The 56175-nt window shown below is 70.3% G+C and carries 49 protein-coding genes (1 of these 49 only partly in view); 27 read left to right on the top strand and 22 right to left on the bottom strand.

Annotated elements, in window-relative coordinates; all coding sequences use genetic code 11:
* Positions 1–1234: the 5' portion of an ergothioneine biosynthesis glutamate--cysteine ligase EgtA gene (gene egtA, locus IEZ21_RS36530; protein WP_189326125.1), read on the bottom strand. 143 nt of this gene lie to the left of the window's left edge; 1234 of the gene's 1377 nt are visible here — the first part of the coding sequence; the start codon lies at positions 1232–1234; the stop codon falls past the left edge of the window.
* Between the two features lie 234 nt (positions 1235–1468).
* Here egtA and IEZ21_RS36525 point away from each other — a divergent pair, with 234 nt between their 5' ends.
* Positions 1469–2371, top strand: coding sequence for a TIGR02452 family protein (locus IEZ21_RS36525; RefSeq protein WP_189326124.1), 903 nt, complete (start codon positions 1469–1471; stop codon positions 2369–2371).
* Here IEZ21_RS36525 and IEZ21_RS36520 read toward each other — a convergent pair.
* Together IEZ21_RS36520 and IEZ21_RS36515 are read right to left on the bottom strand one after the other, a co-directional pair.
* Positions 2356–2814: a type II toxin-antitoxin system PemK/MazF family toxin gene (locus IEZ21_RS36520; RefSeq protein WP_189326123.1), complete on the bottom strand. Its 459-nt coding sequence runs from the start codon at positions 2812–2814 to the stop codon at positions 2356–2358. The two genes, IEZ21_RS36525 and IEZ21_RS36520, sit on opposite strands and share 16 nt — an antisense overlap.
* A 47-nt stretch (positions 2815–2861) precedes the next feature.
* Positions 2862–4304 (bottom strand): amidase, encoded by a 1443-nt coding sequence (locus IEZ21_RS36515; RefSeq protein ID WP_189326122.1) that lies wholly within the window; start codon positions 4302–4304, stop codon positions 2862–2864.
* Positions 4305–4477: 173 nt separating this feature from the next.
* On the opposite strand from IEZ21_RS36515, the gene IEZ21_RS36510 reads away from it, so the two are divergent.
* Complete coding sequence (locus IEZ21_RS36510) at positions 4478–5512, top strand: LacI family DNA-binding transcriptional regulator (RefSeq protein ID WP_246568504.1); 1035 nt, start codon at positions 4478–4480, stop codon at positions 5510–5512.
* Between the two features lie 27 nt (positions 5513–5539).
* Complete coding sequence (locus IEZ21_RS36505; RefSeq protein WP_189326120.1) at positions 5540–6724, top strand: 4-hydroxybenzoate 3-monooxygenase; 1185 nt, start codon at positions 5540–5542, stop codon at positions 6722–6724.
* A gap of 10 nt (positions 6725–6734) precedes the next feature.
* On the opposite strand, the gene trxA is transcribed toward IEZ21_RS36505, so the two are convergent.
* A complete protein-coding gene (gene trxA, locus IEZ21_RS36500; protein ID WP_189326119.1) occupies positions 6735–7112 on the bottom strand; it encodes a thioredoxin in 378 nt (125 codons plus the stop codon).
* 140 nt (positions 7113–7252) lie between these two features.
* Between trxA and IEZ21_RS36495 the strand changes: the two genes are divergently transcribed.
* The 4 genes from IEZ21_RS36495 to IEZ21_RS36480 all read left to right on the top strand — a co-directional run bounded on the left by IEZ21_RS36495 (position 7253) and on the right by IEZ21_RS36480 (position 12176).
* Positions 7253–8686 carry a dihydrolipoyl dehydrogenase family protein gene (locus tag IEZ21_RS36495; protein ID WP_189326118.1) on the top strand — a complete coding sequence of 478 codons (1434 nt, stop codon included), beginning with the start codon at positions 7253–7255 and terminating at the stop codon, positions 8684–8686.
* 168 nt (positions 8687–8854) lie between these two features.
* The gene (locus IEZ21_RS36490; protein ID WP_189326117.1) at positions 8855–10261 is read left to right on the top strand and encodes a PepSY-associated TM helix domain-containing protein; all 1407 of its coding nucleotides are present in this window, start codon (positions 8855–8857) and stop codon (positions 10259–10261) included.
* Positions 10262–10389: 128 nt separating this feature from the next.
* Complete coding sequence (locus tag IEZ21_RS36485) at positions 10390–10956, top strand: winged helix-turn-helix domain-containing protein (RefSeq protein WP_189326116.1); 567 nt, start codon at positions 10390–10392, stop codon at positions 10954–10956.
* The gene (locus tag IEZ21_RS36480; protein ID WP_189326115.1) at positions 10953–12176 is read left to right on the top strand and encodes an MFS transporter; all 1224 of its coding nucleotides are present in this window, start codon (positions 10953–10955) and stop codon (positions 12174–12176) included. The genes IEZ21_RS36485 and IEZ21_RS36480 overlap by 4 nt, the downstream gene beginning before the upstream one ends.
* Positions 12177–12182: 6 nt before the next feature.
* Here IEZ21_RS36480 and IEZ21_RS36475 read toward each other — a convergent pair whose 3' ends face one another.
* The gene (locus IEZ21_RS36475; protein WP_189326114.1) at positions 12183–12530 is read right to left on the bottom strand and encodes a tetratricopeptide repeat protein; all 348 of its coding nucleotides are present in this window, start codon (positions 12528–12530) and stop codon (positions 12183–12185) included.
* Positions 12531–12664: 134 nt separating this feature from the next.
* Here IEZ21_RS36475 and IEZ21_RS36470 point away from each other — a divergent pair, with 134 nt between their 5' ends.
* The 5 genes from IEZ21_RS36470 to IEZ21_RS36450 all read left to right on the top strand — a co-directional run bounded on the left by IEZ21_RS36470 (position 12665) and on the right by IEZ21_RS36450 (position 20765).
* Entirely contained in the window at positions 12665–13630 is a 966-nt protein-coding gene (locus IEZ21_RS36470; protein WP_189326113.1) for a pirin family protein, read from the top strand.
* A gap of 393 nt (positions 13631–14023) precedes the next feature.
* A complete protein-coding gene (gene lanKC, locus IEZ21_RS36465; protein WP_189326112.1) occupies positions 14024–16828 on the top strand; it encodes a class III lanthionine synthetase LanKC in 2805 nt (934 codons plus the stop codon).
* Positions 16825–16959, top strand: coding sequence for a SapB/AmfS family lanthipeptide (locus tag IEZ21_RS36460; RefSeq protein ID WP_189326111.1), 135 nt, complete (start codon positions 16825–16827; stop codon positions 16957–16959). The genes lanKC and IEZ21_RS36460 overlap by 4 nt, the downstream gene beginning before the upstream one ends.
* Before the next feature lie 142 nt (positions 16960–17101).
* Positions 17102–18889 (top strand): ABC transporter ATP-binding protein, encoded by a 1788-nt coding sequence (locus IEZ21_RS36455; protein ID WP_189326110.1) that lies wholly within the window; start codon positions 17102–17104, stop codon positions 18887–18889.
* The gene (locus IEZ21_RS36450; protein ID WP_246568503.1) at positions 18882–20765 is read left to right on the top strand and encodes an ATP-binding cassette domain-containing protein; all 1884 of its coding nucleotides are present in this window, start codon (positions 18882–18884) and stop codon (positions 20763–20765) included. The genes IEZ21_RS36455 and IEZ21_RS36450 overlap by 8 nt, the downstream gene beginning before the upstream one ends.
* A 33-nt stretch (positions 20766–20798) precedes the next feature.
* Here the strand turns inward: IEZ21_RS36450 and IEZ21_RS36445 are convergent, their stop codons facing one another.
* From IEZ21_RS36445 to IEZ21_RS36430, 4 genes are all read right to left on the bottom strand, one after another.
* On the bottom strand, positions 20799–21407 hold the full coding sequence (locus IEZ21_RS36445; protein ID WP_189326109.1) for a response regulator transcription factor: 609 nt from the start codon (positions 21405–21407) through the stop codon (positions 20799–20801).
* Positions 21408–21557: 150 nt separating this feature from the next.
* Entirely contained in the window at positions 21558–22832 is a 1275-nt protein-coding gene (locus IEZ21_RS36440) for a sugar ABC transporter permease (protein WP_373302353.1), read from the bottom strand.
* 5 nt (positions 22833–22837) lie between these two features.
* Positions 22838–23620 carry an ATP-binding cassette domain-containing protein gene (locus tag IEZ21_RS36435; protein WP_189326107.1) on the bottom strand — a complete coding sequence of 261 codons (783 nt, stop codon included), beginning with the start codon at positions 23618–23620 and terminating at the stop codon, positions 22838–22840.
* 39 nt (positions 23621–23659) lie between these two features.
* On the bottom strand, positions 23660–24748 hold the full coding sequence (locus IEZ21_RS36430; protein ID WP_189326106.1) for a substrate-binding domain-containing protein: 1089 nt from the start codon (positions 24746–24748) through the stop codon (positions 23660–23662).
* A 540-nt stretch (positions 24749–25288) separates the two neighbouring features.
* On the opposite strand from IEZ21_RS36430, the gene IEZ21_RS36425 reads away from it, so the two are divergent.
* Both IEZ21_RS36425 and IEZ21_RS36420 read left to right on the top strand, forming a co-directional pair.
* Complete coding sequence (locus tag IEZ21_RS36425) at positions 25289–27835, top strand: SpoIIE family protein phosphatase (RefSeq protein ID WP_189326105.1); 2547 nt, start codon at positions 25289–25291, stop codon at positions 27833–27835.
* Positions 27832–28914 carry a sugar ABC transporter substrate-binding protein gene (locus IEZ21_RS36420; RefSeq protein ID WP_189326104.1) on the top strand — a complete coding sequence of 361 codons (1083 nt, stop codon included), beginning with the start codon at positions 27832–27834 and terminating at the stop codon, positions 28912–28914. The genes IEZ21_RS36425 and IEZ21_RS36420 overlap by 4 nt, the downstream gene beginning before the upstream one ends.
* Positions 28915–28954: 40 nt before the next feature.
* On the opposite strand, the gene IEZ21_RS36415 is transcribed toward IEZ21_RS36420, so the two are convergent.
* The 8 genes from IEZ21_RS36415 to rhaI form a co-directional block, all read right to left on the bottom strand.
* On the bottom strand, positions 28955–29773 hold the full coding sequence (locus IEZ21_RS36415; protein WP_189326103.1) for an SAM-dependent methyltransferase: 819 nt from the start codon (positions 29771–29773) through the stop codon (positions 28955–28957).
* Positions 29774–29922: 149 nt separating this feature from the next.
* Positions 29923–30231 (bottom strand): hypothetical protein, encoded by a 309-nt coding sequence (locus IEZ21_RS36410; RefSeq protein WP_189326102.1) that lies wholly within the window; start codon positions 30229–30231, stop codon positions 29923–29925.
* 116 nt (positions 30232–30347) lie between these two features.
* A complete protein-coding gene (locus tag IEZ21_RS36405) occupies positions 30348–31010 on the bottom strand; it encodes a LutC/YkgG family protein (protein ID WP_189326101.1) in 663 nt (220 codons plus the stop codon).
* Positions 31007–32485 (bottom strand): LutB/LldF family L-lactate oxidation iron-sulfur protein, encoded by a 1479-nt coding sequence (locus IEZ21_RS36400; protein ID WP_189326100.1) that lies wholly within the window; start codon positions 32483–32485, stop codon positions 31007–31009. Before IEZ21_RS36400 ends, IEZ21_RS36405 begins: the two co-directional genes overlap by 4 nt.
* Positions 32482–33237, bottom strand: coding sequence for a (Fe-S)-binding protein (locus IEZ21_RS36395; protein ID WP_189326099.1), 756 nt, complete (start codon positions 33235–33237; stop codon positions 32482–32484). Before IEZ21_RS36395 ends, IEZ21_RS36400 begins: the two co-directional genes overlap by 4 nt.
* 97 nt (positions 33238–33334) lie before the next feature.
* Positions 33335–34798 carry a rhamnulokinase gene (locus IEZ21_RS36390; RefSeq protein WP_189326098.1) on the bottom strand — a complete coding sequence of 488 codons (1464 nt, stop codon included), beginning with the start codon at positions 34796–34798 and terminating at the stop codon, positions 33335–33337.
* 8 nt (positions 34799–34806) lie between these two features.
* A complete protein-coding gene (locus tag IEZ21_RS36385; RefSeq protein WP_189326097.1) occupies positions 34807–36846 on the bottom strand; it encodes a bifunctional aldolase/short-chain dehydrogenase in 2040 nt (679 codons plus the stop codon).
* A 137-nt stretch (positions 36847–36983) separates the two neighbouring features.
* Positions 36984–38144 (bottom strand): L-rhamnose isomerase, encoded by a 1161-nt coding sequence (gene rhaI / locus IEZ21_RS36380; protein WP_189326096.1) that lies wholly within the window; start codon positions 38142–38144, stop codon positions 36984–36986.
* A gap of 274 nt (positions 38145–38418) precedes the next feature.
* On the opposite strand from rhaI, the gene IEZ21_RS36375 reads away from it, so the two are divergent.
* The 9 genes from IEZ21_RS36375 to IEZ21_RS36335 all read left to right on the top strand — a co-directional run bounded on the left by IEZ21_RS36375 (position 38419) and on the right by IEZ21_RS36335 (position 48260).
* A complete protein-coding gene (locus IEZ21_RS36375) occupies positions 38419–39936 on the top strand; it encodes a sugar ABC transporter ATP-binding protein (RefSeq protein WP_189326095.1) in 1518 nt (505 codons plus the stop codon).
* Positions 39933–40970 (top strand): ABC transporter permease, encoded by a 1038-nt coding sequence (locus tag IEZ21_RS36370; RefSeq protein WP_033319051.1) that lies wholly within the window; start codon positions 39933–39935, stop codon positions 40968–40970. The genes IEZ21_RS36375 and IEZ21_RS36370 overlap by 4 nt, the downstream gene beginning before the upstream one ends.
* A complete protein-coding gene (locus IEZ21_RS36365) occupies positions 40963–41973 on the top strand; it encodes an ABC transporter permease (RefSeq protein WP_189326094.1) in 1011 nt (336 codons plus the stop codon). Before IEZ21_RS36370 ends, IEZ21_RS36365 begins: the two co-directional genes overlap by 8 nt.
* A gap of 113 nt (positions 41974–42086) precedes the next feature.
* On the top strand, positions 42087–43172 hold the full coding sequence (rhaS, locus tag IEZ21_RS36360; RefSeq protein WP_189326093.1) for a rhamnose ABC transporter substrate-binding protein: 1086 nt from the start codon (positions 42087–42089) through the stop codon (positions 43170–43172).
* 17 nt (positions 43173–43189) lie between these two features.
* Positions 43190–43510, top strand: a complete 321-nt coding sequence (locus tag IEZ21_RS36355) for an L-rhamnose mutarotase (protein ID WP_189326092.1) — start codon at positions 43190–43192, stop codon at positions 43508–43510.
* Positions 43511–43564: 54 nt separating this feature from the next.
* Positions 43565–44989 carry a BNR repeat-containing protein gene (locus tag IEZ21_RS36350; protein ID WP_189326091.1) on the top strand — a complete coding sequence of 475 codons (1425 nt, stop codon included), beginning with the start codon at positions 43565–43567 and terminating at the stop codon, positions 44987–44989.
* A 79-nt stretch (positions 44990–45068) separates the two neighbouring features.
* Entirely contained in the window at positions 45069–46094 is a 1026-nt protein-coding gene (locus IEZ21_RS36345) for a LacI family DNA-binding transcriptional regulator (RefSeq protein WP_189326090.1), read from the top strand.
* A 56-nt stretch (positions 46095–46150) separates the two neighbouring features.
* Complete coding sequence (locus IEZ21_RS36340; protein ID WP_189326089.1) at positions 46151–47452, top strand: alpha/beta fold hydrolase; 1302 nt, start codon at positions 46151–46153, stop codon at positions 47450–47452.
* A gap of 64 nt (positions 47453–47516) precedes the next feature.
* Positions 47517–48260, top strand: coding sequence for a PIG-L deacetylase family protein (locus IEZ21_RS36335; RefSeq protein ID WP_189326088.1), 744 nt, complete (start codon positions 47517–47519; stop codon positions 48258–48260).
* A 37-nt stretch (positions 48261–48297) separates the two neighbouring features.
* On the opposite strand, the gene IEZ21_RS36330 is transcribed toward IEZ21_RS36335, so the two are convergent.
* Positions 48298–48498 carry a DUF5999 family protein gene (locus tag IEZ21_RS36330; RefSeq protein ID WP_189326087.1) on the bottom strand — a complete coding sequence of 67 codons (201 nt, stop codon included), beginning with the start codon at positions 48496–48498 and terminating at the stop codon, positions 48298–48300.
* A gap of 175 nt (positions 48499–48673) precedes the next feature.
* On the opposite strand from IEZ21_RS36330, the gene IEZ21_RS36325 reads away from it, so the two are divergent.
* Positions 48674–49504, top strand: a complete 831-nt coding sequence (locus IEZ21_RS36325) for a pentapeptide repeat-containing protein (RefSeq protein WP_189326086.1) — start codon at positions 48674–48676, stop codon at positions 49502–49504.
* 119 nt (positions 49505–49623) lie between these two features.
* Positions 49624–50349 carry a DUF2470 domain-containing protein gene (locus IEZ21_RS36320; protein ID WP_189326085.1) on the top strand — a complete coding sequence of 242 codons (726 nt, stop codon included), beginning with the start codon at positions 49624–49626 and terminating at the stop codon, positions 50347–50349.
* On the opposite strand, the gene IEZ21_RS36315 is transcribed toward IEZ21_RS36320, so the two are convergent.
* The 3 genes from IEZ21_RS36315 to IEZ21_RS36305 all read right to left on the bottom strand — a co-directional run bounded on the left by IEZ21_RS36315 (position 50317) and on the right by IEZ21_RS36305 (position 53537).
* Entirely contained in the window at positions 50317–51552 is a 1236-nt protein-coding gene (locus tag IEZ21_RS36315; RefSeq protein ID WP_189326084.1) for a lactonase family protein, read from the bottom strand. The genes IEZ21_RS36320 and IEZ21_RS36315 overlap by 33 nt on opposite strands.
* 91 nt (positions 51553–51643) lie before the next feature.
* Complete coding sequence (locus IEZ21_RS36310) at positions 51644–52894, bottom strand: FUSC family protein (protein ID WP_189326083.1); 1251 nt, start codon at positions 52892–52894, stop codon at positions 51644–51646.
* 148 nt (positions 52895–53042) lie between these two features.
* On the bottom strand, positions 53043–53537 hold the full coding sequence (locus tag IEZ21_RS36305) for an FBP domain-containing protein (protein WP_189326082.1): 495 nt from the start codon (positions 53535–53537) through the stop codon (positions 53043–53045).
* Positions 53538–53710: 173 nt separating this feature from the next.
* Between IEZ21_RS36305 and IEZ21_RS36300 the strand changes: the two genes are divergently transcribed.
* Positions 53711–54688: a phosphotransferase family protein gene (locus tag IEZ21_RS36300; RefSeq protein ID WP_189326081.1), complete on the top strand. Its 978-nt coding sequence runs from the start codon at positions 53711–53713 to the stop codon at positions 54686–54688.
* Between the two features lie 154 nt (positions 54689–54842).
* Positions 54843–55079 carry a hypothetical protein gene (locus IEZ21_RS48970; RefSeq protein ID WP_189326080.1) on the top strand — a complete coding sequence of 79 codons (237 nt, stop codon included), beginning with the start codon at positions 54843–54845 and terminating at the stop codon, positions 55077–55079.
* 40 nt (positions 55080–55119) lie between these two features.
* Here IEZ21_RS48970 and IEZ21_RS36290 read toward each other — a convergent pair whose 3' ends face one another.
* Positions 55120–55968, bottom strand: coding sequence for an MOSC domain-containing protein (locus IEZ21_RS36290; protein WP_189326079.1), 849 nt, complete (start codon positions 55966–55968; stop codon positions 55120–55122).
* Positions 55969–56175 lie beyond the last annotated feature (207 nt).

Raw genomic sequence — 56175 nt, 5'->3', positions numbered from 1 at the left:
CGGCCGGGCAGCGGCCCCGGGCCACGTAGCGATCGGTGAACTGAGCTACGGCTTCCTGGACTTCGGCGGTGGCACCGAGCCGGGGCAGGGCCTCGGCCGCCGCCGCGAAACAGGTGACTGCTGCCTCGCGCAACTCGGGATCGGCGAGGCCCGACCGGGCGGCCGCGATCCACAGCGGATTGCGCGGAGCGGCCAGTGAATCGGCCCGCTCAGCAAGGGGTTTGACGGCCCGGTACGCGGTCTCGGCGGCCTCCGCGTCGTCGAACAGCGCCGCCGCCACGGAGAGCGGCACGATCCATCCGTCGTCGCCAGGCTGCGCGTCGATCATGCGAAGTTCCAGATGGCCCCGCGGACGGACCGGCGGGAACAGGGTCGTCAGGTGGTAGTCGAGATCCTCCCGGCCCGGCGGCGCGCCGGACCGGGTCCACGCCCGGAAACTCATGCCGTCCGGTACGTCCCAGGTGTCGCCGTCCCGCCCTCGTACGCACATCACCGGCGCGTCGAGCACATGCCGTGCCCAGGCCGTCCGCGGATCGCCGTCGAGGGGCGGGGCACTCGAGCGCCCCGGCTCCATCGCGGTCCACAGGGACTGCCGGGACGAGCGCCAGCCCGTGTGCCGCCCCTGGGCCAGCGGCGAGTGGGCGAAGGCGGCCACCAGGACCGCACCCAACTGGTGCGCCAGCCACCAGCGCCGCCCGTGCCCGAGGGGGCCCGGCTCCTCGTACCCGGCGTCCAGACACACCTGGACGGAGGCCGAGCTGCACATCATGGCGCGGCCCTCGGGGCCCGCACGGTCGAGGTACCTCTCCATGGCGTCATAGCGCGGCTCATGGAGGAAGCGGATGGGCGGGTGCCAGGGCTCCTGGCCTATTCCGGTGAGGCCGAGACCCGCCTCGCGCAGTACCGCGCGTACGGCGTCGAGGTCGGCGGAGACGGACCCGATGCACTCCATCAGGGAGGCGGCGGCGGGGGAGCTGAGCTCCAGCTGGCCGCCGGGTTCGACGGTGAGCGCCGACCGTAAGGGCAGGGTCCGCAGTGCGGCGTACGCCGCTTCGAGTCGTTCCGGTCTTACGGGGAGCCGCGGAAACCGCAGCTCGCGGATGAACCATTCCACTTCGACACCGAGGAAACGGGGTGGCCCGGTCTTGAAGCAGATACCCCGGACCAGGGCCTCCACTTCGGCCTCGGTGACGGCGGAGCGGCGCTCCGTACAGTCACTTTCCGAATCGGACATGTCGGGATCCTCCTGAGATTCCACCATGCCGCCGGCCCGGTATCGGATGGGCCGGCCCGGCAATCACCCATCCACCCAAGACGCTCACGCCGTTTCGCACAAGAGTGCGCATCGGTGTTCTTGGGGCCGGGAAACTCTGTTGCGGCGCAGTACAAGGATCGCTCACGATGCGTTCATGAGCACGACGGGGGAGATCACGCGGGGCGCGATCGCGGCGTTCACGGGGGTGACGCCATGAGTGCGCGCCTGAGGGGCATCGCACGGCAGACGGAGGAGATCGTCGCGGCGGGTTCGTACCACGCGTCCGACGGGCGCGAGGTCTCGATCGCCGCGGCGGTGGCCGCCGCCCAGGAGGGCACGCGCATGTACGGGCCCGGTCCGGTGGACATTCCGCGGGCCGCACCCGTACCCACGTTCTTCGAGGTCACGGGCGAGAGCAGTCTGGAGGCGGCCCGTCGGCTCACCGGCTCCGTACGGAGCACCGGCCCGGTCGCGGTCCTGAACTTCTCCTCGGCGCGCAACCCCGGCGGGGGCTATCTGAACGGCGCCCAGGCCCAGGAAGAGGCCCTGTGCCGGGCCTCCGCGCTGTACGCGTGCGTGCTGCGAGCACGCGAGTTCTACGACCATCACCGCGAACACCGCGACGCGTTCTACAGCGACCGGGTGATTCACTCACCGGCGGTGCCGGTCTTCCGCGACGACCGGGGACGCCTGCTCGACGAGCCGTACACCGTCGGCTTCCTGACCGCCGCCGCACCCAACGCCGGAGTCGTGCTGCGCACCACGCCGGAGCGTGTGGCTGAACTCCCGCGCGCCCTCGGGACCAGGGCCGAGCGGGTTCTGGAGACGGCCGTGGCGGGCGGCTACCGACGGCTGGTGCTCGGCGCCTGGGGATGCGGGGTGTTCCAGAACGATCCGGATCAGGTGGCGGGCGCGTTCCGCGCCCTGCTCGGCGACGGTGGCCGGTTCTCCGGCTCCTTCGAGCACGTCGTGTTCGGCGTGCTCGATCGCACGCGGGGGGCCGTGGTCCGGGGCGCTTTCGAGCGAGCGTTCGCCGGAGCCGGAGCCGGAGCCGCGACGGGCGCGGGGGCGGCGACGGGCACGGAGGCCACGCACGGCGTTCAGCGCCAGCCGTAGCGCTCCCGAAGCCGGTGCACCACGGAGTTGAACCGCATCCGGTCCAGCGCGCACGCCTCCCGCCGCATCCCTGCCTCATGGAGCCGCAGCACCCGGTCCACCGAAACCCACGAGTCGCGCCCCGACCGATCCCACGGCCCACTGCCGATCGGCACCCACTCGCGGGACCCGTCGTGCCGCTTGCTCGACAGCTGCACGGCGAGGAACGTACCGGTGGCCTCGCGGGCGACCACGAGCACCGGGCGGTCCTTGCCCCGGCCGTCGTTCTCCTCGAAGGGCACCCACGTCCACACGATCTCGCCGGGATCGGGGTCGCCGTCGTGCGCGGGCGAGTACTCCGTACGGACCCGGCCCACCTCGCGGGGCTCGGCCTCGGTGGTCGCCGACGGACCGTGGCGGCCGGGAACGTCGGAAGCTTGGGCGTCATCGGTGAAGGCAGTCATCCGGGTCACGGTAGAGGCTGCCCGCCCCCGCCCGTCGCGCGGGGCGCCTACGAAGCGGCGGGCGGCCTGAACTCCCGTACAGCGCCGTCGAATTCAAGCGCCGGCCACTGCTCGTGCCACCGCAGGTCCGCCTCCAGCTGCGCGGCCAGCGACACGAGGAGCGGTTCGCTGTTCGCCGGGCCGAGGAGCTGCGCGCCCACGGGCAGAGTGTCATCGACGAAGCCCGCGGGGACGTTCACGCCGGGCCAGCCCAGTACGTTCCACGGCCAGGCGTACGGGCAGGCGGCGATCATGGCGCGGTCGGTGCCCAGACCGTTCAGCTGCGCGAGGGCGCCGATCCGCGGCGGGGGAGCGGCCGTCGTGGGCGCGAGTACCACGTCGTACGTCTCGAAGAGTGCGCCGATACGCCGGTGCAGCATCGCCTCCGCACGGCGTGCCAGCCGCAGCGGAGCCCCGCCGAGCAGCCGGCCCACGCGGGCCGTCTCACGCGTACGCCGGTCGAGCAGCTGGGGGTGGGGCGCCTCGCGCACCCGCTCGGCGATCCCGGCGGTGGCACGCGGGACGAACGTCAACCCGATCTGCCCGTACGCCGGATCGGCCTCCTCGACGTCGTGCCCGAGCGCGGTCAGCCGCTCCGCGAGCGCGACGACCCGCGCCCGTACGTCCGGCCGCAGCCGCGCGGGGAACGCCGTGAACGGCGGCTTCAGCGACAGCGCGATCCGCAGCCGGCTCGGCTCCCGGCCCACCGCGTCCGACACGGACAGCGTGGGCGGCCGGTGCAGATCACGTGCGTGAGAGCCGCTCGCCGCGTCCAGGAGCAGCGCGGCGTCCTCGACGGTGCGGGCCAGCGTGCCGTTCACCGTGACCCCCTGGAAGGCCTCCGCGCGCGGCCAGGTCGAGATCCGGCCGCGCTGCGGCTTGATCCCGATCAGATGCGTCCAGGAGGCCGGGATCCGTACCGAACCCGCGCCGTCCGAGCCCAGCGCGGCCGGTACAAGGCCCGCTGCGACCGCCGCCGCCGAACCGCCGGACGAGCCGCCCGGCGTGTGCCCGGTGTGCCACGGGTTGCGGGTCTCTCCGAAGGCGGGCCCCTCGGTGAACGGCCACTGCCCGAACTCGCAGGTGTTCGTCTTGCCCACGACGATCGCCCCGGCCGCCCGCAGTCTGCGTACCGCCTCGCCGTCCTCGGCCACCGGCTCGAACTCCCCGCGGCAGCCGAACGCCGTCGGTTCGCCCGCCACGTCCGTGTCGTCCTTCACCGCCACCGGCACCCCGAGCAACGGCCGCCGCACGCCGGCCGCCAGCTCCTTGTCCGCCGCCTCGGCCTCGGCGAGCGCCGCCTCGGCCCGCACCAGCCGGAACGCGTTCAACGTGCCCTGCGTCGCCTCGATCCTGGCCAGCGCCTCCTCGACGAGCACCCGAGACGACACCTCGCCATCAGCCAGTGCGCGAGCGCACTCAGCCAGTCCTGGAGCACGGTCGGCAGCCATACGAGACACCTCCGGAAGCGCGACGAATACCGAACGGTAACCTCCGGGCGCCCGATCCGGTACGGGGTGCGCAACTTCCCTCGTACGCCAGGGGATCCGTACGGGCACTCCGGCGGCGAACCCAGCCCCCCCGAAAGCCGCCACGGAGGGCTTCTGGAAAGATGCGTTACGTCATGGTGCAGATACCGGAACAGCCCGCCCCGCCCCTGCCCGCGCAGCGCTCCGTGCCGACGAGCTCCGACGTTGCCCGCCTGGCGGGAGTCTCACGCGCGACCGTCTCCTACGTCCTGAACAACACGGGCGCCGTACGGATCAGCGAGCCCACGCGCCGCCGCGTCCACCAGGCCGCCAGGGACCTCGGATACGTTCCGCACGCCGCCGCCCGCAGCCTGCGCGCCGGGCACAGCCGCATGGTGCTGATGCCCGCGCCGACCGTGCCGGCGGGCCCGCTCTACAGCCAGTTCTTCAACGAACTCCAGTGGGCGCTCAGCCGCCTCGACTACACCGTCGTGCAGTACGGCAGTGTCGGCCTCCAGGGCGACGAGGCGGCCCGCGCCTGGGCGGAGCTGCGACCGGTCGCCGTCCTGGTGCCCGGCAGCGGACTCGGCCCGCAGGGCGTGGCCGTCCTCAAGCGCTCCGGCGCGCGCGCCGTCGTCACGCTCGGACCCGAGCGCGTCGAGGGCGCCCACGCACTGCTCATGGACCACAGCGTCGTCGGCCACTCCGCGGGAGCGCACCTGCTGGCCCGGGGCCGCCGCCGCGTCGGCGTCGTGATGCCCGAGGACCCCGAGCTGGAACTGTTCTCCAAGCCCCGGCTCGAAGGCGTACGCCGGGCGCTGCACGGGAAGGACGCCACGGTGACCGAGGTGCCGCTGGCCTACGAGGAGGAGGCCGCGGCCCAACTCGCCAAGGGCTGGAGCTCCTTGGGCCTGGACGCGGTGTTCGCGTACAACGACGAGTACGCCATGCTCCTGATAAGCGCCCTGAAGGACGAGGGCATCCGCATCCCGGACGACGCGGCCGTCATCGGCGCCGACGACCTGATGCTCGGCCGGCTGCTGCGTCCGCGTCTGAGCACCGTCCATATCGAGCTTCCTTCCGGACAGGAGCTCGCCGAACTGGTCGACCGCGCGGTGCGTGACTCGAGCGCCGCACCCGAAACGCACGGGGTACTTGGAGCGACTGTCGTACACCGTGCGTCCACCTGACAACTCGCGTACGTGGGAGGCGTGTTCATGCGGACCACGATCGGCATCATCGGTGGCGGCCCCGCCGGGCTGTTGCTCGCCCGGCTGCTGCACCGGGCAGGTCTTGACTGTGTCGTCCTGGAGAGCAGAACACGCGCGTACGTCGAGCAGCGCCAGCGGGCCGGAATGCTGGAGCAGGGCACGGTGGACGCGCTGCGCGAGTGCGGCGCCGCCGACCGGCTGGAGGTCGACGGCCTGGTCCACAACGGCATCGAGCTGCGCTTCGACCGCGAGCGGCACCACATCGACTTTCCGGTCCTCACCGGCGGCCGTACCGTCACGATCTACGCCCAGACGGAGATCGTGAAGGACCTGATCGCACTCCAACTCGCCGACGGGCCCCAGCTGTTGTTCGAGGCGGAGGCGGTCGCGGTCGAGCGGCCGGAGAGCGACACACCCGTCGTACGCTTCGTCCACCAGGGCCGTGAACAGACCCTCACCTGCGACTGGGTGATCGGCTGCGACGGCTTCCACGGCATCTCGCGTGACACGTTCCCGCCCGCCGTGAGCCGCACGTACGAGCACGACTACCCGTACTCCTGGCTCGGCGTCCTGGCCGATGTGCCGCCCTCCTGCGAGGAGTTGATCTACGCCCGCGGCGAGGGAGGCTTCGCGCTGCACAGCATGCGCTCGTCATCGGTGTCACGGCTGTATCTGCAGGTCCCCAACGACACGTCCCCGGACGACTGGCCGGACGACCGCATCTGGGACGAGCTGTCCGCCCGCTTCACGATCGACGCCGACTGGCACCTGGAGCGCGGGCCGATCACCGCCAAGTCCGTTACCCCGATGAGGAGCTACGTCCACGAGCCGATGCGCCACGGACGGCTGCTGCTCGCCGGGGACGCCGCGCACATCGTGCCGCCGACCGGCGCGAAGGGGCTCAACCTCGCGGTGTCCGACGTACGCGTCCTCGCCCGAGCCCTCATCGAGCTGCACCGCACCGGCTCGGCCCAACTCCTCGACCGCTACTCGGAGTTGTGCCTGGACCGGGTATGGCAGGCGACACGTTTCTCGTACGACATGACCCGGATGCTGCACACCGACCCGGACGGGGACGCCTTCGAACACCGGCTGCAACTCGCACGGTTGCGCCGGATCACGGCGTCCCGCCCCGCGGCCGCGGAACTGGCTGCGAACTACACGGGGCTGCCGCTGCCTCTGCCGCTGTGAGTCGGCCCGGTCACTGCTCCGGCTGGGCCTGCTGCTCCTCGATGGACTTGCGGACTTCCTCCATGTCCAGCTTCCGGGCCTGTCCGATGACGTCCGTCAGCGCGGCCTCGGGGAGCGCCCCGGGCTGGGCGAAGATCGCGACCTGGTCGCGGACGATCATCAGCGTCGGAATCGACTGGATGTTGAAGGCCTGGGCCAGCTCCGGCTGCGCCTCGGTGTCCACCTTGCCGAAGACCAGGTCGGGGTTGGCTTCCGCGGCCTTCTCGTAGACGGGCGCGAACTGCCGGCAGGGCCCGCACCAGGACGCCCAGAAGTCGATCAGGACGAATTCGTTGTCCGTGACCGTCTGGTCGAAGTTGTCCTTGGTGAGCTCCACGGTGCTGCTCATGGCGTTGATTCCCACTTCCTGGTTTCGGGGCGTGGCCGCTGTGCACAACGGTGTCTGTCGATGGCGTATTCCGCGCGCGTACCCGTGTGGCTTCGGCGCACACCACCCAGCAGACTGAGCTCATGAACCAGACTGGGCCCATGACGGAAACGGAAACCATCGCGTACGACGTCGTGGTGCTCGGGGCCGGTCCCGTGGGGGAGAACGTCGCCGACCGCACGCGCGCGGCCGGCCTCTCCACGGCGGTCGTGGAGAGCGAACTGGTCGGCGGCGAATGCTCGTACTGGGCGTGCATGCCCAGCAAGGCCCTGCTGCGCCCGGTGATCGCCCGGGCTGACGCACGCAGGGTGCCCGGCCTGCGGCAGTCCGTGCAGGGGCCCCTCGACGCCGCCGCGGTCCTCGCGCACCGGGACTACTACACCTCGAACTGGAAGGACGACGGCCAGATCGCATGGCTGGACAGCATCGGCGCCGACTTCTACCGCGGACACGGGCGGCTCGCCGGGCCGCGCCGGGTCACGGTCGCCGGACCCGGGGGTGAGCAGCATGTGCTCACCGCCCGGCACGCCGTGGCCGTCTGCACGGGCAGCCGTGCCGTCGTGCCCGAGCTGCCGGGAATCGCCGAGATCAAGCCGTGGACGAGCCGTGAAGCCACCAGTGCGCAGGCGGTGCCGGGCTCGCTCGTGGTCGTCGGCGGCGGTGTCGTCGGTGTCGAGATGGCCACGGTCTGGCAGGCCCTCGGCTCCCAGGTCACGGTTCTCGTCCGCGGCAAGGGTCTGCTGCCCCGCATGGAGCCCTTCGCCGGGGAGCTGGTCGCCGAGGCGCTGATCGAGGCGGGCGCGGATGTGCGGACCGGCACGTCGGTGGAGTCGGTGACGCGGAACGGCTCGGCAGTCGTGGTCATGACGGACAAGGGCGACCGTATCGAGGCCGACGAGATCCTCTTCGCCACCGGCCGCGCTCCGCGTACCGACGACGTCGGCCTGGACACGGTCGGTCTGGAACCCGGCTCCTGGCTCACGGTCGACGACAGCTGCCGGGTGACGGGCAGCAAGTGGCTGTACGGAGTCGGGGACGTCAACCACCGTGCGCTGCTGACCCACCAGGGCAAGTACCAGGCCCGTATCGCGGGCGCCGCGATCGCCGCACGCGCCGCCGGTGTTCCCCTCCTGGAGTCCAACTCCTGGGGCGCCCACGCCGCGACCGCCGACCACGCCGCCGTCCCCCAGGTCGTCTTCACCGACCCGGAGGCCGCCGCGGTCGGCCTCTCCCTCGCCGAGGCCGAACAGGCCGGCCACCGCGTCCGCGCGGTCGACATCGACCTCGCCTCGGTAGCGGGCGCCGGCCTCTACGCCGACGGCTACCGCGGCCGGGCCCGCATGATCGTCGACCTCGACACCGAAACCCTCCGCGGCGTCACCTTCGTCGGCCCCGGCGTCGGCGAACTCCTCCACTCGGCGACGATCGCGGTGGCCGGAGAGGTGCCGGTTGACCGGCTCTGGCATGCGGTGCCGGCTTATCCGACGGTGAGTGAGGTGTGGCTGCGGTTGCTGGAGGCTTATCGGGACGCGTAGTCGCGCTTACGGGGAGACCGCCGGGTTCCCGTGACCGGCGCTCTCCCCGGTGTGACCCATGCCACACGCAAGCCTGGGAACTTCTCGCCCCCTTCGGCCGACTTCTGGACCGCCGCGACCGAACACGGCCGCAACGGCCCGTCCCCGCACCACCGGAGAAGCCCGCCGATGACCACCGCTCCCTCGACCGAGACGGATGACTCCCCGGACCCGGATTCCCCGGAATCCGGCACGCCTGCACCGCGCCGCAGTCTCTGGGCGCCGCTGCGCCCCCTGGTGCTGCGGCTGCACTTCTACGCCGGAGTGCTCGTCGCCCCGTTCCTGCTCGTCGCCGCCACGACCGGGCTGCTGTACGCGGCGTCGTTCCAGGCCGAGAAGATCCTGTACGCGCATGAGATGACCGTTCCCGTGGGCGAGGACAAGCTGCCGATCTCCGAGCAGGTGGCCGCCGCGCGCGAGGAGCACCCGCAGGGCACGGTCGCCGCCGTACGCCCCTCGCCGGAGGCGGACGCGAGCACCAGGGTGCTGCTGTCCGGGGTCCCGGGCGTCGACGCGGAGCACAAGCTCGCCGTGTTCGTCGACCCGTACACCGGGGAGGTGCGCGGTGCGCTCGAGCAGTACGGCTCCACCGGCGCGCTGCCGCTGCGCACCTGGATCGACGAGTTCCACCGCGATCTGCACCTCGGCGAGACCGGCCGGCTCTACAGCGAACTGGCGGCCAGCTGGCTGTGGGTGATCGCGGGCGGCGGTCTGGTGCTGTGGTTCAGCCGCCGTCGTAAGCAGCGGAAGGTGCGCGGCACCAGCGGTCGCCGCCGCACGCTGAGCCTGCACGGCACGGTCGGCGTGTGGGCGGCGGCCGGGTTCTTCTTCCTGTCGGCGACGGGCCTGACCTGGTCGGCGTACGCCGGATCCCACATCGACGCCCTGCGCACCTCCCTCAACCAGGCCACGCCCACGGTGTCGGCGTCGTCGGGCGGCGAGCACGCCGAGCATGAGTCCTCCTCCGCCGAGTCGGGCGCCGACCACGGCGTCGGCCTCGACAAGGTCCTCGCGGCCGGACGCGCCGAGGGCCTGGGCGACCCGGTGGAGATCGTGCCGCCGGCCGACGCCTCGTCCGCGTACGTCGTGCAGCAGGTCCAGCGCAGCTGGCCCACCAAGCAGGACGCCGTCGCCGTGAACCCGACGAACGGCCAGGTCATGGACGTGGTGCGGTTCGCCGACTACCCGGTCCTCGCGAAGCTGAGCCGCTGGGGCATCGACGCGCACACCGGCGTCCTGTTCGGCATCGTCAACCAGATCGCGCTGATGGGCCTAGCGCTCTGCCTGATCCTGCTCATCCTGTGGGGCTACCGCATGTGGTGGCAACGCGGCCGCGCCTCCGCCTTCGGCCGCCCCATCCCACGTGGCGCCTGGCAACAGGTCCCGCCATACGTCCTCGTCCCCCTGATGGCGACCGTCGCCGTGGTCGGCTACTTCGTACCCCTTCTCGGGATCCCCCTGGCGGCCTTCATCGCCGTGGACGTGGTGCTGGGGGAGATCGCGTACCGACGCGGAAAGCGGACGTACGCGCGGTAGTTGTGGCGAAGTGCCCGGCCGTCGCCGAAGAACGGATCGCAAGTCAGTTGTTGATGAAGACTCGTTCGCGAAGAGATGTTCGCGAACGAGTCTTCCGGAAGAGTTCTTCGCGTTCTACGCTGCGCGTCATGGCAGACGACGGCACGACCGACATCACCCTCGACACGGCCGCGCTGCGGGTACTGGCGCATCCCACGCGGCTCGCACTGCTGAACCGGCTGCGACAGCAAGGACCGGCCACCGTGCGGCAGTTGGCCGCGCACTTCGAGCTGGACTCCGGTGCGGCCAGCTACCATCTGCGGCGGCTCGCGGCGGGCGGGCTCATCGAGGAGGACACGGAGCGGGGGACGAAGCGGGACCGCTGGTGGCGTGCGCTGCACCGGATCTCGCTGCACGATCCGGCCACGTCACCGGACGCCGCCGCCAGTCGGGCGTACGCGCAGGCCGTGGCCCTGGCCGACGGGGAGACGTTGCGCAGGGTGGCCGCCGAGGTCGTGCCGGTCATGCCCGACGAGTGGTTCGCCGTCAGCGGGTTCATGAGTTACATGCTGCGTCTGACACCCGGTGAACTCGACGCGATGAAGGGTGAGTTGTCGCGGGTGGTCGAGAGCTACCGGGAGCGCGAGCCCGCAGACGGTGCTGAACGAGTGGCCGTACACCTCCAGTTGTTCCCGCTGCTCGCCGACGAGGCATGACTGCGCGGCCCGCCTACCGCGACCCGAACGTTCTGTGCTGGCTGGGCGCCTACACCACGTCGGTCACCGGTGACGTCGCCTACCATCTGATCCTGGCCTGGGCCGCCACCCACGCCGCCGGTCCCGCACAGGTCGGCGCCGTTCTCGCCGTCGGGGCGATACCCCGCGCCGTCCTCATGCTCGGCGGCGGCGTACTCGCCGACCGCTTCGGCCCACGCCGCGTTCTCCTTGCCAGCGACGTCGTACGGTGCGCGGTGGTACTGGGCGCCGCCGCCCTGACCTGGACCGACGGCTCTCGACTGTGGCCGCTGTACGTCCTGGCCCTACTCTTCGGCGTCGTCGACGCGGTCTTCTTGCCGGCGGTGGGTGCCCTGCCACCAAGGCTCACGGAGCAAGACCAGCTGGCCCGAGTACAGGGGATGCGGGTGCTGGCGGTGCGGTTCAGCAACGCGGTCGGGCCACTGATCGCGTCCTTCCTGCTGGCGGCTCAGGGAGCAGCGGGCGCGTTCGCTGCAGTGGGGGTGCTGTTCGGGGTGTCGGTGGGGCTGCTGTGGGCGGTGCGGACGGGGCCGGTGGAGGCAGCGGGGCGGGCGGGGGCCGGCGAATGCGCGCCGTGCGGGCGCCTGTTGGCCGAGCTGCGGGACGGTCTTCGGCACCTGCGTGGGCATCGGCGGCTGCGTCGTCTCGTCTGGGTCATCGGGCTTGGCGAGATGTGCTTCAGCGGGCCGCTCTTCGCCGGGCTCGTGCTGCTTGCCGACGAGCGGGGCTGGGGTACTGCCGCGCTCGGCTGGATTCTGGCCGCCTTCAGCGTCGGCGGAGCCGTGAGTGCGCTGACGATGGCGGTCGCTCGCCATGTGGCCGGCGCCGGGGCCGTACTGGCGGGATCGTTGCTCGTGACCGCTGTGGTGGTCGCGGCGCTGGGGCGTACCGGCACACCCGGAAGCGCCATCGCGCTGGGCGGGCTGCTCGGCGTCGTCAGCGGTGTCGCGATGGTGCTCGGCAATGCCCTACTGCAAAAAGAGGCCGAGCCCCGGTACCTGGGGCGCGTCACCTCAGTGACGACCCTCTGCACCTTGGGGCTCAGCCCTCTTCTCTACCCGCTCACCGGCCTCGTCGCCGCGGCCTGGGGCACAGCGACCTTCTTCGCGGGGTGTGGCGTGATCTGCGTACTGGCAGCGGCGACCGCGCTCACGCCACCCCTGCGCGGCATGCGCCTTTGAGGGCGCTTACAGCGACTCGAAATCTCCCGCGAGAGCCGACGCGAGCCGCATGTGAGGTTCCGCCTCCTCCTGCCGTCCCTGCCGCTCGAGCGTGCGGCCGAGCATCAGCCGGGCGTAGTGCTCCACCGGGTCACGCTCGACGAGTACCCGCAACTGGGTCTCGGCGCGGTGCAGTTGGGCCGAGTGGTAGTAGGCGCGCGCCAGTAGCAGCCGCGGTCCGACCTGCTCCGGAACCTCCTCGACCAGTCCGTCCAGGATCCGCGCTGCCGCGGTGTACTCCTTGGCGTCGAAGAACATCCGGGCGCGCTCCCAGCGCTCTGCGGCCGTCCCGTGGTCGTAGTACGTCGTGTTCACTTCGGCCTCCTTCGACGACCGCAACAGTCCAGTTTTATTGAATATTCCACGACCCTGCTCAGTGTCTGTACACGAACTGCTGTACGGCACATACGACCTGACGGAGAGGCCCCCGCGGGTTTAGGTTGAGCGCCATGAGCAATCTTGATCGCGAGGCAGTTCCCGCTCTCTGCGGTGGCCGGGGTTTCGTGGTGGCCGAGCCGGTGCGCGAGCTCCTCAGTCCGCGCAAGGTCAAGCTCGGCGAGTCCAGTGAAGTTCGGCGGCTGCTGCCCAACCTGGGCCGACGTATGGTCGGCGCCTGGTGCTTCGTCGATCACTACGGGCCCGACGACATCGCCGACGAGCCCGGTATGCAGGTGCCTCCGCATCCGCACATGGGACTGCAGACCGTCAGCTGGCTGCACGAGGGCGAGGTGCTGCACCGCGACTCCACCGGCAGCCTTCAGACGATCCGCCCGCGCGAACTCGGCCTGATGACGTCAGGGCGGGCCATCAGTCACTCCGAGGAGAGCCCGCGTTCGCACGCCCGCTTTCTGCACGGCGCGCAGCTGTGGGTGGCGCTGCCCGACACCCACCGCCACACCGACCCGCTCTTCGAGCACCACGCCGAACTGCCCGTCGTCACCGCCCCCGGCCTCAGAGCCACGCCGATCCTCGGCTCGGTCGACGGCGCCGCCTCACCCGGCACGACGTACACCCCGATCGTCGGCGCCGACCTCGCGCTCGACCACGGCAGTGACGTACGCCTCCCGCTGGAGCCGGACTTCGAGTACGCCGTCCTGTCCATGTCCGGCGAGGCCCACGTGGACGGCGTACCACTGCTGCCCGGCTCCATGCTCTACCTCGGCTGCGGCCGCTCCGAACTGCCCCTGCGCGCCGAGTCGGACGCGGGCCTGATGCTCCTCGGCGGTGAGCCCTTCGAGGAGGAGCTGATCATGTGGTGGAACTTCATCGGGCGGACACAGGAGGAGATCGAGGCGGCTCGGAAGGACTGGACGGAGGGCTCCCGCTTCGGTGAGGTCAAGGGCTACGACGGGGCGCCGCTGCGTGCTCCGGAACTGCCGCCGGTGCCGCTGAAACCACGGGGCCGGGTGCGCTGACCTGGGATGATGTGTCCTGGGTACATCACCGGCAGATGCTTGCTCCGTCCCCCTCGGCAGACCCGGTCGAGGGGGACGGACACGTCTGGGCACGGTTGGCCCCGGGGCGCTTGGCGACTTGCCGGTGTTGGCGTCTGTGACCAGGTCTGATCGGGCACTTGCTGACACGGCGGCGACGCAGGAGCCATGCCGCTGGTGGCGCGACCATCAGAACGAGTTGGGGCGCAAGGTACTCGCAGCCGAGCAGCGGACCGTGGTGGTCGTCTACGCCTTTCGCGCCGTGACAGGGCTGTCTCCCGAGTGCTGCGTTTGTCATGGGCGACCGATGACAGGCGTGACTGTACGAGGCCCCATGCCCGCCGGAGTCTGGTGATGACCCAGCGGAGGAGACGCATGGAGAAGCGATACGAGGTCTTCTGTCTCGCCGATGACCACTTCTACGAGACACCGAACCGGCTCTTCGGTGCCGCCGACGGCAAACCGCAGCTCTACGAGCCCGCCAACCGGCCCGCGCCGGACGGCTGGCGCCGGCACCGGTCCGGTGACTGGCTGCACCTGTCGCCGACCAAGGGGCAAACTCCCGCCCAGGGCTGGAAGATCCACGTATCGGCCTGCCTGGACAACGCGGAGAAGGCCGCCCGCGTCGTCTGGGACTACTGCGTCTCACGCACGATTCCGTTCAAGTTCGTGCCCGGACCGAACCACCTCTTCCTGAGGAACTCGAAGTATGCCGGGCGAGGCACCAGCGGGAAGTTCGCCACCCTCTATCCGAGCAATGAGGAACAACTCCACCGTGTTCTCGGGGAGTTGGGCGAGTTACTGGACGGCGAGCCGGGACCGTACATCCTCACCGATCTGCGCTGGCGACAAGGGCCCCTCTATGTGAGGTACGGAGGCTTCACCCAGCGGTTCTGCACGGACGCCGACGGGACACTCGTGCCGGCTGTCGAGGACGGCAGCGGCCGGTTGGTGCCGGACCGCAGGGATCCGGTGTTCCACGTCCCGGAGTGGGTGGTCCTGCCCGACTTCCTGGAGCCGGAGCTGACCGCCCGCAACGCCACGACCACCAGCGGCCTGCCCTACCGGATCGAGCAGGCCCTGCACTTCTCCAACGGGGGCGGGGTCTACGCCGGCCACGATCTGCGGACCGGTGAGAAGGTCGTGCTCAAGGAGGCCCGGCCGCACGCCGGTCTGGCGGCGGACGGCGCGGACGCCGTCACCCGGCTTGAGCGCGAACGGGCGGTCCTGGAGCGCCTTTCCGGGTCGGGAGTGGCGCCGGAGGTGCGGGACTGGTTCGTGCTGGATGACCATCGCTTCTTGGTGATGGAGTACTTGGAGGGGAGCACCCTCAACACGTATTTCGGCCGACGCCATCCGCTGCTCGTCGCCGATCCCGATCCCGGCGTACTCGCCGACTACACCGCCTGGGCGCTGCGCGTGCAGCGGTCCGTCGAGGACGCCCTCGCCGTCGTGCACGACCGCGGGGTCGTCTTCAACGACCTGCACCTGTTCAACATCCTCCTCGGCCCCGACGAGGAATCCGTGCGCCTGATCGACTTCGAGGCCGCCGCGCACATCGACGAGGACCGCCGTCAGGTCGTCGCCCACCCCGGTTTCCTCGCGCCGGCCGACCGCCGAGGCTTCGCCATCGACCGCTATGCCCTGGCGTGCCTGCGCCTCGCGCTCTTCCTCCCACTGACGACGCTGCTCGGCGTCGACCGCGGCAAGGCCGCCCACCTCGCCGACGCGGCTGCCGCGGAGTTCCCCGTGCCGCGCGCCTTCCTGGCCGAGGCCGTGGACGAGATCACCGGGACACCGCAGTCGCACCGTGGCGGAACACCGCAGGCCCGCCGTCGACGGACCGAACGCCATCTGCCGGTCGACCCGGGCGACTGGCCGCGCAGCCGGGACTCGATGTACCGGGCGCTCACAGCGAGTGCCACACCCGAACGAGACGACCGCCTGTTCCCCGGGGACATCGAGCAGTTCAAGGACGGTGGCGGCACCAGCCTGGCCCACGGGGCGGCAGGCGTCCTGTACGCCCTCGCCGAGACCGGCTGCCCGCGCCACGAGCCGGCCGAGGAGTGGCTGCTGCGGCACACCTCGGCGCCCGGACCCGGCACTCCCCTCGGCCTGTTCGACGGGCTGCTCGGCACCGCCTGGGTCCTGGCGCGCCTCGGCCACACCCGACCCGCACTGGAATTGACCGAGAGGGTGCTGGGCGAGAGATGGCAGCGCCTGGGGCCCGACCTGTACGGAGGGCTGGCCGGAGTCGCGCTCGCCTTGGACGAGCTGTCGCGCACCACGGGCGAGACGGTCCTGCACGACCGCGCCCTCGAAGCGGTCCAGTTGCTCGCGGACCGGGCTGAGCACCTTCCCGCCGGTCCGGACCCGCTTCGGGCCCCTCCCGGCGGCGCGAACGGAGCAGGCCGCGGTGAGCGGGCCCGCAGGCCGGACAAGGCCGGCCTGCTGTACGGATCCAGCGGCTCCGCACTGTGCTTCCTGCGGCTGCACGAGCGCACGGGGGCACCTGCCCTGCTGGAGCTGGCCGCCCGCCACCTCCGCGCCGACCTGGCGCACTGTGCGATGGACCGCTCGGGCGCGCTGGCCGTGGACGAAGGCCGCCGCTCCATGCCGTACCTCGGCCGGGGCAGCGTGGGCATCGCCCTGGTGCTCGACGACTACCTCACCCACCACGACGATGAGGACTTCGCACGCGCCCGCACGGCTATCCTTCCCGCCGCCACGTCACGCTTCTACGCCCAGTCGGGGCTCTTCGGCGGGCGCGCGGGCATGGTGCTGCACCTCGCCCGCACCACCACCCCCGAGGTCGCTCCCCGTCATCTGGCCGACCAGGTCGCCCGTCTGTCCTGGCACGCCGTGCCCTACCGCGAGCAGCTGGCCTTCGCCGGCGACCAGGTGATGCGCCTGTCGATGGACCTCGCCACGGGAACGGCGGGCTGTCTGCTGGCGATCGGTGCCGCGCTCGACGAGCGGCCGGCCGCGTTCCCCTTCCTCCCGCCGCTCCGGCGGCCCCAGAGCCGGTCCCCGCAGCAGGGGGCCGAAACGGAAGATCCACCAGCACGCGCTGAGTCCGTACGGACATCACCTGCTCACGCCACCGACGGAGATTCCGCGGGGCGACGCCTTGGCGGGATGCGTACGGAGGCAGCACCGAGCCGAAAGGATGCACCATGACACTGCTCGACCTGCAGACACTCGAGACTCCCGAACCGCCGGAGTCTCCGGAGAACGCCGCTTCGACGGTGAGCAGCGCGAGCCTGCTGCTGTGCTCCGCGAGCACGTCCTCCACCACCTTGTGTCTGTGACCGCCCTCCCCCGACGCGGCCCCGCCCCTGTGACAGCCGGGAGTCGGTGACGCACAGGGCGTGCCCTCGGACGGCAGCCGTCGTCCGAGGGCACGCCTGGTGACCGCCGTGCACCGCACCCCCTGCCGGGAAGGTCGAAGCGATGCGCCTGGGCGCCCCCCGCCGCCACGAGCCTGGTCCCTCAACCCACCGTTTCCTGCGCGAGGTCGTGCGGCACAGCGCCGGCCGCTGCACGGCTCTGTGCCTGATCAGCGTGGCCACCGCGACTGCGGAGCTCGTCATGCCCTTTCTGCTCGGCCACGCCGTCGACGCGCTGCTGACGGACCGGCCGGCACCGTGGGCCGGGCACTGGACTGTACTGGCGGCGGCCCTGACGGGCACCCTCATCGTCGCCCAAGCGGGCGAGGCCCTGCTCACGGGCACGACCGCTGCCCGTACGGCGGCCTGGACGCGCGGGCGGCTGCTGCGTCACATACTGGCTGTCGGGCCGCCCGCCCAGGACCACTTCTCCCCTGGAGACCTGGCCTCCCGCGTGGTCGGCAACGCCTCACACACCGGCGCGGCTCCGGCAGCCGTCGCCGGGCTGCTGGCCGCCGGGGTCACACCGCTCGGCGCGCTGCTCGTCCTCACGCTCCTCGATCCATGGCTGGGAGCGGCTTTCATCCTCGGCATACCCCTACTCGTGCTGTTGCTGCGGGCCTTCGTGCGCGACACCTCCGACAGCGTCTCGCGTTACCAGCGGGTCCAGGGTGAGATGGCCGGCCGCCTGCTGGAGACGCTGCGTGGGGCACGCACGGTGGCCGCCGCGGGCACCACCCGGCGTGAAAGGTCCCGCATCCTGCGCCCCCTGCCCGAACTGGGCCGGCACGGACACCGGACCTGGCAGGTCCTCGGCCGTTCGACGGCTCGGGCCGCGGCGATCCTTCCGCTGCTGCAACTCCTCGTCCTGGCCGTCGGCGGCCTGCTCCTGACCGCTCACCGCCTGACGGTCGGCGAACTGCTCGCGGCCTCACGCTACGCCGCACTCGCCACCGGCATCGGCATGCTGGTTTCCCGGGTCAACGATGTCGTACGCAGCCGTGCGGCCGCCGACAGGGTCGACGAGGTCCTCGCCGAGCCCGCCACCGCCCACGGCACACGGCGGCTCCCGGCCGGTGCCGGAACACTGGAGTTCCGCGGCGTCGCCGTGGTGCGCGGCGGCCGCACGGTGCTCCGCGCCGTCGACGTGTCGGTTCCGGCCGGTTCCTCACTGGCCGTGGTCGGGCGTTCCGGGACGGGCAAGTCGGTGTTCGCCGCGCTCGCGGGACGGCTCGCCGATCCCGACGAGGGCGTCGTGCTTCTCGACGGGGTGCCCCTGCCGGAGCTGTGCCGCGACGAGCTGCGCCGCGCTGTCGGTTACGCCTTCGCACGACCTGCCCTCTTCGGTGGCACGGTCGGCAGCGCCATCGCCGTCGGTCCCACCACCGTTCCCCGACAGACGGTCGTCTCGGCGGCCCGCCAGGCGTGTGCCGATGACTTCGTACGCCTCCTGCCGGACGGCTACGAGACCGCCTGCCGGGCCACAGCCCTGTCCGGCGGTGAGGTGCAACGTCTGGGCCTGGCCCGGGCATTCGCGCACAGCGGCCGACTGCTCGTGCTGGACGACGCCACCTCCAGCCTCGACACGGTCACCGAGCGCCGCATCGGGGCCGCGCTGTGGCAGGGGCTCGATGGCCGCACCCGTGTCGTCGTCGCCCACCGCGCGTCCACGGCGGCCCGCGCCGACCTGGTGGCCTGGCTCGACGGCGGGCAGGTGCGGGCGGTCGCCCCGCACGCCGCGCTGTGGTGCCTGCCGGAGTACCGGGCCGTCTTCGAGCCGCAGTGCACCGAGGACGATCGGCCGGCTCCAGCCCCTTTGCTCGATCAAGGGGGAGGAGGGCCGGGTGGCTGACGCAGCCCGTGGCGTCGCGCCCGAGGAGACCGAGTGCGGTCTGCGGGACGCCGCCCTCGCATTTCTGCGCCGCCACAAGGCGGCAGTCGCCGCCCTGGCCGGGTGGTCCGTCCTCGAAGCAGGTCAGGCCTTCCTGCTGGGCATCGCCCTGGCCCGGGCGCTGGACGACGGTTTTCTCAGGGCCCGGCCGGACCTTGGCCTGGCATGGCTGGCGGCGGCCGCCGTGTCGGTGATCGCCGCGGCCTTCGGCACCGGACGCGCCTATCGGGCACTGGCCGGGCTGGTCGAACCGCTGCGCGACGCGCTGGTGCGCCGGGTGGTCTCCGGTGCCTTGAAGCGGGCTGCGGCCGGGCCGCACCGGACCGACGCGAGCGCCGTCTCACGGCTCACTCAGCAGGTGGAGCTGGCCCGGGACACTTTTGCCGGGGTGACGATGGCCGCCCGTTCGTTCGTCTTCACCGCAGCCGGTGCCTTGGCGGGGCTGTTCGCGCTGGATCCGCTCCTGCTTGCGGTGGTGATGCCCCCGTTGGTCGCAGGACTGGGACTGTTCGTGGCGACCCTCGGCCCGCTGGCCCGGCGGCAGGAGGCCTACTTGGCCACTGACGAGGACCTTGCGCGGCAGTGCGGCGATCTCGCTTGCGGTCTGCGGGACGTCACCGCGACCGGTGCGGAGGACGTGATGGCCGAGGAGACTGATGCCCTGATCGCGGCCGAGTTCCGGGCCTCGCGGTCGCTGGCACGCTGGGAGGTGTCCCGTGTCCTCGCGATCGCTCTCGCCGGGCGGCTGCCAGTCATCCTGCTGCTGGGTGCCGCTCCGTGGTTGCTGCGCCACGGCGTGACGGCGGGCGCCCTGGCAGGCGCGCTCGTGTACGTCACTCAATCGCTACTGCCGGCGCTGCACAACCTGACGCAGGGCCTGGGCACAGCCGGTACGCGGCTGGGGGCCGTCCTGCGGCGGCTGTGGGCCGACCCGGTGAGCGCGCCGCCAGGCAGCTGCGCGGATCAGAGTGCGGACTCCGGCGGTGCCGCAGGGGCCGCCGACGCGGCCCGCCTGACGGCTCCGGGCGGCACGGGGTCGCAGGCCGTGCGGGCGGCTCACCCGGCACCGTACGGGCCGTCCCCGGCCTCCAGGCCCCCAGCGGTCGAGCTGGACCGCGTCACCTTCGCCCACGGCGACCACACCCGGCCTGTCGTCCGCGATCTGCACCTGACGCTGCCGGAGGGCGAGCATCTGGCCGTCGTCGGCCCCAGCGGTATCGGCAAGTCGACCCTCGTCGGCCTCATCGCCGGGCTGCTGAGCCCCCACAGCGGGCAGGCGCGAATCGCCGGTGTGCCGGTCAGTGGCCGAACTGCGGAAGAGCTGGCCGCCCTGCGCGTACTCATCCCTCAGGAGGCATACGTGTTCTCAGGCACCCTCCGTGACAACCTGCTGTACTTGTGCCCGGAACCGCCGCCCGATGGCACGGTGCAGGCCGCTGTCGCGTGTCTCGGACTCGACGCTCTGGCGGACAGGCTTGGTGGACTCGACTCGTCCGTCGATCCCTCGACCCTCTCCACAGGCGAGGCCCAGCTGATCGCACTGGCCAGGGCCTACCTTTCGCCCGCGCCACTGGCCCTGCTGGACGAGGCCACCTGCCACTTGGACCCGACAGCCGAGGCCCGTGCGGAGCTGGCCTTCGCTCGCAGACCAGGCACGCTGGTGATCATCGCTCATCGGATCACCTCCGCCCAACGGGCCGGCCGGATCCTGGTGATGGACGGCGCACACGTCCAGTGGGGGACCCATGACGAGTTGCTGACCCGCTCGCCCCTGTACCGCGACATGGTCGGCCACTGGGACACAACGGCGTTCGCGGCCGGGGGTGGACATCGGTGAAAGGAAACGTCCGAGGGTGAGCTTCCCGACGTCTCAGACCCAGCCCGCCTTCTGGGAGATGCGGATGGCGTCGACGCGGTTGCGGGCCCCCGTCTTGCGGGTGATGGCTGACAGATAGTTGCGCACGGTTCCGTGCGTCAGGTGCAGGTCACCCGCTATCTCCGCAACGGAAGCTCCTTGCGAGGCCAGGGACAGAACACTCAACTCCCGCTCGGTCAGCGGGACTCGCGCCGCCTGCAGAAAGTCCCATCCCAGCGAGGTGTCCACGAACTGCTCGCCCTGCGCCACGTGCCTGATGGCTCCCAGAAGCGCCTCGCACGGCTCGCCCTTGCTGACGTATCCCATCGCCCGCGCCTGCGAAACGCGATACAGCAGCCCCGGTCTACTGGGTGATGCCAGCATCAGCAGCCCGCATTTCCGTTCAGCCGCGTGCTCGGCCAGCAGCGCCAACTGAGACATGGGCGCCGCGTGTTCCGGGGCGTCCACGTCCAGCACGCACACCTGCGGCTGCCAGGAAACCAACCCGGTCACCGCGTCCGACCACGACGCCGTGTGCACCTCCAGGTCATGCTCCCGGCATAACAGGATGGCCAGCGCCTGCCGTAACAGACGGGTGTCATGCACAACAAGAACCTTGATCACTGCAGCCCCCAAAGTCTAACGAGCAACTTCCAGTTACCCGTCTCCTGTTCGACTATCCCGTCCGGGGAACCGCGTTCCCGCCATCACGCCATCCAGCGGACGAAGGCCGACATCGAGCGGGCCCGTTCGAGAGAGGAACCGGCAGACACGTCAAGCCCGCCCGTGTGCCTCCTGCGAGCGTCGTGACAGTGAGTCGATGACCACCGCGGCGAAGAGCACCCCGCCCGTGATCATGAACTGGACGGCGGCGGGGGTGTCCGTGATGGCCATGCCCGAGGCGATCGACTGGATGACCAGCATGCCGAGCACCGCTGACCAGGTCGTACCCCGTCCTCCGAACAGGCTGGTGCCACCGATGACGGCTGCGGCGATGGCATTGAGCAGCAGGATGCTCGAGCCCGAACCCTGGCTCACCGAAGTGATGCGCGAGGCCAGGAACAGGCCGCCGACCGCGGCCATGGTGCCCGAGACCGCGAGCACCGCGGTCTGCACCCGCGCCACACTGAGGCTGGCGCGACGGGCCGCCTCGACACCGCCGCCGAGCGCGTAGACCTGCCGCCCGTAGTGCGTGCGGCGGAGAATGACGTCGAGGACGGCCACCACCACCAGGAAGATCAGGAGGGCGAGCGGCAGCCCCTGGAACCGGTTGAGCAGATAAGCAGAGGTGAACGCGATCACCGCGAGGCCTCCCGTGCGCACCGCTGTTTCCTTGAGTGAGCGGTGCGGCATGTCGGCGGCCTTGCGGCGCCGCCTGTCCAGGTAGGACATGAGGAAGACGAGGCCCACGCCGACTGCCGCCAGGCCGTAGGCGGCGGCGTCGTTGGTGAAGTAATGGTTGGTCAGCTTGGCGACGAGCCCGTTCTCGTCGAGGTTGACGGTGGCGCTGGTTCCGAGGACGTAGAGCATGAGGCCGTTCCAGGTGAGCAGCCCGGCGAGTGTGACGACGAACGCCGGCACGCGGGTCCTGGCGAAGGAGAAGCCCTGGACGGTTCCGGCCACGGTGCCCGCGAGTACTCCGATGATGAGGGCCAGCCATTCCGGCACGCCGTTGTTCACGTTCAGAACGGCGAAGACGGCCGCCGCGAGGGCGCTGATCGAGCCGACCGACAGATCGAGCTCGCCGAGCAGCAGCACGAAGACGAGGCCGACCGCGATCAGACCCGTGCCCACGATGTCCACGCTGAGATTGGACAGGTTCCGGGGTGAGAGGAAGTTCTCGTTGAGGGACTGGAAGGTGATCCAGACCGCGGCGAGGACGAGGACGATGGGGAGCGAGCCCACTTCGCCGGTGCTCAGTCTGCGCCGGAAGGCGGCGACCCAGTTCTCCACGGCCCGGGCGACGGCCCGCCCGCGGTGTGGCCGACGGGCCTCGGGGGCGGGTGTGGCGGGTTCGGTCCGTGTCTCTTTGTCCGCCATGTCGTGCATCGCTTTCACCACCCCGCATCCCGGGAGGCCGTCCGGCGCGGCACGTTTTCCGTGGCGCCGGTGATGGAAGAGAGGATCGTTTCCTGAGGGGCGGTGTTCACGTCGAAGAAGCCGTTGTTGCGACCGAGCCGCAGCACGGCGGCCCGGTCCGCGAGAGCTTTGACATCGCCCAGGTTGTGGCTGATGAGCAGCACTCCCTTGCCGCGGTCACGCAACTCGTCGACGAGGTCGAGGACCTCGTTGGCCTGGTCGATTCCCAGAGCCGCGGTCGGTTCGTCCAGGAGGAGGACCCGCGGGTCGCCGAGGAGCGAGCGAGCGATGGCGACCGTCTGCCGCTGGTCGCCGGACAGTGAGACGACGCGGGCGCGCAGATCGGGGACATCCCTGGTCAGGCGTTCCAACAGGTGTCTGGTGCGGCGTTCCATCTCCATCTCGTCGAGGAACCCGAATCTGCGGATCTCCCGTCCGAGGAACAGATTGCCCACGACATCGAGGTTCCCGCACAGCGCGAGGTCCTGGTAGACGGTGGCGATGCCGAGGTCCCGGGCATCGTGGGGGCGCCTGATCTGGACCGTCCCGCTCTCCCACTCGATGACGCCCTTGTCCGCGGGGGCGACGCCGGAGATCACTTTGACCAGGGTGGATTTGCCGGCCCCGCTGTCGCCCAGCAGAGCGACGACCTGGCCGGCGTGAAGCTCCAGTTCGATGTCCGTGAGGACCTCGACGGCGCCGAAGCGCTTGCACACGCCGTGCAGCGCCAGCAACGGAGGAGCCGGCACGGAAACCATCTCCTTCCCGGGGCCCGGACCTGGTCGGAAACCGGTCTGTCAGATCAGCCCTGCCCTCTTGCACGCGGCCTCGATCTGGGGGGTGCAGATCTGCCGGATCGTGTACGCGCCGTCCTTCACCACGGTGTCCTTGATGTGGTCGACGGTCACGGACACCGGGGTGAGCAGGACGGCCGGAACGGCGTCCCCACCGCTGGTCTCCACCGTGCCCGTGGCAACGTGGTCGAGGCTTTCACCGCGGGCCGCGGCCACGGCCATGGCGGCGCCGGCGGAGGCCTCGGGGCCGAAGGGCTTGTAGACGGTCATGTACTGATCGCCGGCGACTATGCGCCGCAGGGCTCCGAGTTCGGCGTCCTGCCCGGTGACGGGGGGCAGCGGGTTGACCTTGTTCGCCTTGAGGGCGGAGATGCTGCCGGCGGCGAGGCTGTCGTTGGCTGCGTAGACCCCGTCGATGTTCGCGGCGCCTAGGGCGGAGATGGCGCGGGACATGTTCATGTTCGCGATCTCTGTCCTCCACTGTGGTGTGTCGTACGCTTTGCCGATCTTCACTCTCCCATCGAGCACGGACAGTGCGCCCTTCTTGAACGCCACCGCGTTGGGGTCGCTGGGATCGCCGTTCACCATGACGATCTGGCCGCCGTCCGCCCTGTCACCCATGGCCTTCAGCAGAGCCCTGCCCTGGAGCCTGCCGACCTCCTCGCCGTCGAACGAGACATAGCCGGAGACCGGGCCCTCGGCGAGGCGGTCGTAGGCGATGACCGGGATACCCGCTTGATCCGCCTGCCTGACCGCGGCGCCGAGCGATCTGGCGTCCACGGCGACCAGCACGATGGCATCGACCCCCTTGGTGATCATCGAGTCCATCTGTTGCCGCTGGACGGCCACGGCGCCCTCGGCATTGCCGTGCTCGACCGTGCAGTCGTCGCACAACTCCTTGACCTTCTTCTCGAGCGACGGCCTGTCCTGTGCCTCCCAACGATCCGTGGTGGCGTCCGGCAGCAGCAGACCGATCTTCGGAGTGCCCCCCTCGTCGGAGTCATTCCCGGCACCCGCCCCGCACGCCGCGAGAGCAACGGCCGTCGAGACGGCGGCCATGGCAATGGCCGCGTCCCGTATGCAGGCCTTCATGTGCGAGACCTCCCTTGTCCTTCACCCTGCGTGGTGAGAGGGCGCTCACGGATTACCCGCGACCGGCCTTCAACGGGTATGAGGTCCGGGTCCTGCGCCCCATCGGCGTACGCCAGGTGGTCGGCGACCGGCTCATGGAGGACCGGCGGGGCCACGCCGGCCTCTCCCGCCGGGTTCGTCCGGAGCGGTGCGCGTGTGGGGAAACGGCGCGCGCGCACCGCGCTGCCAGGGACGCGTGGTGCGGGGCGGCCCGGCCGTATGGGCCGCGTGTGGCGCGGCTCGATGGCGCAGGGGGCCAAGTGGGGCCTCGGCCCAAGGCCGAACGTCCGCCTGGAACGTACCGAGTGGAAGTGGCAGACGACCACGTCGTCAGTGTGACACCGGCTGTGGTGATCCGCGATCGCAGCGGCGTCGGCCATCGATGTCCGGTGCAGGCACCAATCAAGTAGATCTGTCCGTTTAGTCCCTGTGTGCGATTCTGGTAGTGGGTGCCCCGATCTTGTCGGTACCTGCGGCATGGACGGGAGGTGGGCTGCGGAGATGCCTCATGACGGCCATGCCCGGGCCGGAGTCACGGAGCTGCGGGCATCTGAGGCCGGCGCCGCCGACACCGGTTCTCCGCCTCCGGTGCCGGAGGCCGCCGTGAGTCACCGGGCCCTGATGTTCGCCGGTGCGGCGCTGGCAGCGGTCTATGTGCCCGGTGTGGGGAACGGTGTCGGGACCGAAGAGCTCCGGCTGGTGGAAGCGGCCGGATGCGCCACTTCCAAGTACGGGCTGCCGAAACGGTTGCCCCTGTCCGGCGGCTCACCCGCGGCGCAGGCCTTCCGCACCGACCGGCCTCTGTGGCTCAACCCCGCGGCACTCGCCTCCTACTCCGAGGGCGGGCCGACGCCACCGCAGGCGGAGACGGCGCTGGGTGCGCTGCCGCTGCGGGCGGGAGGCAGGCGACTGGGCTGCCTTGTCGTCGTGGGGCATCCCACGGACGGCTTCGAGGCCGAGCAACGGAGCTTCCTGGAGCGGTACGCCGACGCGGTCGCCGGCATACTCCAGGCCGGTAGCGGCCGCCCCGCGCCGTCGTCGCTCCTGAGTCCCGCCCTGCGGAGTCTGCGCGTCGGTACCTTCGTCCTGGTGCCGGACACCGGCCTGATCGAGGCGGACGAGACTCTGCTCGAGCTGGTGGGGATCGCGCCGGACGACTTCGACTGCAAGGTGGACACCCTGATCGCGCATGCCCTGCCGGAGGACATGCACGCGCTGATGTCGGTCCTGGAGCCGTCCGGCCAGGCGTTCGGTCGGCGGGAGCTGGAGTTCCGCGTCCGCCGCCCCACCGGCGAAATGCGCTGGCTGAGCCTGAGTTGCAGGGTGGCGGCGGCCACTGATGACCGGCCGGAGCAGGTGCTGGGCCTGGTGATGGCGACCTCGGTCCTGCGCCGGAGCGCCGACGACGTCTCCAGGATCCAGTGGCTGACCGCCGCACTCGACGATGCCGCGACAGTCGGTGACGTCAGCCAAGTGGTGGTCACCGCGCTGCGTGGTCCGCTGGACGCCGACCGGGTGCTGCTCGCCGAGTTGCAGGACGACCGGCTGATGGTCAGCGTGCTCGACCCGCCGCAGCCCGACGCCTGGCCGGAGATATGGCGACCCGAGTGGCGTTCGGAGTGGCCCGAGGCACCGGTCAGTGCCCTGCCCACCCTTCAGGCGGCTCTGCGGGACGGACGTATGGACCTGTGGCCCGCCGGCACAGCCCTCGAACCCGGACTGGCGGGCATCGGCACCGGAGGCCTGGCCGTCCTGCCCCTCCCCGCCAAGGGCCGGGTCGCCGGCGTCTGCCTGGTCGGCTGGGACCGGCCGCACGAGTTCGTCCCCGAGGAACGGTCCCTGCTGACCGCCACCGCGGCGCTGGTCGGGCAGGCCCTCAGACGTGCGCACGCGTACGACGCCGAGCAGGAACTCGCGACGATGCTGCAGCGCAGTCTGCTGCCCCGGCGCCTGCCCGAACTGCCCGGGGGGACGGCCGTCGCCCGCTATCTGCCTGCCAGGCGGGGGCTGCAGGTGGGCGGTGACTGGTACGACGTCATCGCCCTCTCCGAGGAACGCGTGGCGCTGGTCATCGGGGACGTACAAGGACACAGTGCCGGAGCCGCGACGATCATGGGCCAGATGCGTACCGCGGTCAGGGCCTACGCCGTGGAGGGCCACCCGCCCGATGTGGTCGTCTCACACGCCAACCGCCTCCTCGTCGGCATGGAGACCGACCTGTTCGCCACCTGCTGCTACGCCGAACTGGACATGGAGGAGGGCAACATCCTGTTCGTCCGGGCCGGGCACCTCTCACCGCTGGTACGCCATCCCGACGGCAGCACCGAGGAAGTGCAGGTCGAGGGCGGCCCCCCGCTGGGCATTCTCGCGGAGGCGGAGTTCCCCATGACCGCGGCCGCACTGGCCCCCGGCGCGGTGCTCGCCCTGGTCACCGACGGCCTGGTCGAGGCCTCGGACCTGCCCCTGGACGAGGGCATGCTCCGGACGCGCACCGCGCTCGCCGCGGCCGATCCGGCGGATCCGGGGCGGATGGCCGACGAACTGCTCGGCGACATGGGCCGTCGTGAGGACGACGTGGCGCTGTTGCTGCTGCGCTACGACGGCATGGAGACCCGGCCGATACGGGCCGGCTGGGCGGTGTGGCGGCTGCCCGACGCCGTCATGCACGCCCGCCGTTTCACCACGCGCACTCTGCGGCGGTGGAAGATCCAGGAAGCGGCCGACGCGGTGCTGCTGGTCGTGTCCGAGCTGGTCACCAACGCCCTGGTGCACACCCAGGGGGAGGTCCGCGTCGACCTGACGCTCCGCGGGGACCGGCTGCGGGTCAGTGTGAACGACGCCTCGCCGCGTGCGCCCGCCAAGCCGGTGATCGTGGACTGGGAGGCCACCGGCGGCCGAGGCCTGGTTCTGGTCGAAGCAGTGTCGGAGTCCTTCGGCACGGTGCCCGTGGCCGGCGGCAAACAGGTGTGGAGCGAGATCGCTGTGCCGCCGCCCGCGCCGGCACCCACGGACTCGGGGTCCCGAACGGAACGAGAGGGCCTGCCATGAGGACCCGTACGAGGCATGTCATCGCGGTACTCGTCGCGGGACTCATGGCGATGCCCCTGGCCGCCTGCGGAGGAGACGACGAGGCGGGCACGGACAGCTTCAGCGTCGGTCTGCTGCTCCCGAGCAAAGCGGTCCCCCGCTGGGAGCATTCCGACAAGCCGCTGATCGAGAAGCGGCTGAAGGAGCTGTGTTCCGGCTGCACCATGGAGTACGCCAACGCCGAGAACGACGCGACGAGGCAGCGGCAACAGATGATCTCCATGATCACCAAGGGGGTCGGGGTCCTGATCCTCGACGCCGCCGACACCAAGGCGCTCCGCTCTTCGATCCAGGAGGCGAAGGCGGCGGGGGTACCGGTCGTCGCCTATGACCGGCTCGCCGAAGGCCCGATCTCGGGCTATGTCAGTTTCGACGGTGGGCAGGTCGGCAGGCTCCAGGGCGAGGCGCTCCTGAAGGCCATGGACGACAAGGCGAACGGCGGGACCGTCGTCATGATGAACGGCGATCCGACCAGTCCCAACGCGGCGTGGTACAGGAAGGGCGCGCTGTCCGTACTCACCGGCAAGGTGAAGATCGGCAGGTCGTACGAAACCCTGGGCTGGAGCACGGAGAACGCCCACGCCAACATGTCCGCCGCCATCGCGGCTCTGGGCCCGGACCGGATCGGCGGCGTCCTGGCGGCCAACGACGCCATAGCCGCAGGCGTCATCTCCGCTCTCAAGAAGGCCGATGTCAGGGAGCTTCCTCCCGTCACAGGCCAGGACGCCGACCTTGACGCTGTGCGTCGCATCGTCAAGGGCGAGCAGTACATGACGGTGTACAAACCCTTCAAGGCGGAAGCCGACGCTGCCGCCGCGATGGCCGTCGCCCTGGGGCGTGGCGAGGAGCTCCGCGATGTCGCCACGACGACGATCGACAGCCCCACGACCAAGGACATCCCGTCCGTCCTGCTTACCCCCCGCGAGGTGACGGTCGGCAACATCGAGCAGACACTCGTCAAGGATGGCGTGTACACCATCGACCAGATCTGCACCCGGGAGCTCCGGCCAGCCTGCGACACGGCCGGACTTACCCGCTGACCCGCACTCGGCAGTCCGGCTGACCGGTGCCCGCGTGACGCTACGGCTTGCGCGCCACTCCGCCGAAGCTGTCGACTTCCTGAGGTTCCGCCGGTTTCTGCGGCTCGTCCGGCTCGTCCGGCTCGTCCACGGGGCGCCATTGGGCGACGGACACCAGGCCGGGATCGAGGAGTTCGAGGCCGCCGAAGAAGCGGACGAGCTGGTCGGGGCTGCGGTTGGTGCGCGGGTTGTCGCTCGCCTGGTTCCACTGCTCGACCATGGCGCGCATTTCCTCGGGATGAAACACCTCGGTGCTGTCGCAGAACACGAGGTGACTGCCGGACGGCAGGGCGTCCAGCAGGCGCTCGACGATGCCGTAGGCACTGTCGTCGGGTACGTGGGCGGCGATGCCCAGCAGCATCAGGGCGACCGGCTGCTCGAAGTCCAGCGTCCTGGCGGCCCCTTCCAGGATGGCCGCGGGGTCGCGCAGGTCGGCGTCGATGTAGTCGGTGGCGCCCTCGGGGGTGCTGGTCAGCAGCGCCGTGGCGTGGGCCAGCACGATGGGGTCGTGGTCGACATACACGATCCGTGCCTCGGGGGCGATCCGCTGGGCGACCTCATGGGTGTTGTCGAACGTGGGCAGTCCCGTGCCGACGTCGAGGAACTGGCGGATGCCGACCTCACCGGCCAGATACGTGACAGTCCGCTTGAGGAACGCCCGCTGGGCCCGGGCGATCTGGACGATCTCCGGGTTCACCCCGCGGATCTGGTCACCGACCTCGCGGTCGATCTCGTAGCAGTCCTTGCCCCCGAGCCAGTAGTTCCAGATACGCGCGGAGTGCGGCACGCTGCTGTTGATCAACGGAACGTCATGAGGCATGGGGCATCTCCGAGTTGGCCTGAAGTTACCGCCCAAGATAGAGCCGGTGGGCGGCGTACGTCGTCGGTTGTGTGATCTTTCCGAGAACGTGCGGTCGGCCGAACGAGTTCCGTGTCCCAGGGGCAGCCAAGCAACAGCTCAGTGACTGCTCAGCGGCGCCGCCGCAAGGTGTAGGCCGCGCCCCCCGTGATGAGCAGCCCCGCCGCGCCGCCCGCCATGAGGGGCAGGGCCGTACTCGCACGGTCGTCGATGACGGAGTCCTCGGAGGACACGGACTCACCGTGCCCGTTTATGACGCTGACCGGGGACTCGGCGGGCGTGGTGGTGACGATCGTCGACGACTTCGCGGGGGTGGCACCCTCCGGGGCTCCCTGCGCTGTGGCGGGGCAGGCGGCCCACACCGTGAGCAGCAGCGGAGCCACTCCGACGAGGGCGGCGATGCGGCGGTGTGCGGTCATCCGACGGGTTCCTCCTTGGCACGGCAAACAGGTCGGCCCGCTGTGCCATGGCCATGAGCCACAGCTGCCGGCCGCCCCGTTGTCTCCATGAAGTACGGAACCCGGAGGCGATCCGTTCAATTCCCGCTGACAGTACGGTCGTTCACCAGCACCACCTCGAGGGTGCGCGGACCGTGCACCCCCTCGACCCGGTCCAGCTCGATGTCACTGGTCGCCGAAGGGCCGGAGATCCAGGTCAGCGGGCGTGTCGGGTCCAGACGCGGGAGCGCCTGCGGCACCGAGGAGACGACCTGGTCCGGTACGCGTACGACACAGATGTGGTGATCCGGGACGAGCGTGATGCGACGGCGGCCCTGATCCGGTCCGCCGTCCAGCACGATGGTGCCGGTCTCGGCGATCGCCACAGCGCATGCCGTGATCACGCTGTCGACCTGGTCGAGCTCGTGCGGTGTGCTCTCGGAACGGTCGGCGACGCGCGTGACATCGGTCGCCGCCAGCCACTCCTCGTCCAGGCCCGGCGGCACGGCCACCGACGTCGAGCCTCGCTCGGCGAGCAGCCCGGCGATCAGCGCCGCAAGCCCGTCGGCCTCGCAGCGGTGCACGATCGCCCGGTAGTCCGCCAGGTTCTCGGCCAGCAGATCCACCGTCTGCTCGACACTCCGGTCTCCGTGCTCGGGCAGATAACCCCGGTCAACGGCCCGTTTGTACGGCGTGTCGTCCTGGCCTACGTCGGCCAGCGCGCGGCGCACGCGGCCGAGGATCACATCCCTGGTACTCACTTGCCGGTGTCCTTTCCGCCGTTCGTACGCTGCCACCAGTCGCGGAACGGTTCCGACGGCACCGTCGGCAGATCGCGGGTCGCGCTCCACGCCTTGCCGGGGCCTGGCAGCGACCGAGGATGGAAGCGGCGGCTCCGCGAAGCCAGCCGCTGGCCGGCGCGCAGCGCGCCCGGGTGACTGAACGCCCAGCGTGCCGCACGCATCGCGGCCCGCTCGGCGGCGTGTCCCTTCGCGGGCTTGAGTACGACCTTGTTGCCGTCCCGGGTCACCGCACCTCCCTCGACGACCCGCTCCCGCAGATGCACCAGCACCTCGGGGATGTCGATCGCCACCGGACACACCTCGTAGCAGGCGCCGCACAACGAGGACGCGTACGGCAGGGAGGCGTCGATCTCGCTTGCGGTGCCCCTCAGTTGAGGGCTGAGGATGGCGCCGATCGGGCCCGGGTAGACCGAGCCGTACGCATGGCCACCCGCCCGCTCGTACACCGGGCAGACATTGAGACACGCCGAGCAGCGGATGCAGCGCAGGGCCTGGCGGCCGACCTCGTCGGCGAGCGTGTCGGTGCGGCCGTTGTCGATGAGGACCAGATGGAAGGTCCCCGGCCCGTCGTCGTCCGTGGTGCCGGTCCACATCGAGGTGTACGGGTTCATGCGCTCGGCCGTCGAGGAGCGGGGGAGTGTCTGGAGGAAGACCTCCAGGTCCCGCCAGGTCGGCACGATCTTCTCGATGCCGACGACCGAGATCAGCGTCTCGGGGAGGGTCAGACACATACGGCCGTTGCCCTCGGACTCGACGACCACCATCGTGCCGGTCTCGGCGACCATGAAGTTGGCGCCGGAGATACCGACCTTGGCGCGCAGGAACTTCTCGCGCAGGTGCAGACGGGCGGCATCGGCGAGTTCGGCGGGGGTGTCCGTGAGCCCTTCCGGGGCCGGGCGGCCCCACTCGCTCATCTCGCGGGCGAAGATCTCGCGGATCTCGCCGCGGTTGCGGTGGATCGCCGGGACGAGGATGTGGGACGGCCGGTCCTTGCCCAACTGCACGATGAGCTCGGCCAGATCGGTCTCGTACGCGTGGATGCCCTCGGCCTCCAGCGCCTCGTTGAGGCCGATCTCCTGCGTGGCCATGGACTTGACCTTCACGACCTCGCTCTCGCCGGTCATCTTCACCAGGTCCGTGACGATGCGGTTCGCCTCGTCGGCGTCGGCCGCCCAGTGCACGATGCCGCCCGCCGCCGTGACCGACTCCTCCAACTGCACGAGATACCGGTCGAGATGACGCAGCGTGTGGTCCTTGATCTGCTTGCCCGCCTCGCGCAGCTCCGCCCAGTCGGACACCTCCGCGACCGCCTTGGCACGCTTGGCGCGAATCGTGTGCGTGGCGTGCCGCAGGTTGCCGCGCAGGGTCTGGTTGTGGACGGCTTCGTGCGCGGCCTTGGGGAAGGCCGGCATGCCGACGAAGGTGCCGCTCATGTCAGGGGCTCCTCTTCCGTGCTCGCCAGGATCTCCGCGATGTGCACCGGCCGCATCTCCGTTCTGAGGCGGGCCATCGTGCCGCCGATGTGCATCAGACAGGAGTTGTCCGCGGCACACAGCGCATCCGCGCCCGTCGACGCGGCGTTACGGACCTTGTCGGCGCCCATCGCCGCCGAGACATCGGAGTTCTTCATGGCGAACGTGCCGCCGAAGCCGCAGCATTCGTCGGCGCCGGGCAGCTCCCTCAGTTCGAGTCCCTTGACCGCCTGGAGGAGCCGGCGTGGACGGTCGCCGAGACCCAGACTGCGCAGACCATGACAGGTCGGGTGATACGTGACGGTGTGCGGGTAGTACGCGCCGACATCGGTCACGCCCAGCACGTCCACGAGGAACTCCGTGAGCTCGTACGTCTTGGGCACGACCGGCGCGAGCGTGCGCGCGAGGGTGTCGCCGCGGCCCTCCGCGCGGGCCCGCTCGCCCATGCGCGGATACAGCTCCCGGACCATGGCGCCACAGGAGCCGGAAGGCGTCACGATCGCCTCGTACTCCCCGAAGACATCGGAGAAATGCCGGGCCAGTGGCTCGGCCTCATGGCGATAGCCAGTGTTGTAGTGCGCCTGCCCGCAACAGGTCTGGCCCATCGGGAAGTCGACGTCGACGCCCAGCCTGGTCAGCAGTTTCACCACGGCACGGCCGGTTTCCGGATACAGCGTGTCGTTGACACAGGTCAGGAACAGGGCGACACGCATCGCGGCTCCTTGGGGTCGATCATCGGATGAGTGGAGGTTACGACGTGGACGCGCCGATGGGGAGGGGGCCCGCCGGGCCCCGTTCAGCGGTTCCGGCTCACCGGGCGGTGAGCCGGGCCTGAGCCGCGCGCCACGCCGCCGTGTCACCCCGCGGTTCGTACCGCTCCAGCGGCTGCGTACGGGCGATGAGTTGCCGCATCGCCGTACGGTCGCCGACCAGGCCGCCGGCCCGCGCCTGGACGAGGACGTTGCCCAGGGCGGCGGCCTCCGCCGGGCCCGCCACGACCGGGAGCCCGCAGGCGTCCGCCGTCAGCTGGCACAGGAGGGCGTTGCGGGTACCGCCGCCGACGATGTGGACGACATCGACCGGGTGGTCGGCGAGGGCCTGGGCCTCGGTGATCGCCCGGCGGTGGGCGAGGGCGAGCGAATCGAGGATGCAGCGTGTGATCTCGGCGGGGGACTCGGGCACCGGCTGGCCCGAGTCCCGGCACGCGTCGGCGATCCGTGCGGGCATGCGGCCGGGGGCCAGGAACGCCGCGTCTCCGGCATCCACGACGGACCGCAACGCCGGCACGTCGGCCGCCGCGTGCAGCAACTCGGTCAACTCCGGGTCCCCCCAAGCCCGTAGACACTCCTGGAGCAGCCACAACCCCATGATGTTCCGGAGATAACGGACCGTGCCGTCGAGCCCCAGCTCATTGGTGAAGTTGGCCGCCCGGCTCGCCTCGGTCAGCACCGGCGCGTCCAGCTCCAGGCCCGCGAGCGACCAGGTGCCGGTGCAGATGTACGCGAAACGCTCGCCGCCGGTGGCCGGGACGGCGGCCACCGCGGACGCCGTGTCGTGCGAACCGACCGTGGTCACCGGGACCGGACCGGTCAGCCCGGTCTCCTCCAGGACCTCGGGGCGCAGCAGGCCCGCCGGATCTCCGGGCCGCCGCAGCGGCGCGAACAGCCCGAGGTCGATGCCCAGGCGCGAAGCGACGTCATGGGCCCAGTCGCGGGTGCGCGGGTCGATCAGCTGGGTCGTCGAAGCATTGGTGAGCTCCGTGCCCGCCTCGCCCGTCAGCCAGTACGTCAGCAGGTCCGGGATGAGCAACAGCCGCTCGGCGTACGCAAGTTGAGCCGACTCACGAGCCGCCGCCAACTGGTACAGAGTGTTGAACGGTGCGTACTGGAGGCCCGTCCGCGCATACAGCTCGTCCGCCGGAACCGTCGCCCACACCTTCTCCGCGACACCCTCGGTGCGCGTGTCGCGATAGTGCACCGGGTTGCCGAGCAGCGCGCCGTCCGCGTCCAGCAGCCCGTAGTCCACGGCCCAGCTGTCGATGCCGACCGAGTCGACCTGACCGGCCACCTGCCCTGCCGTACGCAGCCCGTCGAGGACACCGGCGTACAGCGAGAGGATGTCCCACCGCAGCCCCTCGGGGGTGCGCACCGGCCGGTTCGGGAAGCGGTGCGCCTCGGTGAGGCCGAGGGAGTCCGGCCCGACGCGGCCGACCATGACGCGCCCGCTGGACGCGCCGAGGTCGACCGCCGCGTACGACTTCACCGGAGCCGACATCGGAGCCGTCATCGCAGGAAGGCGGCGGCGACGCCGGCGTCGACGGGGATGTGCAGGCCCGTGGTGTGGGTCAGGTCCCCACCGGTCAGGGCGAATACGGCACCTGCCACATGCTCGGGGAGCACCTCGCGCTTGAGGATGGTCCGCTGGGCGTAGAACTCGCCGAGCTTCTCCTCCTCGATCCCGTAGGTGGCGGCGCGCTGTGCGCCCCAGCCGCCCGCGAAGATGCCCGAGCCGCGCACCACGCCGTCCGGGTTGACGCCGTTGACGCGGATCCCGTGCTCGCCCAACTCGGCTGCCAGCAGCCGGACTTGATGCGCCTGGTCGGCCTTGGTCGCCGAGTACGCGATGTTGTTGGGGCCCGCGAAGACGGCGTTCTTGGAGGCGATGTAGACGATGTCGCCGCCCAGGCCCTGCTGGGTCATCACCCGGGCCGCCTCGCGCGAGACGAGGAACGAACCGCGGGCCATGATGTCGTGCTGGAGATCCCAGTCCTTCGCCGTCGTCTCGAGCAGAGGCTTGGAGATGGAGATACCGGCGTTGTTGACCACGAGGTCGACGCCGCCGAAGGCGAGCACCGCCGCCTTGAAGGCCTGGGCGATCTGCTCCTCGGAGGTCACGTCGACCGTGACGGACACGGCCTTGTCGGGGCCGCCCAGTTCCTCGGCGACCTGCGCGGCCCCCTCGGCGTTCAGGTCCGCGACCACGACACACGCGCCCTCGGCCGCGAGCCGCTGCGCGATCGCCTTGCCGATTCCGCTGCCCGCACCCGTCACCAGCGCGACCCGCGTGGCGAGCGGCTTGGGCTTCGGCATCCGCTGGAGCTTGGCCTCCTCAAGGGCCCAGTACTCGATACGGAACTTCTCCGACTCCTCGATCGGCGCGTACGTGGAGACCGCCTCGGCCCCGCGCATCACGTTGATCGCGTTGACGTAGAACTCGCCGGCCACCCGCGCGGTCTGCTTGTCCTTGCCGAAGCTGAACATGCCGACACCGGGCACGAGCACGATCGCCGGGTCGGCGCCGCGCATCGCGGGGGAGTCGGGCTGGGCGTGCCGCTCGTAGTACGCGGCGTACTCCTCGCGGTATTCGGCGTGCAGCTCCTTGAGACGGGCGATCGACTCGTCGACGGAAGCGGTCGGCGGCAGGTCGAGGACGAGCGGCCTGACCTTCGTACGGAGGAAGTGGTCGGGGCAGGAGGTGCCGAGGGCCGCGAGGCGCGGGTGCTCGGCGCTCGCGAGGAAGTCGAGGACCACCTCGGAGTCGGTGAAGTGCCCGACTTGCGGACGGTCCTGCGAGGCGATGCCACGGATGACCGGCGCCAGCGCAGCCGCCCGCTCCTTCCGCTCGGCGGAGCCGAGAGCCGCGTAACCCTCGATCACCGGCCCGAACGGTTCGTCCTTCCCGCGCTCGGCCAGGAACGCCTCGGCGGTACGGATGATGTGCAGCGAGTTCCGCTCGCACTCCTCGGAGGTCGCCCCCCAAGCCGTGATCCCGTGCCCACCGAGGACGCACCCGATGGCCTGGGGATTGGCCTCCTTGACGGCCGCGATGTCAAGGCCGAGCTGGAACCCGGGCCGCCGCCACGGCACCCACACCACGGTGTCCCCGAAGCACTCGGCGGTCAGCTTCTCCCCGTCGGCGGCACACGCGAGCGCGATACCGGAGTCGGGGTGGAGGTGGTCGACGTGCGCCGCGTCCACCAGCCCGTGCATGGCCGTGTCGATGGAGGGAGCCGCACCGCCCTTCCCGTGCAGGCAGTAGTCGAACGCGGCAACCATCTCGTCCTCGCGCTCCACACCGGGGTACACATCGGTAAGCGCCCGCAGCCGGTCGAGACGGAGAGCAGCCAGCCCCGACTCCTTCAGGGTGCCGAGATCGCCACCGGATCCCTTGACCCACATCAGCTCGACGTCACCGCCGGTCACGGGGTCGGTGTCGGTGCCCTTGGCGGAGGTGTTGCCGCCGGCGTAGTTGGTGTTGCGGGGATCGGCGCCGAGCCGGTGAGAACGGGAGAGGAGGGCGTCGGCTTCGGGGTGGGGTGCCATGGGGTGATCAATCCTTACGTGATGTTGTGAGCGGAGGGTGACGAGAGCGCCCCATTAGGGGCGCGGGGAACTGCGCGACCAGCCACATCCGGCCCGCAGCCTGCAACGGGCCTTACTCGGCAGACGAAACGCAGCGATCAGGCTCCCCAGCCGGCCTGCTCCCCACCCACCCGCTCCTCAGCAATCTTCGAAGCCCACCCAGACCGGCGGTACGCCCCCATGGGATCGGGGTCCAACCCCATCTCCTCGCGCACCTCGCGCAACAACGGCCGCACGTCAGTGTTATACGCATCCATGAGCACGGCGTTCGCCTCAAGAACGTCACCGTCCCGCTGGGCGGCCCCCAACGCCGACCGGTCGACCAACAGCGCCTTAGCGGTAGCTTCTTGCACATTCATCACCGACCGAATGATCGCCGGAATCTTCGCCTCGATGTTGTGACACTGATCGAGCATGAACGCGACGTCGGGCGTGAACCCACCGCCCCGAATCACCTCGTACATGATCCGGAACAGCTGGAACGGATCCGCAGCCCCCACCATCAGGTCGTCGTCGGCATAGAAGCGCGAGTTGAAGTCGAACCCCCCGAGCTTCCCCTCACGCAGCAGCGTCGCGACGATGAACTCGATGTTGGTGCCGGGCGCATGGTGCCCGGTGTCCACCACGACCTGCGCCTTCGACCCGAGCTTGAGGCAGTGCGCGTACGCCGTACCCCAGTCCGGAACATCCGTCGTATAGAAGGCGGGCTCGAAGAACTTGTACTCGAGGAGCATCCGCTGGTCGCCACCGAGCCGCTCGTACACGGCGGCCAGCGCCTCCGCGAGCCGGTCCTGGCGCTCGCGGATGTCGTCCTGGCCGGGATAGTTCGTGCCGTCCGCGAACCACAGCTTCAGGTCCTTGGACCCCGTGGCGTCCATGATGTCGACGCACTCGAGCAGATGATCAAGGGCCTTGCGCCGCACCACCGGGTCGGCGTGACAGACGCTGCCGAGCTTGTAGTCGTCGTCCTGGAAGGTGTTGGAGTTGATGGTGCCGAGCTTCACGCCGCGGTCCTCGGCGTACTTGGCCAGCGCGGCGTAGTCGTCGACCTTGTCCCAGGGGATGTGCAGCGCCACGGTCGGCGCGACGCCCGTATAAGCGTGTACCTGCGCCGCGTCGTCCAGCTTTTCGAAGGGATTGCGCGGCACTCCGGCCTGCGCGAACACCTTGAAGCGGGTCCCGGAATTCCCGTACGCCCATGACGGCGTCTCTACGGCCTGGGTCTTGAGAGCGGCCTTCACCGCGGCGAGCTCGGTCACTTCGGGACTCCTGTGACTTCGGGTCTGGAAGACGTCGGTCTGAAGGGCATCGATCTGAAACGATTCAGAACGCGAAGCTATGAGCCCTCCGGGAGACTGTCAAGTCCTCCTGCAAGGACTTCGTTCCGTGACTCGGTTGTGACCTCTGGCTATCGAAATTTTCGTTCGGGACCCATTGACGTGACCTGCGTGACCTGTCTAACGTCCCGGCAATCCAGTTGAAACCTTTCACAACGTCGTGAGGCCCCCGCCCCGCGTCGCTGAGGAGCCCCTCATGACCCACCCGTCCGACACGGGTCCGGCCCCCGTGCTGGCGCTCAAGGACATCTCGAAGTCCTTCGGTGCCGTACGCGCCCTGCGGGACGTGTCCCTGGAGCTGTTCCCCGGAGAGGTGCACGCCCTCGCCGGAGAGAACGGCGCGGGCAAGTCGACCCTCATCAAGGCGCTCGCCGGGGTGCACCGACCGGACGCCGGCCAGGTACTGCTGGACGGCGAGCCCACCGTCTTCCACGGCCCGGCCGACGCCCGGGACGCGGGCATCGCCGTGATCTACCAGGAGCCCACGCTCTTCCCCGATCTGTCGATCGCCGAGAACATCTTCATGGGCCGCCAGCCCCGCCGAGCCCTCGGCCGTATCGACCACAAGGCCACACACACCGCGACGCTGGCCCTGATGCAGCGCCTCGGTGTCGAGCTCGACCCCGACCGCCCGGCACGCGGACTGTCCATCGCCGACCAGCAGATCGTCGAGATCGCCAAGGCGCTCTCCTTCGACGCCCGCGTTCTGATCATGGACGAGCCGACCGCCGCGCTCACCGGCAGCGAGGTGGCCCGTCTCTTCGGAGTCGTCCGCACCCTGCGCGAGCAGGGCGCCGCGGTGCTGTTCATCTCGCACCGCCTGGAGGAGATCTTCCAGATCTGCCGGCGGGTCACGACCTTGCGCGACGGCGCCCTGATCTCCAGCGAGCTGCTGGAGGGCATGACCGAGGACGATCTCGTACGCCGCATGGTCGGCCGCGATCTCGAAGAGCTGTACCCCAAGCAGGAGGTGCGGGCGGGTGAGGTGGCACTGAGCGTGCGCCGGCTGACCCGTGAGGGCGTCTTCACCGACATCTCCTTCGACGTCCGCCGCGGAGAGATCGTCGGACTCGCCGGGCTCGTCGGAGCCGGTCGTACGGAGGTGGCGCGAGCCGTCTTCGGTGTCGACCGCTGGGACGCCGGCGAGGTCGAGATCGACGGCAAGGCGCTGACCAACGGCGCACCCTCCACCGCCATGGCCGCCGGGCTCGCCCTCGTTCCCGAGGACCGGCGGGCCCAGGGCCTCGTGATGGACATGTCGATCGAGCGCAACATCGGGCTCACCGGGCTGCGTACGACCGTGAAGGCGGGCCTCATGGACCGCGGCGCCGAGCGCAGCCGGTCCCTCGACTGGGCCGTCAAGCTCCAGGTCAAGTACGCCCGCATCGCCGACACCGTCAACACGCTGTCCGGCGGCAACCAGCAGAAGGTCGTCCTCGCCAAATGGCTCGCCACCGGTCCGAAGGTACTGATCGTCGATGAGCCGACGCGCGGCATCGACGTCGGTACGAAGGCCGAAGTGCACCGGCTGCTCAGCGAGTTGGCCGCCGACGGGGTCGCCGTCCTGATGATCTCCTCCGACCTGCCCGAGATCCTCGGCATGGCCGACCGCGTGCTCGTGATGCACGAGGGCCGGATCACCGCCGAGATCCCCCGAACCGAAGCCACCGAGGAAACCGTGATGGCCGCAGCAACGGGGAGGGCCGCCGCATGACGGTGACCGCACCCCCCGCGCCCCCCGCCGAAGTGGAGAAGTCGAGCGGTACGCGACTTGTCGACCGGGTCTTCAAGATGCGCGAACTCGCCATCCTGGTCGTCTTCCTGGTGATGATCGCCGTCACCCAGGCGGGCAACAGCGAGTTCCTGTCCGAGCAGGGCATCAAGGACCTGCTGCTGAACGCGACCATCCTGATGCTGGTCGCCACCGGCCAGTCGCTCGTCGTGATCACCCGGAACGTCGACCTGTCGGTCGGCTCGACCCTCGGCATCAGCGCCTTCGCCGCCGGTACGTATCTCCAGGGCGGCGGCAACTCCGTCGTGGCCATCTTCCTGGCCGTCCTGCTCGGTGTCGGCATCGGGCTGCTGAACGGACTGCTCGTCAGCCTCGGCCAGGTGCCCGCCCTCGTCGTCACCCTCGGCACGCTCTACATCATCCGCGGCGTCGACTCGATCTGGGTCGGCTCACGGCAGATCACGGCGGCCGACCTCCCCGACAGCTTCGCGGACTTCGGCTCCGGCGGCATCTGGGCGGTGCCCTATCTCGCCCTGATCGCGCTGGCCGTACTGATCGCCACCGCCTACTACCTCAAGCACTTCGGCAGCGGACGCGAGCTGTACGCGCTCGGCTCCAACCCGGAGGCCGCACGGCTCGCCGGCATCCAGGTGCGCAAGCGGATCCTGGTCGCGTACACCTTCTGCGGAGCCCTCACGGGTCTCGCCGGCGCGCTGTACCTGGCCCGGTTCGGCAACGTCGACTCCGGCACCGGCAACGGCTACGAACTCACCGTCGTCAGCGCGGTCGTGGTCGGTGGCGTCGTCTTCACCGGCGGCTCCGGCAGCGTCTACGGCGCCGCGCTCGGCGCCCTGCTGCTGACCTCCATCAACAGCGTGCTGCCCGCCCTCGGCGTCAGCTCGGTCTGGGTGCTCGCCATCAACGGCATCCTGCTCATCCTCGCCATCGCGGTCGACCGCATCGTCGCCCTGCGTGTGGCGTCCGCCCTGAAGAAGAGGAACGCCCGCCATGGCTGACTCGCTGCTCGGGCGCGCCGTCCGCTGGGACACGGTCGTCGGCGCCCTCCTCATCGTCGTACTGCTGCTGTCCTTCACCACCGTCGACGGCTTCGGCAACGCCCTCAACCTGTCGTTCCTGATCGGCAACACCCTGCCGATCGCGCTGATCGCCCTGCCGATGACACTGCTCGTGGTGGCCGGCGAGATCGACCTCTCGGTCGCCTCCACGGCCGGCCTGTCCGGTGCCGTGATGGGCGCGCTGTGGAACCAGGGCATGACCATCGAGACGATCATCCCGATCTGCCTGCTCCTCGGCGTGATCTGCGGGCTGGTCAACGGCCTGCTGGTGACCCGACTCGGGCTGCCCTCCCTCGCCGTCACCATCGGCACCCTCGCCGCCTACCGGGGCATCGCACAGATCGTGCTCGGCTCGGACGCGGTGACCGACTTCCCCGCCCAGTACCTGGACTTCGCGTCCGGACGCATCGGGGACACCTTCATCCCGTACGCCTTCTTCCCCTTCCTCGTGCTGCTCGCGATCGCCGTGGTCGCGCTGCACGCCACCCCGTTCGGGCGCTCGCTCTTCGCGATCGGCGCGAACGAGGAGGCCGCACGGTTCGCAGGCCTCCGCGTGAGGCGGCAGAAGCTGATCCTGTTCACCCTGACCGGCCTGATGGCCTCGCTCACCGGCATCTTCTGGGCGCTGCACTACGCCAGCGCCCGCTACGACAACGCCACGGGCCTCGAACTCTCCGTCGTGGCCGCCGTGTTGCTCGGCGGCATCGACTTCGACGGAGGCAAGGGCACGCTCGGCGGCGCGATCGCGGGGGTCTTCCTGCTCGGCGCGCTGCAGAACGTGATGAGCATCCAGGACGTCTCCGCCCAGTCGCAGATCGTCGTCACCGGCGTACTGCTTGTCGTCTCCGTGCTCGGCCCCCGGGTCGCACGGCAGATCTCCACAGCGAGGGCGGGCCGAAGAGCGGCCTCAGCGCCTGTTTCCAAGGCCCCCACCCCGACGTAAACGCTCCGCTGAAAGGGCCGTCGAAAGCTGCGGGCCGTCTGTGGCTGGTCGCGCAGTTCCCCGCGCCCCTTCGGGGCGCACCCACTCACCTCCGTTCAAAGGGACACACCGCCATGCGCAAGTCATCTCTCCGCCGCAGCGCCGTCGCGCTCGCCGCCGTCACCTCGCTCGCCCTCGCCGCCACCGCCTGCGGCGGCGGCACCACCAAGGAGGACGTCAGCAAGGAGGGCGGCGCCGCCGCCACCGCCGGCAAGGCCGACCCGAACGCCGAACTGAAGAAGGGCCTGACCGTCGGGTTCCTGCCCAAGCAGGTCAACAACCCGTACTTCACCACCGCCGACAAGGGCGGCGAGGCGGCCCTCAAGGAGCTGGGCTCCAAGTACAAGGAGGTCGGCCCGTCCAGCGCCACCGACACCGCAGGCCAGGTGAGCTACGTGAACACGCTCACCCAGCAGCAGGTCGACGCGATGGCCGTGTCCGCGCAGGACCCGGGTGCCCTGTGCACCGCGCTCAAGCAAGCCATGAGCAACGACATCAAGGTCGTCACCTACGACTCCGACACCAAGCCCGACTGCCGCAACGCCTTCGTCTCGCAGGCCAGCGCCGAGGACCTGGGCCGTACCGAGGTGCAGCTGCTCGCCGAACAGATCGACTACAAGGGCGAGATCGCCGTTCTGTCCGCCGCGCAGACCGCGACGAACCAGAACGTCTGGATCGACTTCATGAAGGACGAGCTCAAGGATCCCAAGTACAAGGACATGAAGCTCGTCAAGGTCGCCTACGGTGACGACGACGCCCAGAAGTCCTTCCAGCAGACCCAGGGCCTGCTCCAGGAGTACCCGAACCTGAAGGGGATCATCTCCCCGACCACCGTCGGCATCAAGGCGGCGGCCCAGTACCTGTCCGGCTCCAAGTACAAGGGCAAGGTCAAGCTGACCGGCCTCGGCACCCCGAACGACATGCGCAAGTACGTCAAGAACGGCACCGTCGAGGCGTTCGAGCTGTGGAACCCGGCGGAGCTCGGCGAGCTGGCCGCGCGTACGTCCGTGGCGCTGGCCTCGGGCCAGATCACCGGCAAGGAGGGCGAGAAGTTCACCGCCGGTGACATGGGCGAGTACACCATCGGCAAGGACGGCGTGATCAACCTCGGCAAGCCGACCGTGTTCGACGCCAAGAACATCGACGACTTCAACTTCTAGGCCCCGGAGGGTCCTTGATGCAGCGCGTGTGCTTTCTGCTGAAGGTCCGCAAGGACCGGATCGCCGAGTACCGCGAGCGGCACGCCGCCGTGTGGCCGGAGATGCTCGAAGCTCTCTCGGCCACCGGCTGGCACAACTACTCGCTCTTCCTGCGGGAGGACGGCCTGCTCGTCGGCTATCTGGAGACCGAGGACTTCGCGGCGGCCCAGGCCGGCATGGAATCTGCCGAGGTCAACGCCCGCTGGCAGGCGGAGATGGCGCCGTTCTTCGAGTCACTGGACGGCGCCCGCCCCGACGAAGCCATGAAACCGCTCACCGAGGTGTTCCACCTCGCCTGACACAACCCGCCCCACGGAAGTGCTCGATCTCGCCCGACAAAGGAGTCCCCCGAGATGAGAAGACGTACGCTGCTGGCCGGCACCATCCTCAGTGCCGTGGCCGGCCCGGTCCTCGGCGCCGGCGCCGCACGGGCCGCCGACCCCGGCCCCTCGGTCACCCGCATCGGCAGCAGCCGCCTCGACGCACAGGCCCTCTTCTTCGTGTCGTACGACGGACTGGTCAACAACAACTCGTTCCAGAAGAACGGCCTGTTCACGTACAAGGGCTACCAGTACGCCGCCTGGTACACCGCCGACCGCAACGCCGTCGTCGGCCGCCGCGCCCTCGGCGCGAGCACCTGGTCCACCGTCAAGGTCGGCCACACCCTGCGCTACAACGACTCCCACAACGTGATCTCCCTGGGCGTCTCGAAGACCGACGGCCGGCTGCACCTCAACATGGACTCGCACAGCGACGGCTTCACCTACATCAAGTCGGTGGCCGGGCTCCTCGACGACCCCGCCGGGCTGAGCTGGACCACGAGCCGCTTCGGCGCACCGCAGTCCACCCTCGACGGGCTGGCGCTCACCTCGCAGTTCACGTACCCGCAGTTCATCTCCACCCCCGAGGGCAGGCTCCAGCTCAGCTACCGCGTGGCGGTCTCCGGCAACGGCCGCAACGCGCTCGCGGAGTACGACGGCACCAGGTGGACCAACCTCGGCGAGTGGACGAGCTCCACCGGCACCTACACCAGCGAGCACGGCTCCAGCACGGCCCGCAACATGTACCTGCACGGCATCGACTACGACCGCAACGGGCGCCTGCACGCCATGTTCACGTGGCGTGAGCAGAACGCTGCCGTGATGTGCAACGGCGGCGGCATCACCAACCACGACACCGGCTACGTCTACTCGGACGACCGCGGACGCACCTGGCGCAACAACGCGGGCACCGTCGTCGGCACCACCGGCGGCTCCGACAGGGTTTCCGTCAACGACGCCGGACTGGTCGTGGACCCGCTCAACCCGGACCACTCGCTGATGAACCAGGAGAGCCAGTTCACGGACTCGGCGGGCCGGCCGCACGCCATCATCAGCTACGTACCGGGCCGCTTCGGCCAGTGCACGACGAACTACGTCGCGAACCGGACCGCCAACGGCCGTGCCTTCCTTGTCCGCAAGAGCTCCTCCGGCGCCTGGCAGAAGACCGAGATACCGGTGCCGCTGAACTCCAGCCAGCGCACGAAGCTCGTCCTCGACAAGTACAACAACGCGTACGCGATCTTCCCGTTCGGCCGGATCGCCGGTGCCTCGGTGGCCTCCGGACACACCGACTGGACGATCCTGTTCGACGGCGCCGGGCTCAACGCCTTCGGCGAGGTGGTGATCGACGAGATGCGGATCGCGCAGGACGGGGTCCTGTCGGTCATGTACCAGGAGAAGTCCAGCGGTACGACGCCCTCGGCGCTCCACGTCGTCGACTTCCGGCTGCCCGCGTGAGCGCAGCTCGTGGCGGTGGGCGCGCCGGTAATGTGAGGGCCTGCCCGCCGCTCCTCGTCACCCTGGAGGTTCCTGCCTGATGGCTCATTCGGTGGGTATCAAGGACGTCGCCCGTGTCGCCGGTGTCTCGGTGGGCACCGTGTCGAACGTGATCAACCGGCCGGACACGGTCGCCTCCGAGACTCGTGCCCGCGTGCTGTCCGCGATAGACCGGCTCGGCTATGTCCGCAGTGAGTCGGCGCGGCAGCTGCGGGCCGGACGCAGCCGGATCATGGGCCTGCTCGTCCTGGACATGGGCAACCCGTTCTTCGTGGACGTGGCACGCGGCGCCGAGCGCGCCGCCCGCGACGCCGGGCTCGGCGTGATGGTCTGCAACAGTGCGCAGAGCCCGGGCGAGGAGGCCGAGTACCTGTCGCTTTTCGCCGAACAGCGGGTACGGGGCGTGCTGTTCACACCCGCCGACGCGACCGGGCGGAACATCGCGGCGTTCCGCCGTCACGGCATCCCGTTCGTGCTCGTCGACCGGGTCGCCGAGGGCACCACCGAGTGCTCGGTGTCGGTCGACGACGTGGCGGGCGGCGCACTGGCCGTACGCCATCTGATCGACGCCGGGCACCGCTCCATCGCGTATGTGAGCGGGCCGCCCGGACTGAACCAGGTCAGGGACCGGCGCACGGGCGCGCTGAACGCGCTGGCCGAGGCCGGGCTCGGCGCCGACCGCCTTCGTGAGCTGCCCACCGAGCGGCTCGACGTGGCCGCAGGGCGCGACGCCGGCGCCCGGCTCCTCGGCCTCGCCGAGCGCCCGACCGCCGTCTTCTGCGCCAACGACCTGCTCGCGCTCGGCGTCCTCCAGGCCATGTTCGCGGCCGGCGTCTCGGTCCCCGACGACCTCGCGATCGTCGGCTACGACGACATCGAGTTCGCGGCCGCCGCAGCCGTCCCCCTCACCTCCGTACGGCAGCCCGCCGTGACCATGGGCGCCCTCGCTGCGGAACTCCTCCTGGAGGAGACCGAGTCCGAGACAGCACCGGTCCCGCACCAGCACCGAAGCGTCGTACTCCAGCCGGAACTCGTCGTACGCCGCTCCAGCCTGCCCCCGCGCTGACGACCATGTGCTGAACTGGCCCCGGAAGACCAGTCCGTACGTCCTCGGGAGCCGCAGTGAGCGTCAGTTACCGTCAGCCCGGCGTCGTCCTCACCGACCGCCGCTTCACGGTGCCCCTCGACCACGACGCCCCGGACGGGGAGACGATCGAGCTGTACGCCCGTGAAGTCGTCGCCACCGACAAGACTGAGGCTGACCTGCCCTGGCTGGTCTACCTGCAGGGCGGCCCCGGCTTCGGCGCCAACCGCTTCATCGGCAAGCAGGCCTGGCTCGGCCGCGCCCTCAAGGAGTACCGGGTGCTGCTCCTCGACCAGCGCGGCACCGGCAACTCCACACCGGCCAACCGCCAGACGCTTCCGCTGCGCGGTGGCCCACGCGAACAGGCCGACTATCTCGCGTACTTCCGCGCCGACTCCATCGTCCGCGATTGCGAGGCCATCCGCCCCACGGTCACCGGCGGCGCCCCGTGGGCGGTGCTCGGCCAGAGCTTCGGCGGCTTCTGCACGGTGACCTATCTGTCGACCGCGCCCGAAGGCCTGCGCGCCGCCCTGATCACCGGTGGCCTGCCCTCCCTGGACGCGGGCGCGGACGACGTCTACCGGGCCGCGTACCCGCGCATCGAGCGCAAGGTCGCCGCGCACTATGCCCGTTACCCGCAGGACGTCGAGCGGGCCCGGCGGATCGCCGAGCACCTGCTGGCGCACGACGTCGTCCTGCCGAACGGCTACCGGCTCACCGTCGAGGCCTTCCAGTCCCTCGGCATCGTCCTCGGCAAGAGCGACGGCAGCCACCGCCTCCACTACCTCCTCGAGGACGCCTTCGTCCGCACCCCGCAGGGCCCGGCCCTCTCCGACGCCTTCCAGGAGGAGGCACAAGGGCTGCTGTCGTTCGTGGGCCACCCGCTGTACGCGCTGATTCACGAGGCCTGCTACGGGCAGGACGCGGCGCCCACCGCTTGGGCCGCCGAGCGGGTACGTGCCGAGTTTCCGCAGTTCGACGCGGCCAAGACGCTCACCGGCGACGGACCGCTGCTGTTCACCGGCGAGTCCGTACACCCGTGGACCTTCGACTGCGACCCGGCGCTGCGCCCGCTGCGCGAGACCGCCGACGAACTGGCCGAGAACAAGGGCTGGTTGCCGCTGTACGACCCGGCCCGCCTCGCCGCCAACGAGGTCCCGGTCGCCGCGGCCGTCTACCACGACGACATGTACGTCGACACCGAGCACTCGCTGGAGACGGCGCAGGCCATCCGAGGGCTGCGCGCCTGGGTGACGAACGAGTTCGAGCACGACGGAGTACGGGCGGGAGGCTCCCGCGTACTGGACCGGCTGATCTCCATGTCGCGAGACGAGGTCTGAACGACTGCCGCGCCGCCCGGACATCGCTCTGCGCGCACGACCGGGCCGCACTAATCTGCGCACCATGACGGAGCCGACGAACGACCAGCTGAGGCCCATGCCCGACGACTGGCAGCGCGCTCTCGCCGTGGTGGCCCACCCGGACGACCTCGAGTACGGCTGCTCGGCCGCGATCGCCGTGTGGACGGACGCGGGCCGGGAGGTCGCGTATGTGCTGGCGACCCGTGGTGAGGCAGGCATCGACACGCTGGACCCGGCCGAGTGCGGGCCCCTGCGGGAGCGGGAGCAGCGGGCCAGTGCGGCCGTCGTCGGGGTGAGCGAGGTGGAGTTCCTCGACCACAGGGACGGGGTCGTCGAGTACGGGATCGCGCTGCGGCGGGACATCGCGGCGGCGATCCGCAAGTACCGGCCCGAACTGGTCATCACCCTCAACCACCGGGACACCTGGGGCGGGGTCGGCTGGAACACCCCGGACCATGTCGCCGTGGGCCGGGCGACGCTCGACGCCGCCGCCGACGCGGGGAACCGGTGGATCTTCCCCGAACTGGCCGACCAGGGCATCGAGCCCTGGAACGGGGTCCGCTGGGTCGCCGTGGCCGGTTCGGCGAGCCCCACGCACGCGGTGGACGCGACGCCGGGGCTTGAGCGGGCGGTGCGGTCTCTGCTCGAGCACCGCACGTACATCGAGGTGTTGACGGACGAGGACCCTGAGACGTACGTCCGTGGCTTCCTGATCGGCTATGCGCAGGAGATGGGCGAACGCTTCGGCGGGAAGCCGGCCGTGGCCTTCGAGCTGTTCGGCCGGTAGGTCCCCGGTAGGTCCTTCGAGCTCTTCAGTTGGTAGGTCAGGCGGCCACGGTCAGCGGGCCGAGGTCGCGGTGCGGGTTGACGATGCGGCCGTCGGGGAGGAGCTCGCCGGTGTCGTCGAAGACGATGGTGCCGTTGCACAGCCGGTACCAGCCCTGCTCGGGATGTGCGGACACGATCACGGCGGCGTGGTGGTCGGGGCTCTCGGCGGTCGGGCACGGCGGCTGGTGGGTGCACATGACGCTCTCCTCGGGTTCGGGTGGCTCGTACCTATGGGCTCGTATCTCTGTAGTAGCGGAGCTTGTTTTCCTCTGTATGTGGAGACCCCCACAAGGCCGGAAATTCATCGGTGAGGATTCGTTCGGTGGAGGGGAGCCGGATGGGTCCCGCCGAGCCCGACGTAGGCTGACCGGCATGCCGGACCACCCCCTTGACCTCCACGATCTGCGCGCGGACTGCACCCGCTGCTTCGGCCTGTGCTGTGTCGCGCTGCCCTTCTCGGCCTCGGCGGACTTCGCGGTCGACAAGGAGGCCGGGAAACCCTGCTCCCACCTGCGCACCGACTCCCGCTGCGGCATCCACACCGAGCTGCGGCAGCGCGGCTTCACCGGCTGCACCGTCTACGACTGCTTCGGCGCCGGGCAGCAGGTCTCGCAGGTCACCTTCGGCGGCCAGGACTGGCGGTCGGGGACGCCGGAGCGCGCCCGGCGGATGTTCGACGTCTTTCCGGTCGTACGGCAGCTGCATGAGCTGCTCTGGTACCTGACGGAGGCGCTGACCCTGCCCGCCGCCCGCCCGGTGCACGCCGACCTCCGTCTACTGCTCCGCGAGACCGAGCGATTCACGCGCCAAAGCCCGGAGGAACTGGGTGAGTTGGACGTGGGTGCGCACCGGCAGCAGGTCAACGAACTCCTGCTGCGGACGAGCGAGCTGGTGCGGGCGGCCACCCGTGGCCGCAAGAAGGACCGCCGGGGCGCAGACCTCATGGGCGCCCGCCTCAAAGGAGCCGATCTCCGGGGTGCCAACCTGCGCGGCGCCTACCTCATCGCCGCCGACCTGACCGGCGCCGACCTACGGGGCGCGGACCTCATCGGCGCGGATCTCCGCGACGCCGACCTCACGGACGCGGACCTGACCGGCGCCTTCTTCCTGACCCAGCCCCAGCTCAACTCGGCCCGGGGGAGCGGGAGTACGAGGCTTCCGGAGACGGTCGCCCGACCCGTGCACTGGACAGCGCAGCTCTGAGGGCGATCGCCCGTCCGCTGAGGTCGAGGGGCCTCCTTCCTGTGAAAAGGGCCTGACGTGGTTGGCGTGAGCCTAGATCTTGGGTAGGTTAGGCAAGGCTTACCTAAGGGAGGTTTGGGATGGGTGACCGTCACACGTGGACCGCCGTGCCGGCAACGGCTCAGCGTGCCCGCTCCGTGCTCGCCACGGCCTGGTCCTGCGCGGTGACCGCCGAGGGCGGCCGCGAGGAGTTCATCGGCGTCCACACCGTCGCCGAGGACGGCCGCGTGCTGCTGCACCTGCCGGACGACAGCATGCTCACCGCGGCCGCGATCTGCGCGCCACGCGGAGAGCCGTCCGCCGTCCTCGAGTTCGCCGATGTGGCGCCCGTCCCCGTACGCAACCGCATCCGCGCCCGGCTCTGGATGGCCGGCTGGTTCAAGCCCGAGGAGGGACACCTCGCGTTCAGCCCGACGCGCATTGTGCTGCGCGACGGCGGCGGGGCGGTCGTGGTCGACCGCGAGGAGTACGCCCGAGCCGAACCCGACCCGCTGGCCACCGCCGAGGCCCGGCTGCTGACCCACCTCGCCGACGCCCACCCGGACGCCGTCGAGCGGCTCACCCGCCTCGTCGAGCCCGACAACCTGCACGGTGCAGTACGCGTCCAGCCGCTCGCCGTCGACCGGCACGCGCTGACCCTGCGCATCGAGCGCTCCCGCGACCACGGCGACGTACGGCTGCCCTTCCACCGGCCCGCCGACGACCTCGGCCAGCTGACGGAACGCATGCACATCCTCCTCGCCCAGGCCGGCGCCGGAACCTGCCCCCGTGCCCTACAGCGGCAGCGCACAGACGGCGACGGGTGACGCGAACGGCTCGCCCGCGAGCCGTAGTTCGCCGGATTTCTCGTCGACGTGGAAGACGCTGACCGTGCTCGACTTCTGGTTCGCGGCGAACAGCAGGTTCCCGCCCGGCGAGAAGGCGATGTGCCGCGGGAAGTCGCCGCGCACGGGCACGGTGTCCAGCAGACGCAGCCGGGCCCCGTCCGCCTCGACGGCGTACCGGGCCAGACTGTTGTGGCCGCGGTTGGCCAGATACGCGTACGAGCCCTTCGGCGTGACGAGCAACTGCGCCGGGTAACTCGTGCCCTCGCCCGTGCCCGTGGACTGCGGATCGCCCGGCGTCAGCCGTCCCGTCGCCGGGTCGTAGGCGCACACCGTGACCGTGTTGTCGAGTTCGTTCGCCAGGTAGGCGAAGCGGCCGCCGGGATGGAAGGTGAGATGGCGCGGGCCCGCACCCGGGCGTGTGCGTGCCTGGGAGACCGGGCGGAGGGTGCCCGCGGATTCGTCCAGGCGGTATGTGTAGACCGTGTCCGTGCCCAGATCGACCGCGAGCACATGGCCGCCGTCCGGGCTGGTGATGAACTGGTGCGCGTGCGGTCCCTCCTGGCCGGGGCCGGGCGGCGGGCTGGAGTGTGTGACCAGATCCGTACGCTCGCCGAGCGCGCCCGAGGCCTCGATGGGGTGCACCGCCACGCTGCCGGACCCGTAGTTGGCGCTCAGGAGCCAGCGCCCGCCGGGGTGCACGGACAGATGGGTGGGAGCGGCACCTCCCGTAGCGCGCGTGCCAAGTACCTTGTGCTGCCCGCCTGTTGACAGCCGGACCGCTGTCACGCCGCCGTCCTCGCGCTCGTTGACCGCGTAGAGCGTACGGCCGTCCGGGTGCGCCGCGAGATAGGACGGGTCGCCGATGCCGGTGAGGGTTCCCGTGCCGGTGATACGGCCCGTGGTGATGTCGTACGTCGCGAGTCCGATGCCGGTGCCGCCGCCCTCGGCCGAGGTGTACGTGCCGAGGAAGAGCGGGCGGGGGCCGGTGGGGCGGGGCTTCGCGGAGGTGGAGGGGGACGCGGCACGCGCGGTGGTGGAGGTGGTGGCGGCCTCGGGGCGGTCCTGGGTGTCCTGGGTGCCGCAGCCGGCCGGGGCGGTCACCGCGGCTGCCGCGAGTGCCCCGACCCTGACGAAACGGCGCCTGCTGAGCGCGCCTCGCGCCGGTTCCGCACCCTTGCCCATGCCCGCACCTCTGGTCTCGATCGCCTCGGCCGTGACAGCCCACCTTGACCGCTCGCGGCGGTGCGGGGCAAATGCGGCTCCGAGTGGCGGGTCAGGCAGCTCGGTCCGAGGCGCTACGAGGCTTCCGCCGGAGCCCCCGCAGACGGCGGCGCATGCGGGTCAGGCTGGGCATGCGTTCGCTCTGCTCGCGCGTGCAGCGGTCCAGTTCCTCCAGGAGCCGGTCGGAGCGGCGCTCCATGTCGAGTTCGTCGAGGATCCGGGTGACCTCGGTGAGCACCGCGCCGTGCAGCTGCCACTGGCGCGCGTCCCGCTGCACCTCGTCGAGCATGAGCTGGGCCAGCTTGTCGCGGGTGGCGGTCGCCGAGGCCAGTTCGGTGGCGAGCCGGGCCTCCGCGGACTCCGCACTGCGGCTGACGTCGGTGGTGACCAGGACGGCGAAACTGACCACGGCATCGCCGACCTCGGCCAGCAGCTGCTCCACCGCCGCGCCGGTCTCCCGCTCGAACAGCCGCTCGTCGGGATCACGCGTCCTGGCGAGGTCGGTGAGGCTGCGGGCGAGTACCCGCAGGACCACCGTGCAGATCTCCAGCGTGTCGAGTCCGGTCCGCAGGACGACCCGGTGCAGCAGTCCTTCGCGCACCCGGGGATTGAGTTTCAGGCTGTCCTCGGCCTGCTTGAGAGCCGCGTCCACCTCGACGATGTCGTGGTCGAGGCGACGGGCCTCGTACAGGCGTTCCGCCGCGTATGCCACGGGGGTACGCCCGCCCGCCTCCTCGCCGACCAGCAGCATCAACTGCCGCATACGGCGGGCCAGATCCTCGATGGACTCGCCGGCCGCGCCCACCCACACCGGGGGAGAGAAGAGCAGATTGCAGCCGAGCCCGACCACGGCTCCGATGACGGTCTCCAGCACCCGCGCCCAGGCCGTGTCGCCGACTCTGGTGACGCCGAGGACCAGCATCGCGCTGATCGCCACCTCGGGCACGAACTCGCTGACCCGCACCAGGTGGCCGACGGCCAGCGAGGCGAGGATCAGCAGGCCGAGGCTCCACCAGGTGAGTCCGACGATGGCGCTGAACGCGATGGCGAGGAGCACGCCTGCCACCACGGAGTTCACCCGGCGTACGCCCGTGGTGAGCGTGGAGTAGAGGGTCACCTGGACGACGAGGAGTGCGGTCAGCGGAGCGGTGAGCGGTGCCACCTCCGGGCTGAACTGCAGCGCGACCACGTACGCGACCGTCGCGGCCGCGGCCGACCGCACGGTCTGGACGATCACCGGCTCCTGGCGCCACTTCGCGACCTGGGCCGCGGCGGCGGCCCATGCCTCACGTACATCCCGCATCTTTGGCCACTTCCCCTTCCGCAGCCGCACCGAACGTGTCCTGACGGTGCGGCTCACCCGGAGGGACGGCGGGGACACGCCGGCCGAGCGGCCAGTCTGACACGGCCCTGGTGGCGGGCCGGGGCCAGGCCGGGTGGCCCGGCCGGGGTCAGGTGTACAGCTTGTCCAGGAAGGCGGAGAGACGGCCCGTCGTCCGGGCGATCTGTTGCTCCACCGTGAGGCTCTCCTCGATGCGGAGTCCGGACTCCGGGATCTTCTTGCCGCGTACGTACAGGGAGCAGGCCAGGTCGGCGCACATATAGACGCCGACGGAGTTGCCCTCGCGGCCTGCCGCGCCCGCTTTGCGCGCCGTCATCAGACAGACCCCGCTGCCCGGGTGGGTCGTCATGCACAGGGAGCACATGCTGCGGTGCAGGAAGCCACGCTGCGAGGACGGGAAGCGCAGGGTCACACCGACGAGCCGGTCCTCGCGCTCGGTGACGAGATAGCTGCGGTCGGGCGCTCCCGGATCTCGCCAGCCGAGGAAGTCCAGGTCGTTCCACGGGCGTTCGGCCAGGTCGCGCGGTATCGCCAGGCGTTTGGCCTCTCCCTTGGAGCAGTTGATGAATGAGTTGCGTATGTCCTGCTCGGTGAGTGGTCGCATCGTGCGGGTCCTTCTGAGGGTCGGGGCTGTCGGCCGGTCGGGCCGGTGGCAAAACCTAGGGCCACTAGGTTTTAACCTACGCTACATAGCCATATCGAGGTGCACCAATGGATTTCGGGGACCGTACGCTGTACCCGAACCGGAGGCCGGACCATGAACGGGGTGGGGGCAGGATGTCGGAGGAGCGGGCTCAGCGGATCCTTGAGGCGGTCGGGGTGGCGGGGGAACGGCTTGCTCGCTGTCGGTCGTTGGACGGAGGGACGTACAACGCCGTCGAGGAGCTGCTGCTCGACGACGGCAGTCGGTACGTACTGAAGGTCCCGCCCCCGTCCGCCGCCCCCGGTATGAGTCACGAGCGTGAACTGCTCGCCTCCGAGGCGGAGTTCTACCGGGCCGCCGCCACAGTCGACGTGGTCGCACCGCGTGTGGTGGGCGTCTGTCTGGACGAGTCCGCGTCCACCGGGCGCTATCTGCTGATGACGGCATGCCCGGGGGAACCGTGGGACTCCTCCATCGCGGACGGCGAACAGGCCGGCCTTCGTAGGGAGTTGGGGCGGCAGGTGGCCCGACTCCACCGGGTGACCGGGCCCGGCTACGGATACCCGTCCGGTGCCCTCGGGCCGTTGGCCGAAGACTGGCGTACGGCCTTCACCACGATGTACGACGCCGTTCTGGACGACGCCCGCCGCTATCGTGCGTGGCTGCCCAGGCCGGTGGACGAGGTGGCCCGGACGGCCAAGGCCGCGTACGACGCGCTCGACAAGGTCTCGGAGCCGTGCCTCGTGCACTTCGATCTGTGGCAGGGGAACGTCCTGGTCGAGCGCCCGGAGGGCAGCGCGTCACCCGTGATCGGTGGGCTGATCGACGGCGAGCGCATGTTCTGGGGCGATCCGCTGGCGGACTTCGTCTCTCTGGCGCTGCTCGGCGACATCAAGCAGGACGAGGCGTTCCTGGCGGGCTACCAGGAGGCGGGCGGCCACGCCGAGTTCACCCCCGCTGCCCGTCGACGTCTCGCCCTCTACCGCAGCTACCTCTACCTGATCATGCACATCGAGCTCGTCCCTCGAGCCTCGGGCAAGGAGAACGAGTCCTGGGTCCGCAAGGCCGTCTCTCCGGAACTGACCGCTGCCCTGGATGAACTCGACGTGTAAGTCTCCGGCCTTGGCGAGCCCCGGAACGGAAAGGGACCCCGACCGGACGGGGGAATCACGGTCGGGGTCCCACGACTTATTCAACGGGAAACTACTGGCGGGGGTTCCCAGGTCCGTGCAGGTCAATCGTGAAATGCGTCACGATCGATGTCTCATGGTCGATGCCTCATGTGCGCTGCGCCCGGCCCGGCCGCTCGGCCTCGGCCTCGGCCTCGGCCTCGGCCCAGATGTTCTCGGCCTGGAGCAGCAGGGTGCCCAGGACGGCGGCGCGGGGCGCGCCCAGACCGGCGTGGTCGCGCAGGCTCGTCTGCAGCGCCTCGTGCAGCTCCCCTCACGATCTTCGAGGCCCGTCGTGAACGAGTCGATTGGCCCCATCACGTGGCCGTCGTAGCCTGCTTGTCGCCGCGTTGAGCGAGCCGTCACACCACTGGTCACGAGTTGCCCAGTCTGGTGACCGAGTCGCCGATCCGGACCGTGCCGGGTTCCAGGACGTCCAGGTATACCCCAACGCACGACAGTCGGCCCAGGTCGAAGACTGGTATGCGGTGCTCGCGGGCGACCGCACGCATGATGCCGGGGTCGGGTGGCAACTCCTCCTGAGCGAGCGTGGGGATCACGCACCGGGGTGTGGGCACCACGGCCCGGAAGACAGCCTCGCCGATGCGCAGACGGGAATGTATCCAGGCGTCCTCGGGGAAGCCTGGCCCGTCGGGCGTGTCGACAACCAGGTTGGGCCGGAAGCGGCGCGGGTCGAAGTCTCCGGTGGGGTACGTGGCCCGCAGCCGCGCCAGGGCGGTTGTGGTGACGAGGTGGACTGCGCCGTAGTCGAAGAAGGTCCCCGGTGCGACCTGACCGGAGGTGATGGCCGCTCCAGTAGCGTCGGTGGTTGCTGTGCTCCGCACGGCGTCTGGGACACCGCCCTCGTATTCGGGTACTGCCCGCTCGAGCGCGCCGCCATGCTCCCGTGGGGTGGCCGACAAGGAAACGTGGCGGCCCAGCAGCTTGGACAGCCGCGCGTCCAGGTCAGGGTCTCCGGCCGACAGAACGATTCCGTCCGGCAGCTCGACCACGACCGTGTCGGTGCTGGTCAACCTGCTGCGGCAGCGGAGCAACGGGCCCCACTTGCGGGGGTGTTTGGCGCTGCCGACTGTGCCCGCATCGTCGAGAACGGCGGACACCCGGTCTCCGCACAGCCCGCGTGCGGTGACCGCCACGCTTGTCAGAGCCTCGCCGACCATGGACTTCACCGGATACCGGCGTAACGCCGTCACAATTCCCATGGATCAATCATGGGCGCTGTCACACCGCCCCGGGTACGTTCCAGATCAGGGTGATGGCGTCTCTGACGCCACCCCTGTGTGGCTGGGCGCGTTCACGTGTACGCCAGCATAATCAGGCACTCACGTGGGACTGCGTTTTCGGTACGGCCGTCGCAGACTGAACCGCTCCGGGTCTGATGGAGGCTCGATTCCCTGAGAGGATCGAGT

The sequence above is a fragment of the Streptomyces flaveus genome (genome assembly GCF_014647675.1).
In the GTDB taxonomy this organism is placed as follows: Bacteria; Actinomycetota; Actinomycetes; order Streptomycetales; family Streptomycetaceae; genus Streptomyces; species Streptomyces flaveus.
This window is presented reverse-complemented; position numbering and strand designations above follow the sequence as displayed.

What these genes read in the sequence shown, in the direction of transcription:
- IEZ21_RS36525 (WP_189326124.1), top strand. Translation starts at nt 1,469, where the DNA reads ATGAGTGCGCGCCTGAGGGGCATCGCACGGCAGACGGAGGAGATCGTC.
- IEZ21_RS36520 (WP_189326123.1), bottom strand. Translation starts at nt 2,814, where the DNA reads ATGACTGCCTTCACCGATGACGCCCAAGCTTCCGACGTTCCCGGCCGC.
- IEZ21_RS36515 (WP_189326122.1), bottom strand. Translation starts at nt 4,304, where the DNA reads ATGGCTGCCGACCGTGCTCCAGGACTGGCTGAGTGCGCTCGCGCACTG.
- IEZ21_RS36510 (WP_246568504.1), top strand. Translation starts at nt 4,478, where the DNA reads ATGGTGCAGATACCGGAACAGCCCGCCCCGCCCCTGCCCGCGCAGCGC.
- IEZ21_RS36505 (WP_189326120.1), top strand. Translation starts at nt 5,540, where the DNA reads ATGCGGACCACGATCGGCATCATCGGTGGCGGCCCCGCCGGGCTGTTG.
- trxA (WP_189326119.1), bottom strand. Translation starts at nt 7,112, where the DNA reads ATGAGCAGCACCGTGGAGCTCACCAAGGACAACTTCGACCAGACGGTC.
- IEZ21_RS36495 (WP_189326118.1), top strand. Translation starts at nt 7,253, where the DNA reads ATGACGGAAACGGAAACCATCGCGTACGACGTCGTGGTGCTCGGGGCC.
- IEZ21_RS36490 (WP_189326117.1), top strand. Translation starts at nt 8,855, where the DNA reads ATGACCACCGCTCCCTCGACCGAGACGGATGACTCCCCGGACCCGGAT.
- IEZ21_RS36485 (WP_189326116.1), top strand. Translation starts at nt 10,390, where the DNA reads ATGGCAGACGACGGCACGACCGACATCACCCTCGACACGGCCGCGCTG.
- IEZ21_RS36480 (WP_189326115.1), top strand. Translation starts at nt 10,953, where the DNA reads ATGACTGCGCGGCCCGCCTACCGCGACCCGAACGTTCTGTGCTGGCTG.
- IEZ21_RS36470 (WP_189326113.1), top strand. Translation starts at nt 12,665, where the DNA reads ATGAGCAATCTTGATCGCGAGGCAGTTCCCGCTCTCTGCGGTGGCCGG.
- lanKC (WP_189326112.1), top strand. Translation starts at nt 14,024, where the DNA reads ATGGAGAAGCGATACGAGGTCTTCTGTCTCGCCGATGACCACTTCTAC.
- IEZ21_RS36460 (WP_189326111.1), top strand. Translation starts at nt 16,825, where the DNA reads ATGACACTGCTCGACCTGCAGACACTCGAGACTCCCGAACCGCCGGAG.
- IEZ21_RS36455 (WP_189326110.1), top strand. Translation starts at nt 17,102, where the DNA reads ATGCGCCTGGGCGCCCCCCGCCGCCACGAGCCTGGTCCCTCAACCCAC.
- IEZ21_RS36440 (WP_373302353.1), bottom strand. Translation starts at nt 22,832, where the DNA reads ATGCACGACATGGCGGACAAAGAGACACGGACCGAACCCGCCACACCC.
- IEZ21_RS36435 (WP_189326107.1), bottom strand. Translation starts at nt 23,620, where the DNA reads ATGGTTTCCGTGCCGGCTCCTCCGTTGCTGGCGCTGCACGGCGTGTGC.
- IEZ21_RS36430 (WP_189326106.1), bottom strand. Translation starts at nt 24,748, where the DNA reads ATGAAGGCCTGCATACGGGACGCGGCCATTGCCATGGCCGCCGTCTCG.
- IEZ21_RS36425 (WP_189326105.1), top strand. Translation starts at nt 25,289, where the DNA reads ATGCCTCATGACGGCCATGCCCGGGCCGGAGTCACGGAGCTGCGGGCA.
- IEZ21_RS36420 (WP_189326104.1), top strand. Translation starts at nt 27,832, where the DNA reads ATGAGGACCCGTACGAGGCATGTCATCGCGGTACTCGTCGCGGGACTC.
- IEZ21_RS36415 (WP_189326103.1), bottom strand. Translation starts at nt 29,773, where the DNA reads ATGCCTCATGACGTTCCGTTGATCAACAGCAGCGTGCCGCACTCCGCG.
- IEZ21_RS36410 (WP_189326102.1), bottom strand. Translation starts at nt 30,231, where the DNA reads ATGACCGCACACCGCCGCATCGCCGCCCTCGTCGGAGTGGCTCCGCTG.
- IEZ21_RS36400 (WP_189326100.1), bottom strand. Translation starts at nt 32,485, where the DNA reads ATGAGCGGCACCTTCGTCGGCATGCCGGCCTTCCCCAAGGCCGCGCAC.
- IEZ21_RS36395 (WP_189326099.1), bottom strand. Translation starts at nt 33,237, where the DNA reads ATGCGTGTCGCCCTGTTCCTGACCTGTGTCAACGACACGCTGTATCCG.
- IEZ21_RS36390 (WP_189326098.1), bottom strand. Translation starts at nt 34,798, where the DNA reads ATGTCGGCTCCGGTGAAGTCGTACGCGGCGGTCGACCTCGGCGCGTCC.
- IEZ21_RS36385 (WP_189326097.1), bottom strand. Translation starts at nt 36,846, where the DNA reads ATGGCACCCCACCCCGAAGCCGACGCCCTCCTCTCCCGTTCTCACCGG.
- IEZ21_RS36375 (WP_189326095.1), top strand. Translation starts at nt 38,419, where the DNA reads ATGACCCACCCGTCCGACACGGGTCCGGCCCCCGTGCTGGCGCTCAAG.
- IEZ21_RS36370 (WP_033319051.1), top strand. Translation starts at nt 39,933, where the DNA reads ATGACGGTGACCGCACCCCCCGCGCCCCCCGCCGAAGTGGAGAAGTCG.
- IEZ21_RS36365 (WP_189326094.1), top strand. Translation starts at nt 40,963, where the DNA reads ATGGCTGACTCGCTGCTCGGGCGCGCCGTCCGCTGGGACACGGTCGTC.
- rhaS (WP_189326093.1), top strand. Translation starts at nt 42,087, where the DNA reads ATGCGCAAGTCATCTCTCCGCCGCAGCGCCGTCGCGCTCGCCGCCGTC.
- IEZ21_RS36355 (WP_189326092.1), top strand. Translation starts at nt 43,190, where the DNA reads ATGCAGCGCGTGTGCTTTCTGCTGAAGGTCCGCAAGGACCGGATCGCC.
- IEZ21_RS36350 (WP_189326091.1), top strand. Translation starts at nt 43,565, where the DNA reads ATGAGAAGACGTACGCTGCTGGCCGGCACCATCCTCAGTGCCGTGGCC.
- IEZ21_RS36345 (WP_189326090.1), top strand. Translation starts at nt 45,069, where the DNA reads ATGGCTCATTCGGTGGGTATCAAGGACGTCGCCCGTGTCGCCGGTGTC.
- IEZ21_RS36335 (WP_189326088.1), top strand. Translation starts at nt 47,517, where the DNA reads ATGACGGAGCCGACGAACGACCAGCTGAGGCCCATGCCCGACGACTGG.
- IEZ21_RS36330 (WP_189326087.1), bottom strand. Translation starts at nt 48,498, where the DNA reads ATGTGCACCCACCAGCCGCCGTGCCCGACCGCCGAGAGCCCCGACCAC.
- IEZ21_RS36325 (WP_189326086.1), top strand. Translation starts at nt 48,674, where the DNA reads ATGCCGGACCACCCCCTTGACCTCCACGATCTGCGCGCGGACTGCACC.
- IEZ21_RS36320 (WP_189326085.1), top strand. Translation starts at nt 49,624, where the DNA reads ATGGGTGACCGTCACACGTGGACCGCCGTGCCGGCAACGGCTCAGCGT.
- IEZ21_RS36315 (WP_189326084.1), bottom strand. Translation starts at nt 51,552, where the DNA reads ATGGGCAAGGGTGCGGAACCGGCGCGAGGCGCGCTCAGCAGGCGCCGT.
- IEZ21_RS36310 (WP_189326083.1), bottom strand. Translation starts at nt 52,894, where the DNA reads ATGCGGGATGTACGTGAGGCATGGGCCGCCGCCGCGGCCCAGGTCGCG.
- IEZ21_RS36305 (WP_189326082.1), bottom strand. Translation starts at nt 53,537, where the DNA reads ATGCGACCACTCACCGAGCAGGACATACGCAACTCATTCATCAACTGC.
- IEZ21_RS36300 (WP_189326081.1), top strand. Translation starts at nt 53,711, where the DNA reads ATGTCGGAGGAGCGGGCTCAGCGGATCCTTGAGGCGGTCGGGGTGGCG.
- IEZ21_RS48970 (WP_189326080.1), top strand. Translation starts at nt 54,843, where the DNA reads ATGGTCGATGCCTCATGTGCGCTGCGCCCGGCCCGGCCGCTCGGCCTC.
- IEZ21_RS36290 (WP_189326079.1), bottom strand. Translation starts at nt 55,968, where the DNA reads ATGGGAATTGTGACGGCGTTACGCCGGTATCCGGTGAAGTCCATGGTC.